Origin of the sequence: Aliiroseovarius conchicola (assembly GCF_041403445.1) — a bacterium.
GTDB lineage: Bacteria > Pseudomonadota > Alphaproteobacteria > Rhodobacterales > Rhodobacteraceae > Aliiroseovarius > Aliiroseovarius conchicola.
In genome coordinates this window covers 513,529-571,199 of the sequence record NZ_JBGEHL010000002.1, presented here as the reverse complement: position 1 = coordinate 571,199, position 57,671 = coordinate 513,529, and the positions used below count along the sequence as shown (strand labels likewise).

The window sequence follows — 57,671 nt, the reverse complement described above, 5'->3', positions numbered from 1 at the left end:
AAGCGGATCGAGTATCAAAGTTAGATAGGGGCCGGTCCGGCCGCTATTCTCATTCACGAACAGGATACCTTGCGCTATAACCGAGACCTCGACAAAACCGCTCTCACTCAATCAGGTTCGTGCACTACCAACACCAGTTGCAAAAGTTTAATACGCATCATCTGAAGCACATTCTTTGCTTGTCGCTTTTGGTGTGGGTCGGTTTCTTTTGAATTTGTGCATGGACTGCCCGCTCGGAAATGCTTCTAGGCTCGGCAAACGAAAAGCGACCATTCGAGCCTAAGCGGAGAAGGCCCACTCTGTTCGCTAAGCGGTCACTATTGACGCAATATTTGCCTAGCTCAAAGACATGTCAGGATGTGGCCTTGAGGACTCTAATAAGCGTAGCACCTACTTCCCGCCAGCTGCCGCCTTTTTCTTTGGAGCGGCCTTCTTCTTAGCCGCCGCTTTCTTTTTCGCAGGCTTCTTCTTCGCCGCTTTTTCAGCGATCCAGCCGACGGCCATCTCCATGGTCACGTCTTCGGGATTCACGTCTTTGGGGATCGTCGCGTTGACCTTTTCCCACTTCACGTACGGACCGTAGCGGCCTTCCATGACGTTCACCGGGCCGCCGTCTTCGGGGTGTTCTCCCAATTCTTTCAATGCTTTGGCCGCCGCACGCCCGCGCCCACCAGGGTTGGCGCGTTTCTCGGCCAGCATCTCGACCGCGCGGTTCATGCCGATGTCGAACACGTCGTTGGGGTCTTTCAGATTGGCATAGGTCGGCTTGGCATCGTCGGGCAGCTTGTGCATGACATACGGCCCAAAGCGCCCGAAGTTCGAGCTGATCATGCCGCCTTCCGGGTGTTCACCGATTTCGCGGGGCAGGGACAGAAGCACCAGTGCTTTCGCCAGATCCATCTCGTCCTTGTCCCAGCCTTTGGGCAGGCTGGCGCGAGGCGGTTTTTTGTTCTCGGGCGTGGGTTCGCCGCGCTGCACATACGGTCCAAAACGCCCAGATTTCAGCCAAATCTCGTCGCCTGCATCTTCGCCCAACACACGTTCGTCACCTTCAGCGCCTTCACCGGCAATTGGGCGGGTGTACGTGCATTCGGGGTAGTTGCCGCAGCCGACAAACCCGCCTGTGCGCGAGGTTTTCAGGTGCAGTGACCCTTGGCCGCATTTCGGGCAGATGCGCGGGTCTGATCCGTCTTCACGGGGCGGGTAAAGCTGAGGTGCAAGGGCTGCGTCCAGCTTGTCCAGCACTTCGGAAATCCTCAGCTCGGATGTTTCAGCAATCGCAGCTGAGAAATCCCGCCAGAAGCGCGCCAGCACTTCCTTGTAATCCATATCACCCGCCGAAATCTCGTCGAGTTCCTCTTCCAAATTCGCGGTGAACTCATAGCCCACATACTGGCGGAAGAAATTCATCAGGAAGATCGTCACGATCCGGCCCTTATCCTCGGGGAACAGGCGGTTCTTGTCTTTGCGAACGTACTCGCGATCCTGAATGGTCGTGATCACCGATGCATAGGTCGAGGGGCGACCAATGCCCAGCTCTTCCATGCGTTTGACCAGCGTCGCCTCGGTGTAGCGGGGCGGGGGCTGGGTGTGGTGCTGTTCGGGCGTGATGCCGGTTTTCTTGGCAGCCTCGCCTTCCATGATCTGGGGCAGGCGCTTGTCGTCGTCATCCACCACCTGATCGTCGCGGCCTTCTTCATAGACCTTCATGAAGCCTTCGAAGACCACTACCTGACCGGTGGCACGCAGCACAACTTGACCGTCCGCAGACCCCACATCCACCGACGTACGCTCAAATTTGGCGCTTTCCATTTGGCTGGCGAGGGTCCGCTTCCAAATGAGGTCGTATAGCTTGCGCTGATCGGGTTCGAGCTTCGCCAAATCGCCGCCCGACACGGTCATATCCGTCGGGCGAATACACTCGTGTGCTTCCTGCGCATTTTTGGCTTTGTTCTTATAAATCCGTGGGTTGTCCGGGATAAAATCTTTGCCATAGCGATCCGAGATCGCGTCCCGTGCGGCCGTCACGGCCTCGGGCGCCATGTCGATCCCGTCAGTCCGCATATAGGTGATGTATCCGGCCTCGTACAGGCGCTGGGCGGTCGACATTGTTTGACGCGCGCCAAAGCCGAACTTACGGCTGGCTTCCTGTTGCAGGGTCGAGGTCATGAAGGGCGGCGAGGGGTTGCGGGTGGCTGGTTTCGCTTCGACCGACTGAACTGACAGATCACGCGACGAAATCGCCTGCACGGCCAATTCAGCAGCGGTTTCGTTTTCAAGGTCGTACCGGTCGAGCTTTTGGCCCCCCAGAACCGTCAGTCGCGCTTCGAATTCTTTTCCGCGTGGTGTCGAAAGCAGCGCCTTTACCGACCAGTATTCGCGGGCGTTAAACGCCTCGATCTCTTCTTCCCGCTCAACGATCAAACGCAGGCAAACCGACTGCACACGACCGGCAGACCGTGCGCCGGGCAGCTTGCGCCACAGAACCGGTGACAGGTTGAAGCCCACCAGATAGTCCAGCGCGCGACGGGCCAAGTAAGCCTCGACCAGATCGGTGTCGACATCGCGAGGTTGCTGCATCGCCTCGGTCACGGCGGATTTGGTGATCGCGTTGAACACCACGCGGCTGACCGGCGTGTCCTTCTTGATCGCACGCCGCTTGCGCAGGGCTTCCTCAAGGTGCCACGAAATCGCTTCGCCTTCACGATCGGGGTCGGTGGCGAGGATCAGGTTGTTGTCGTCTTTCAACGCATCGGCAATGGCGCGCACATGCTTGGCGCTGTCGCGGCCAATTTCCCATTTCATGGCAAATTCTGCATCCGTATCAACCGAGCCATCTTTGGGCGGCAGGTCGCGGACGTGGCCATAAGACGCCAGCACCGTGTAATCGGAGCCAAGATACTTGTTGATGGTCTTGGCTTTGGCCGGGCTTTCGACAACGACGACTGGCATGAACTTCCTTCCGACTCAGGTGCACCATGAAATAATGGCAGTATTTCTGGAGGCGTTAGATGGGTTGTGAAGGGCGGGTTTGTCAATGGGCACTCTCTATATATAGGGGCACATATCGCCGCGCCCCCTTTAGGGGGCGGGAAATTTAGCGGTGTACGCGCAACGGTCGGAATAATCGATTTACACGGGCAGAACATTCGTGGAACACTCTTTCCACCCTGCAATCCCGTTGATAAAGAACCTGCATGAGCGATTTTGACGAAGATGACGCATTCGAGGCCGCCGCCCGCCCCAGCTTGTCGCAAATGGCGATGGCAGCACGCCCGTTGCCGTATCTGGATGGACTGAACCCGGCGCAGCGCGAGGCGGTTGAAGTGCTTCAGGGTCCGGTTTTGATGCTGGCGGGTGCGGGGACGGGGAAAACCAAAGCCCTCACCACCCGCATTGCGCATCTTCTGAACACTGGACAAGCGCGCACGAACGAGATTTTGGCGGTGACCTTCACCAACAAAGCGGCGCGCGAGATGAAAGAGCGTGTCGCGGGGCTGTTGGGCCAGACGGTTGAGGGCATGCCGTGGATGGGCACGTTCCACTCGATTTGTGTGAAACTGTTGCGCCGCCATGCTGAACTGGTCGGGCTGAAAACCAACTTCACCATTCTGGACACCGACGACCAGATCCGGCTGCTGAAACAATTGATTGCGGCGAACAATATCGACGAAAAACGCTGGCCTGCGCGACTGCTGGCGGGCGTGATCGACAATTGGAAAAACCGCGCTTGGACGCCAGAAACGCTGCCTGCATCCGAGGCGCAGGCCTTCAACGAACGTGGCCCAGAGCTTTACGCGCAATATCAGGCGCGGCTGCTGACATTGAACGCTTGTGATTTTGGCGATCTGCTTTTGCACGTGGTCACGATTTTCCAAAAGCATGACGACATCCTCAGCAAGTACCAAAGCTGGTTTAAGTACATTCTCGTCGACGAATACCAAGATACCAACGTCGCCCAATACCTCTGGCTGCGCCTTCTGGCGGCGGGGCACAAGAACATCTGCTGCGTGGGCGATGACGACCAATCGATCTATGGCTGGCGCGGGGCCGAAGTAGGCAATATCCTGCGGTTTGAAAAGGATTTTCCCGGCGCTAAGGTGGTGCGGTTGGAGCAGAACTACCGCTCCACCGCGCATATTTTGGCCGCCGCGTCTGGCGTGATCGCGGGCAACCAAGATCGTCTGGGCAAAGAGCTTTGGACCGATGCCGAGGGCGGCGAGAAAGTCCGTTTGATCGGTCACTGGGACGGCGACGAAGAAGCCCGTTGGGTCGGGGAAGAGATCGAGGCGATGCAATCCGGCACGCGGGGCAGGGCACCGATGTCGCTGGACGACATGGCGATCCTCGTGCGTGCCTCTCACCAAATGCGCGCATTTGAAGATCGTTTCCTGACCATCGGCCTTCCTTACCGCGTGATCGGTGGCCCTCGCTTCTATGAGCGGCTCGAAATTCGCGACGCGATGGCCTATTTCCGGCTGGCGGTGTCACAGGACGATGACCTTGCGTTCGAACGGATCGTCAACACCCCCCGCCGGGGCTTGGGCGACAAAGCGGTGCAAACCATCCAAGGGCTGGCCCGCCAAAACGGTGTGTCGCTGGTTGAGGGCGCGCGCATTGCGGTCGAGACGGGCGCGATCAAGGGCAAGGGTGGCAAGGGGCTGGCGGAGTTGCTGGGAAATCTGGACCGGTGGCACACTTTCCTGACTGGCACACGGCCATCTGTAGTCCGGGCAGCTAGGCCGGTAAGGCCCGACACGGACGGAGATAGTGAGGTCGTTGCGGATGACTTGAGAGAAAACTACCAGTCGGCTCAGAAAGAACTGGGTGGTCTCAATGACGGACCGCATGATCCGGCATTCACAGAAGAAAACGAGGAGCATGTCGAACGTATGGACCCGGTGGAGTTAGAGGGTACCCATATCGAATTGGCCGAAGTGATCTTGGAAGAATCCGGTTACACCGAGATGTGGTTGAACGACAAAACGCCCGAAGCACCGGGGCGATTGGAGAACCTCAAAGAGCTGGTGAAGGCCTTGGAAAGCTTTGAGAACCTGCAAGGGTTCTTGGAACATATCAGCCTGATCATGGATAACGACACCGATGATGCCGAGGAAAAGGTCACCATCATGACCCTGCACGGAGCGAAGGGTCTGGAGTTTCCTGGGGTCTTCTTGCCGGGTTGGGAGGACGGGCTGTTCCCCTCGCAACGGTCGATGGATGAAAGCGGGTTGAAAGGCCTGGAGGAAGAGCGCCGTCTGGCCTATGTCGGTATCACGCGGGCCGAGGAGGTCTGTACGATTTCCTTCGCCGCCAACCGGCGCGTTTACGGCCAGTGGCAATCGCAATTGCCCTCGCGTTTTGTCGACGAATTGCCCGAGGCGCATGTCGAGGTGCTGACCGCGCCTGGGCTCTATGGTGGCGGCTATGGCGGCATGTCAGGAGATTTCGGTACATCACCGCTTGAAGACAAAGCCAGTCGTGCAGACGCTTACAACTCGCCCGGGTGGAAACGGATGCAGGCGCACACTGGATCTGGGGGCAACTTGCGTGCCAAACCCAGCCCAAATGAGGCGCGCGGGTTGGTGATCGACGCCACCGCCGTGTCGTCCTTCACCCAAGGCGACCGCGTGTTTCACACGAAATTCGGCTATGGCACGGTGATGGGGATCGAAGGCGACAAGCTGGATATCGAGTTTGACAAAGCGGGCGCCAAAAAGGTCGTCTCCAAATTTATCGTACCGGCGGCACAAGCGGGCGACGTGCCGTTTTAAGTTGGGGATCTGACGAGATCATGCTGTATTTTCGGCAGGTGTTTTGATGCTGCCCAGAGGGTGAACACTGCTCAGACACATGCAATTGGTGTCAGTTAGGCGCAGCAGGATTTGCCTTCTTGAATTGGCGGGCAGGGCACTGTCGCATAGGAGCAAAAGACACAGCAGTCCCCCTCAAGCGGTTTAAGAACGGCCTTGCAGGACTTGCATTCATAAAACCACTGGCAGGCATCGGTGGGCATCGTCTCGACTTCAACGTGACCGCAAGAAGGGCAGGTGAGTGCTGACGTCAGGACCACATCCGTTTCATTTTTCGCCATGTGCTTAACCCCTGGACAATGAAACCCGGCCTTAATCGGCAACAAGGCAATTGCACTGTAAGCGACACTGGGAACACCTGTAAGGTCCTCCACATTCAAATGATCGTTAGAACCAGGACCTCTGGTGATTTTGGCAAAAGGGGGGCGTAATATCCCGCTTGGGCCTGATTGGGTGCGTGATTTTCACATTCGAAAACAAAAAAACGGCGATGCCCGGGAGGAGGTGGGCATCGCCGTTTCTATGTGATGCGGGGCTCTGGGAGGAGGTAGAGACCCGTCGTCATGTGGCTTGGGGTCTGGGAGGAGGTAGACCCGTTGCCGTATCGGGATGGTTGCTGGGAGGAGGTAGCAACGTCCCGGATCTTAGGGGGTGCAGCGATGTTCGGGAGGAGGTGAACATCGCTGCAACCCACGGACCCTCAAGGGAGGAGGAAGAGGGTCCGAAACTTGGTTGATTGTGCGGCGGAACCGGGGAGGAGGTCGGTCCCGCCGCCAATCAAAGCCACCACAAGGGAGGAGGACGTGGTGGCCAGAAAGCTTACTTGCCGTAGACGGCCATGCGTGCTGTGTGGCGGATTGAGCCACGGCCAAGGCCGAGGTCAGCCAGCTCGCGGTCGCTGAGTTGGTTCAGTTCACGAACGGTTTTACGGTACAGCGAGCGTGTCTCGAGCTGTTCTTTCCATTCGGTGATGCGGGCGGCCAAACGGTCAGCGATGCTTACGGGGGCCAGAAGAATTTCAGTTGCGTGTGCCATTTTATCTCTCTCTTACGTCTCAGTCGCAGCGTTCTGCGGTGGGTGCGGGCGATGCCGCCGGATATTGTGTTTGCGCTCACATTGTCGCTTGTGATGATTAAATGGTCCCAATGCTGCGAATGCACAATACCCCAGTTTGTCAAAGCCGGTATGCGGCGGACGCATACATAAAAATGTCACAATTATAGATGGTTGCGCGAGTGTGAAGCTTGACCTTAGGTAAAATGCTGCAGTGCGGAAATATGCGCTTTAGGAGCTGAGGCTGGCCAAATATGGTGGCAATTTGCACGATGACATATCCCAAAACGTCGACCCGACGCGCGTATCTGCTGATAAGTTCATGCGCGTCAAAATGCAGCCAGGGTATGAATGCCTCTTGCGCCTGCGTGGAAAGCTGCCAAGTAATGGGCAAGTTTGTAGGAGGCTTAAATGTCCGAGATGCGCGATAAGATTATGGGCACGTTGTCCGCCATTGCTCTGCCTGATGGCGGGGACCTTGCGTCGCGCGATCTAGTGCGTGCGCTGACAGTGGACGGTGGCGCGGTCAGTTTTGTGATCGAGGCCGAGACGCCCGAGCAGGCGGCAGGTCTGGAACCTCAGCGCCGCGCGGCTGAAACCGCCGTGGCCGCCCTTGATGGGGTAGAGCGGGTATCCGTCATCCTGACCGCCCATGGCCCAGCCAAAGCCGCGCCTCAGCCTCCTAATTTGAAAATTGGTGGCCATCCGAAACCACAGGCTGGACCGCTACCGGTCCCCGGTGTCGCCAATGTCATTGCAATCGCATCCGGCAAGGGTGGGGTGGGGAAGTCGACGCTCAGCTCGAACTTGGCTGTGGCGCTGGCACGTCAGGGGCGCAAGGTCGGTCTTTTGGACGCTGATATTCTGGGGCCATCGCAACCACGGATGATGGGCACAAACGAACGTCCGTCTTCCCCTGATGGTGAGCAACTGATCCCGGTTGAGGCGCATGGCATCAAGATGATGTCCATTGGCCTAATGCTAAAATCAGAGCGAGAGGCAGTGGTCTGGCGCGGACCCATGCTTATGGGCGCGTTGCAACAGATGATGTTTCAAGTGGATTGGGCACCGTTGGATGTGCTGATCATTGATCTGCCTCCCGGCACGGGCGACGTGCAGCTGACTTTGGCTCAGAAATCGCAGATCACCGGTGCGATCATTGTGTCGACCCCGCAAGACGTGGCGTTGATTGATGCCCGTAAGGCGATCGACATGTTTGACAAGGTGAAAGTACCCATTCTTGGCCTGATCGAAAACATGTCGACCTATACCTGTCCGAATTGTGGGCATGAGGCGCATCTGTTTGGCCATGGCGGTGTGCGTGACGAAGCCGCCGAGCTTGGCGCGCCGTTCCTTGGCGAAATTCCATTGTCACTTGATGTGCGATTGGCAGGCGATAGCGGAACCCCCGCTGCTGCTGGCGACGGCCCAATGGCCGAGGCTTACGCGACGCTTGCCCGCGACCTTGTTGCACGCGGCATCGCCTAAGCAATCTCTCCTCAGAGCTTGAAGGTCCTGCGCCGGACGATGGTCTGACGCGGGCTGCTGGCATATGCATGAAACCCGAACTCGATAGGTCTATCTCGTATTTCCCACTTCATGGGACAACTATGTATCGAATGTCTCGGGTTGCACTTTTTCGACATTTTAGACATGAATTCGGACCATTTCGGCTGATTTATCTTCTCAGTTTAGGGGCGCACGGAGGAAAACTGAAAAAAGTTTGGAAATCACGGCACTTTTTTATTCTGCAAGTGCGAAGCTATATATAGTGTATAGAGGCTCACAAATCACATTTTGTCGTGGGCTAAGGGGCGATTTTGCCGATTTTTGGCTGCCCTTTGCTGCGCATCAGCACCATGAAGTGTCATGATTTCCCAAAAAAACTCTTGTCACCCACGTTTTCCCACGCTACCCATAATACCAGATGAGGACGGGACATAAGAGGCAGCAAGACCTCGTGACACTCCCAAGTCAGGTTTCATACAGGCACCCGCTTCATTGACGAAAGAGATCCGGCGCGAACGCGAGCAGACATCCCCCCAGGTGGCGCGCGCAGCTGGACACCCCGGAAACGGGACAGGCGGCGGATTGGGCAGTGGCAGCAGCTCAATCCGCCGTTTCTATTTCAAACCCCCAAACGGGGTCAGGTCATTAGATCGGGGCAATGATCCGGGACAGTATAAGGAGCCGCGAAAGTGGCACGCAGGTTCAGAGGTGAAGGCCGCCACAAGGTGGACGCAAAGGGTAGGGTGTCGATCCCAGCCCTGTTTCGCCGTGTGCTTGAGGCTGGAGACCCGGATTGGACCGATGGACTAAACCCGAACATTGTCATCGTATATGGTGACGAGCGTCGCAATTACCTTGAGTGCTACACGATGGAAGCCATCGACGAAGTCGATGACAAGATCGCGGAAATGCAACGTGGATCGAATGAACGACGCACGCTGGAGCGTTTGTTTAACGGTCAGTCTCTGCCGACAAATGTAGATGACACCGGGCGGTTGGTTCTGCCCGCCAAGCTGCGCCAGAAGCTTGGCATCGAGAAAGAGGCGTTCTTTATCGCCACCGGTGACACGTTCCAAATCTGGAAGCCCGAGACCTATGATGAATTCGAAATGGCGCGAGCAAATGCTTGGCTGGATCAGCAGCCGGAAGATTTCGATCCGGTTTCGCTGTTAGGGCGGGGAACAACGTCAGGCGGAGGCGGATGATATGACCGATCCGGCTGCCACCGAAAAACGTCCTCATATTCCAGTCTTGCTACGGCCGCTTTTGAAAGCGGTCGCACCTGTTTCTGGTGATTGGGCAGATGGGACCTTCGGGGCCGGTGGGTATACACGCGGATTGTTGGATGCTGGCGCGGATTGGGTCTGCGGGATCGACCGCGATCCAATGGTGTTTGACATGGCAGCGGACTGGGCCAAGGGCTATGGCAATCGGCTGGCGCTTCGCGACGGCACATTCTCGGACATGGACACACTTGCAGAACGCCCGCTTGATGGCGTGGTTCTGGATCTTGGTGTCAGCTCTATGCAGCTTGATCTGGCCGATCGCGGGTTTTCGTTCATGCGGGATGGTCCGCTGGACATGCGGATGAGCCAATCTGGCCCGACCGCGGCGGATATCGTCAACAAAGCCGACGAAGAAAACTTGGCCGACATCTTGTATCACTATGGCGAAGAGCGTGCCTCGCGCCGGATTGCACGTGCGATCGTGAAGGCCCGCGCCGAGGCTCCGTTTGAAACCACGCTGCAATTGGCCAAAGTGGTTGAGAAGTGCTTGCCCCGTTCCAAAACCGGCCAAAGCCATCCGGCCACCCGTTCGTTTCAAGCGATCCGCATCGCGGTGAATGACGAATTTGGTCAATTAGTCGAAGGACTTGAGGCCGCAGAGCGCGCGTTGAAGCCCGGTGGAATGTTGGCCGTCGTGACGTTCCATTCGATGGAGGACCGCGTCGTGAAGCGGTTTTTCCAAGCGCGCGCTTCTGAAGGCGGAGGTGGTTCACGCTATGCGCCCGAACAAGCGGTCGAGACGCCGCGCTTCAAGCTGACCCCCAAAAAAGCCATCGCGCCAGACGAAGAAGAACTGGCCGAGAACCCGCGTGCGCGGTCTTCACGTCTGCGCGTGGCCACCAGAACAGACGCGCCAGCCGGCACATCAGATCGGCGCAAACTTGGACTCCCACCCCTTGTTTTCAAGGATAAATCATAATGCGTAGCTTGCTTTACATCACATCCGCTTTGGTCGTCATGGCATTGGCCTATTGGGCGTATTCCGAAAACTATAAGACGCAAGCCTCGCTTGATCGTGTTGAAGATTTGCAACGTGAAATTGGCAATATGCAGGAACGTCTAACGGTTCTAAGGGCCGAGTGGGCCTATCTGAACCGCCCGGACCGCCTGCGTGATTTGGCAGAGTTGAACTATGAGCGGCTGGGCCTACTGCCCCTCGCGCCCGAGCAATTCGGACGTGTGGATCAGGTGGCCTATCCATCCGAAGAGCTGCCAGAAATTACCGAGACCTTTGATGTGATCGGGGAGATTTCGCAATGACCCGTGTGCCCCTTCGCCCTCTTGCCCGCATCCTTGAAGCGCGGGCGAAAGGTGAAAACCCCGATGCGATCGAGCGTGAAAATCTGCGTCAACGGCATGACGAAATCCGCGACCGGTCAAGGCTGAGATCCGAAGGGCGTCTGCTGGTGTTGGCTGGGCTATTCCTTTGCGCCTTCCTTGTCGTGGGTGGTCGCATGGCGATGTTGTCAGCAACTGAGCCAAAAGAACCACGCGCGCAAGCGCCGGGGGCTTCGATTGCTACCGCACGTGCAGATATCGTGGACCGGCAGGGGCGTATTCTTGCAACCAACCTTGTGACGCATGCGCTTTATGCGCAGCCGCCGCAAATGGTGGACCCGGAACGCGCCGCCGATGAGTTGATTAAGATTTTCCCTGATCTGAAGCGGGAACGGCTGATCAAAGATTTCACAGGCTCGCGTAAGTTCTTGTGGATCAAGAAAAAACTCAGCCCAGAGCAAAAGCAAGCCGTGTTTGATATTGGTGAGCCCGGTTTGTTGTTCGGCCCACGCGAAATGCGTCTTTATCCCAATGGCAAGCTGGCCGCCCACGTCATGGGTGGCGCGAGCTTTGGCCGCGAAGGCGTCAGCGCTGCCGAGGTGATCGGAGTCGCTGGGGTCGAAAAGCAGTTCGACAACTATCTGCGTGATCCGGCCAATGGCGACAAGCCGTTGGAGCTGTCACTTGATCTGACCATCCAGGCATCGATTGAGCGTGTGCTTTATGGCGGCATGAAGCTGATGAATGCCAAAGGCGCTGCCTCGGTGTTGATGGATGTACACACGGGCGAGGTGATTTCGGTTGTCTCGCTTCCCGACTTTGATCCAAACAAGCGCCCGCGCGTGTTGACCAAAGGCGACCAATCCGACAGCCCGCTTTTCAACCGGGCGGTTCAGGGTGTCTACGAGCTGGGGTCGACCTTCAAGATCTTCACCGCCATTCAGGCGATGGATTTGGGGTTGGTGAATGCGAACACGGTGATCGACACAGGCGTGCCGATGAAGATTGCAGGTCACCGGATTGGCGAATTTAAGAACAAGAACTATGGCAAGATCAGCGTGTCGGACATTATCGTCAAATCCTCGAACCGGGGAACAGGGCGGATGGCCTTGCAGATCGGGCCGGAGCGTCAGCAGGAGTTCCTGAAGGCAATCGGTATGTTCGAGCGTACACCGTTCGAGATTGTCGAAGCTCAGGGTTCGCAACCGCTCCTGCCCAAACGTTGGGGCAAGCTTAGCTCGGTTACGATTTCTTACGGACACGGGCTGTCGTCGACGCCGATGCACTTGGCCGCTGGTTATGCCGCCATTGCCAATGGCGGGTTCGCGGTGAAGCCCACGGTTCTGAAACAGGAACGCATTGCGCGGGGACCGCGTGTGATGACCTCGGCTTCGGCGGCGGCAGCGCGTGACATGTTGCGCAAGGTGGTCACTGAAGGCACAGCCTCGTTTGGCGAGGTTGAGGGGTATAAGGTCGCCGGTAAAACCGGCACGGCCGATAAACCCAAGCCGCGCGGAGGGTACTATGATGACAAGGTTATCAACACCTTCGCCAGTATGTTTCCGGCGGATAATCCGAAATACGTGTTGATTGTAACGCTGGACGAACCGGTGGAAACCACTGGCCCGAAACCTCGCCGGACGGCAGGTTGGACGGCCGTGCCGGTTGCCGCCGAAATTGTGCGCCGCGTGGCCCCTTTGCTTGGCATGAAGCCCGAGCTTGAACCCGCCGTTGAAACCTTTGCGGCAACTGGGGTAACACTCACCTCGAACTGATCAAAACGGGTTTGCAAAATGGGCGCTGAGACAACAACCAAATCCCTGGCCGAACTGGGGCTAAGCGCCCGGGGCGGCAAAGAGGCCGCAATCACCGGTTTGTCTGTGGACAGTCGGCTTGTGAAGCCCGGCCACTTGTTCGCAGCCCTTCCCGGTGCCAAGGTGCACGGGGCCGAGTTCATTCAATACGCGTTGCGTATGAAAGCCTCTGCCATCTTGACTGACCCAGAAGGTGCCAAGATCGCCAAGGCCGAACTTGACGCGTCTGACGCCGCCCTTGTCGTGACCGAGGATCCGCGTATGGCTTTGGCGTATGCCGCAGCCCTTTGGTTCGGCGCGCAGCCTGAATATATGGTGGCAGCGACGGGCACCAACGGCAAAACCTCGGTGGCAAGTTTCACACGTCAAATCTGGACCTTGATGGGGATCAAGGCCGCCAATCTGGGCACCACCGGGGTCGAGGGCGCATATACTGCGCCGCTGAACCATACGACGCCGGAACCCATCACGCTGCATAAAGTTCTGGCTGATATGGCCGGCGCGGGCGTGACCCATGCGGCGATGGAGGCATCTTCCCACGGGCTTGCGCAACGCAGGCTAGATGGCGTGCGTCTGACAGCAGCGGCGTTTACGAATTTCACGCAAGATCACCTCGATTATCATGAGACGTTTGACGAGTACTTTGCCGCCAAGGCAGGGCTATTCGCGCGTGTGCTTCCCGAAGGGGGGACCGCTGTGATCAACATGGATGACCCAAAGGGCAAAGAGATGGCCGTGATTGCCGAAGCACGTGGCCAACGGCTTCTTCGTGTGGGCATGGACGAGGCAAATGAACTCCGTCTGAATGCGCGACGCTACGACGCGACGGGACAGGAGTTGATGTTCAGTTGGAATGGCAAGGCACATACCGCACGGCTGAACCTGATCGGCGGCTTTCAGGCCGAAAACGTGCTGGCAGCCGCCGGTTTGGCAATCGGATGCGGTGAAGACCCAGATCATGTGTTCGACACGTTCAAGGATCTGGAAACCGTGCGCGGTCGCATGCAGCACGCCGCCACACGCGACAACGGATCGGCGGTCTTTGTGGACTATGCCCACACGCCAGACGCATTGAAAACCGCGCTAAAAGCTATGCGCCCGCATGTTTTAGGGCGTTTGGTCGTGGTGTTTGGCGCGGGCGGTGATCGCGATACCTCGAAACGGGCCTTGATGGGGCAGGCGGCGGCAGAAAATGCCGATGTTGTCTTTGTCACCGACGACAACCCGCGCAGCGAAGACCCCGCAGCCATCCGCGCGATGGTAATGGCGGGCTGTCCCGAGGCTGTGAATGTCGGCGACCGAGCCGAGGCGATCTTGCGCGGTGTCGACGCGCTTAACCCCGGTGATGCGTTACTGATCGCAGGCAAGGGGCACGAGACCGGGCAAACCGTTGGGGATGACGTGCTGCCGTTTGATGATGTCGAGCAGGCCTCGGTCGCGGTATCGGCGCTGGACGGGCATCTGGCATGAGCCTGTGGACCGCAAACGAGGCCGCCAGGGCCACCGGCGGCACGGCGCAGGGCGATTGGTCGGTCGACGGGGTCTCCATCGACACGCGCACGATTCAGTCGGGCGATCTGTTCGTCGCGTTGAAGGATATCCGCGACGGCCATGACTTCGTCGCTCAAGCCTTGGACAAAGGGGCGGGGGCCGCTTTGGTCAGCCATATCCCCGATGGCGTAGCAGCTGATGCGCCGCTTTTGATTGTTGACGATGTCATGCCGGCGCTAGAAGCTCTGGGCCGCGCAGGTCGCGCCCGCACGGATGCGCGGGTGGTGGCCGTCACTGGCTCTGTCGGCAAGACCTCGACCAAGGAAATGCTCCGCGCTGTGTTGTCGGCACAGGGGCGCACCCATGCGGCCGAGGCGAGTTACAACAATCACTGGGGTGTCCCGCTAACGCTCGCCCGCATGCCTGTTGATACCGAGTTCGCGGTGATCGAGATCGGGATGAACCATCCGGGCGAAATCGCGCCCCTCTCGAAATTGGCGCGCCCGCATGTGGCGATGGTCACCACCGTCGCTGCTGCGCATCTTGAAGCGTTTGATGACCTTGCCGGCATCGCGAGAGAAAAAGCCGCGATATTTCAGGGGCTTGAGCCGGGTGGCGTTGCGGTCATCAACGGTGATCTGGAAACGACGCCGATTCTTAGGGACGCCGCGCGTGGCTTTGATTTGCAAAGCTTTGGCGAGGCGGAAGCGAATGACCACCAATTGGTCCATGTCTCGCTGACCCCAGACGCGACGATCTGCAAAGCCAATGTGGCCGGGGATGACCAGCTTTTCAAAATTGCCACACCGGGGCGGCATTTCGCGATGAACGGGTTGGCAGCACTGGTCGCAGCCCGTGCGATGGGGGCGGATACGACGCTCACCGCACGCAATATGGTCAACTGGCAACCGCCCGCGGGGCGCGGCACGCGGGAAGAGATCACTCTGGACGCGCCCGAGGGTTTGACGCTCACTCTGATCGACGACGCGTTCAACGCCAATCCGACGTCGATGCTCGCTGCGCTTGAGGTTTTGGGTGCGATGCAGCCTGTCGATGGCGTTGGACGTATCCACAAGGGACGCCGCATTGCGATACTTGGTGACATGCTGGAACTTGGCCCCGACGAAATCGCCCTGCACGCCGCCATCGCGGATACACCCTTCCTCACCGCCATTGATCAAATCCACTGCGTTGGCCCGCGGATGAAAGCTTTGTGGGAGCGTTTGGAAGGCGACCAACAAGGTATTTGGGTCGAGACCGCTACAGAGATGAGCAGCCAAATTCACAAGATTGTCGATGCGGGTGATGTGGTTTTGGTCAAAGGATCAAAGGGCTCTCTGGTCTCTCAAACTGTTGACGCCATCCGAAAAATGGGCCAATCGCTCCGTTAACCTTAAAAAGGAACCCACAATATGTTGTATTGGTTGACCGAGTTTTCGGACGGTGGTGATGCATTTAACCTTTTTCGCTATATCACGTTCCGGGCTGGTGGTGCGTTCTTTACCGCGCTGATATTCGGGTTCATTTTTGGCAAACCTCTGATCAACATCTTGCGGCGCAAGCAGGGCAAAGGGCAGCCGATCCGCGATGATGGCCCGGAAAGCCATAAGGAAAAGCAGGGTACACCCACAATGGGTGGCTTACTGATTTTGTCGGCGCTTTTGGTGTCCACATTGCTGTGGGCGCGGTTGGACAATCCTTATATCTGGATCACGCTCTTCGTCACCTATGGCTTTGGTTTGATTGGATTTGCAGACGACTACGCCAAGGTTTCAAAAGCCACTACGGCTGGCGTGTCAGGAAAGGTCAGATTGGCGCTTGGACTGCTGATTGCAGCGATTGCCGGCTACCTTGCCTCGATTGCGCATCCAGAAGGATTGCAGTTCCAGTTGGCGCTTCCCTTCTTCAAAAACACCCTTTGGAACATGGGTCTGTTCTTCATTCCTTTCGTGATTATCGTCATTGTGGGCGCCGCAAACGCTGTGAACCTGACAGATGGGCTGGATGGGTTGGCCATCATGCCGGTAATGATCGCTGCTGCCACGCTGGGCATCATTGCCTATGCGGTGGGTCGGGTCGACTTCACCGAGTATCTGGACGTGCATTATGTGCCGGGCACGGGTGAGTTGCTGATTTTCACGTCCGCCTTGATCGGTGGCGGCTTGGGGTTTCTGTGGTACAACGCTCCACCCGCTGCGGTCTTCATGGGGGACACAGGATCGCTGGCACTCGGCGGCGCGCTGGGTGCCATCGCAGTTGCCACGAAACACGAGATCGTTCTGGCCATAGTCGGCGGTCTGTTCGTGGTCGAGGCGCTGTCGGTGATCATTCAGGTGCTCTATTATAAGCGCACTGGAAAACGCGTGTTCCTGATGGCACCCATCCATCACCATTTCGAGCATCTGGGCTGGAAAGAGCCTCAGATCGTCATTCGGTTCTGGATCATCTCACTGATCCTAGCCTTGATCGGACTGGCGACCCTGAAAATTCGCTGACCTTGCGAAAATGTCTTCTAAAGCCTCGCCCTAACCGGCGGGGCTTTTGTTTTTTCATCAAACCGAGTAGCGATGGATCAATGAAAAGGCGGAGGCGTGGATGATCCCGGTCAAAGGATATGAAGGTCAGAAAGTGGCGGTGCTTGGGTTGGGGCGCTCTGGCCTTGCAGCGGCTCATGCGCTTGAGGCTGGCGGCGCAGAAGCGCTGTGCTGGGACGATGGGCAAGAGGCTCGGGACCGTGCCGAGGGCCAAGCCTTAATCCTGCATGACTTGTCCAAGGCAAATGCTTGGGATGGCGTTGCCGCCCTGATCGTCAGCCCCGGCATCCCGCACCTTTACCCGGAACCCAACAAGATCATTGCCCGCGCGATGGAGGCGGGGGTGCCCGTCGACAACGACATCGGCCTGTTTTTCCGTAGCTTCGCTGACAGTGATTGGGACAGTTTCGATACACAGCCCAAAATCGTTGCGATCACCGGATCGAATGGCAAATCCACCACCTCTGCGCTGATCCATCACATTCTGGAAGAGGCCGGTCGCCCTGCACAGCTTGCCGGAAACATCGGACGCGGCGTGTTGGATATAGACCCGGCACATGACGGCGAAGTCGTGGTGCTGGAGCTGTCCAGCTATCAAACCGATCTGGCCCGTGCGCTGACGCCTGACATCGCGGTGTTCACCAACCTGTCCCCGGACCATTTGGACCGTCATGGCGGCATGGGGGGCTATTTCGCGGCTAAGCGTCGCCTGTTTGCCGAAGGTGGACCCGACCGCGCCGTGATCGGCGTGGACGAGGCCGAAGGTGTTTATCTGGCCGGACAATTGTCAGAAGGGGCGGCGGATGATCGGGTCATCCGTGTCTCGGTTGATCGCAAACTGACCGGGCCGGGATGGCAGGTTTTTGCGCGCAAAGGGTTCTTGTCAGAGTATCGCAAGGGGCGTCAGGTGGCCTCGATCGATCTGCGGGGTATCAAGGGACTTCCGGGCACACATAATCATCAAAATGCCTGTGCGGCTTACTCTGCCTGCCGGGCGCTAGGCTTGTCCCCCAAACAGATCGAGGCCGCATTCAATTCGTTCAAAGGCTTGCCGCACCGGTCTCAGCTGGTGGGCGAAAAGGATGGCGTGTCGTTCGTGAATGACAGCAAGGCGACCAATGTTGACAGCGCGCGTGCGGCCTTGGCGGCGTTTAAGAATATCCGTTGGATTGCTGGAGGGTTGGGCAAAGATGGTGGGATTGAGGCGTTGTCGGTGGACGACCTGTCCGGCGTCACGAAAGCCTACCTGATCGGCCACTCGGCCCGCGAGTTTGCGTTGCAGCTGGGCGATATCCCGAATGAAATTTGCGAGACGATGGCAGCTGCCGTCGCTCACGCTGCAAAGGATGCCCAGTCCGGCGATACGGTTCTGCTAGCTCCGGCCGCTGCAAGTTTTGATCAATACCCGGATTTCGAAAAGCGCGGCGACGACTTCACCGACCAAGTGAACAACATACTTTCAGATACGTGAGCGCTAGCGGTATTCCACCGCATACGATAAAGGCAGAAAACCCCTTGTTTTAAAGGGGTTGCAATGTGTCGCGTCTCTGCTACCTCTGTCGCGGGAGGACACGCGAACCATGTTTCCATTGGAGGACAATCCCCAGCGTTACGCGCTGGCGAACGAGCTGCATGCACGGCCATCACCTGCACTTCAGGCGCCGGGAACGGCGGTATTTTTGGCGGTGAAACGGGCGAAACAGGCCGCCAGCCGCGATCTTGATGCGGATCGCGCACATCTGATTGAACTTCTGGATCGGTTTGGTGTTGCTCATCCCAGCCCCGGGGCAAACCACTATTTCGGGACCATCGGTCGCCATCATCTGAAATGGGAACAGCATACCGAATTCGTGACCTATACCGTCTTTGCAGACGGCGTAGGGTCGCGAGCGTTTGATCCAGCTGCGTTTGACGTCTTTCCAGAAGAATGGCTGCGATCCGCGCCGGGACAAAGGATTACGTCGGCCCAGATACGGATTGAACGCATGCCCGAAAGCGAGGCCGAGATGGACCAGGCGATCCGCAACTGGTTTGTGGCTGAAAGCGTTGCCTCGACATGGGTGCTTGACCGCGCGGCGATGGTGGCCGGCGACTTCCGGATTGATCCTGCTGGGCATATGCGTTTTGCAGCCTTCGTCCATAAGAACACTGGCCAGCGGCGGATCGGTCGTGTGGTCCAGCGCCTGTGCGAGATTGAGACCTACAAGACAATGGCGATGCTAGGCCTGCCCGTCGCGCGCGATCTGAAATCGCGCCTAAGCCATGTGGACGGTGAACTGACACATCTGGTCGGGGCAATGTCCCGCGCCGACCAAGCGCCAGAGATGACATTGAATGAGCTATTGGGCGTTTCGGCTAAGCTTGAGGATATGACAGCCGCCACGTCCTTCCGGCTTAGCGCGACCAAAGCGTATGATGCCATCGTTGGTCAGCGCATTGTTGCTATGCGGGAAGAGCGGTTCTTGGGGCGGCAGACGCTGAGCGAATTCATGATGCGTCGATATGATCCCGCCATGCGTACCATTCGAAGCGCCGAGGGGATGCTTGATAACATGTCTGGTCGTGCCAAACGGGCGGGCGATCTGCTGCGGACCCGCGTCGATGTGCAAAGGTCCGAGCAGAACCAAGCGCTGCTTGAAAGTATGGATCGGCGCGCGGATATGCAGCTTCGGCTGCAAGAAACGGTCGAAGGGTTGTCGGTCGTTGCAATCAGTTACTACGCTGTGTCGCTGGCCAGTTATCTAGCCTATCCGCTGACACATGTGATCGGCATCTCCAAGGGGATGTTGACGGCTTTGCTTACGCTGCCTGTGGTTGGGCTTGTGTACTGGGGCGTGCGACGGATCCGGCATTCGATTGGCCCGTAAGGCGGGCGTCTACACGCCCAGCCGCCCACGCACCTGCGGAAATCGAAAGAAGCGCCAAGAACGCTGCCGCCGATAAGGTCGACACACCGGAAATACCCGCGCCCACGGTGCAGCCTCCGGCCAGAACGCCGCCAATGCCCATCAGCGCGCCGCCAGACAGGTAGCGGCCCATCTGAGCCGGACCCTCAAAGCCTTGCCATTTGAAGCGTCCCGCGATCAGGGCTGAGACAAGCGCACCAGCGACAACGCCGCCGATCAAACCCGTCCCGAAATTGCCACCTACGGCCGAGGCCGCAGCCGTCCAGAACATCGTGTCTGCCAGCGGTGCGGTGAATGAAATGCTTTCGAATGTGATCGGGTCAAACTCATCCATCAGGATCAAACCCGTGCCAACCCAGCCCAGCGGGATCAATAGGCCAATCAGTCCGGCCAGCATCAATGTGCCCGGCTTTGCGCCCGTCTTAACAATCAAGAAACCCGCCAGAAGCAGCGGCAAAAGCGCAGTCCAAAGCGGCAGGGCGGGGGCGGGAACTGTAATCGCTTCGAGCGCGACACGGGCTGGTGCCAGCAAACCTTTCAATGTCGCAAGCGCTGCAAGTGCCGCCACGCCAAGAACCACCAAGGCACGCAAGTTGCCGGATGCGCCCAGCACGGCCAGCCGAGACAGACAACCACGGGTCAGCACCATGCCAATGCCGAAGATAACGCCACCGGCGATGATCGCCGCGAAGGGCAGGTCAGGGGCAAAGAAGCGATGATCGCCAAAGCTGATCCAGCCGACCCAAATCGCGCCTTGGGTGCCAAGCACAGCCACTGCAAGGGCTGTGACCCAAACGGCCAGCGCCGAGCCATCACCGTTGCCTGTCGCCACAAGACCGCGACGCAGACAGAAACGGGTGATTTCGGCGAGAACGCCAAAAGCAGCGCCCAAGCCCAATCCGAAAAGGATCGAGGCCGTGCGAGGGGTCAGGGTCTCAAAGCCGAATGTCTCGAACATCTTCACATCTCCGCATTTGGGAATATGTTCCATTTGGCGTGGGAATTCTGACCTGACAAGGGGAGTTGCGGGGGGAATCTCTGTCGGTTTTGGAAAACTGTCCCATATCAGTCAGTCTGGGCAGAACGGTTCAACGATTAGGTCGTGTAGGGCGGAACAGTTTTTTGACGTTACGCAGCCACCCGCCAGAGACGTCCTTTTTCGCCCGTTCAGCGGCGGCGCACCCTGCGCGGGTCTAAGGCGTCGCGCAGGCCGTCACCGATGTAATTAACACTTAGCACGGTGAGCGAGATGGCGAGGCCGGGCCAGATCACCCGCGCGGGGGTCAGCGTCATGTAGTTGGTTCCGTCAAACAGCATCCGACCCCAGGTGGGCACGTCCGATGGGAAACCTAGGCCCAGAAAGCTCAGCGCGCTTTCAGTCAGGATCGCGTAGCCAACCCCCAACGTGGCCGAGACCATGATGGGGCTTGCGATATTGGGTAGGATGTGGCGACGGATCATCGCGAAAGGTCCGGCGCCAAGGGCGGTCGCTGCGATGACAAATTCCCGTTCCCGCAGAGTCAAAACTTCGCCCCGGACGACGCGGGCGGTTTGCATCCAGCTTGTCAGGCCGATGACTGCGACGAGAAGGATAAAAACGCCGGTTTCCGGTCCGAGCTGGGCGCGCAGCGTGTCCCGCCACAACATGATTGCCACCAACAAAAGCGGCAGCAGGGGAAGGGCCAGAAAAAGATCAGTCAGCCGCATCAATGGCGCGTCAAGCCAGCGGAACATGCCTGCGGCCACGCCCACAAGGCATCCCACTAGGACCGAGAGCGCCATCGCAACAAACCCCACAAGTAACGACACCCGACCACCGATCAAGATGCCCGCCAACAAATCACGGCCAAGCTGGTCTGTGCCCAGCGGGTGCGCCACGCTTGGCCCTTGGTTTCTTGCAGGAACGTCAGTGGCGGCGGGATCAATACCCCAAATTACCGGACCGACGATCACGGCAAGCACGATGATCAGCAATGTTATGGCGCCGACAACAGCGCCGGGATGGGTCCGAAACCTGCTCATCACTGTTGAACGTGATCGCGACGAGGCAAGGGGGAACGTCCGGTCAGTCATAGCGGATCCTCGGATCAAGGATGCCGTAGACGATGTCCGCGATCAGATTGAAGGCCACGATCAACACCGCGAACAGGAAGGTGAGTGTCTGTACCAGCGGCACGTCTCCACCTTGAATGCCGGTGATCAACAGTTGCCCAATCCCGTTCACTTTGAACACTTGTTCAGTGACGATCGCGCCCGCGATCACCTGTGGCACGGTCAATGACACAACGGTCACAACCGGGATCATCGAATTGCGCATGACGTGACCCAGCATCACACGTACCTCGCCCATTCCTTTGGCGCGGGCGGTGCGCACATAGTCTTGATGAAGGTTCTCCAAAACAGATGCGCGCATATAGCGGCTGAACTGCGCAGCATTATACAGCGCCAACACCGTCACCGGCATGATCATCTGGCGGAGCTGTGCTGTTAGGCTGGGCCAATCCCGGACCTCAAGCGTCGTGTCGTAAAAGGACGGAAACCAACCAAGTTTGACCGAGAAGATAAGGATCATCACAACACCCAAAAAGAAGCTTGGGACCGAGAAGCCGACCATCGCCACAAAAGTTCCCAGATGATCCATCCAGCCATGCTGTTTATATGCAGAGACAAGTCCAAGGGGTAGCGCGATCATCAGGCCAAGGATGATTGACGAGCCAACCACCCATAATGTTTGCGGCAGCCGTTCGGCGATCAATTCGACCACGGGGCCCCGTGACGACCAACTGCGCAAGCGAAGCCGGTCGTCATCCACACCCCAGCCCGTCCAGGCGTCGATCAGGTTCAGCGGTTCGTTGATGAAAAACTGCTTGCACCAAAGCAGATAGCGCACGTAGCTGGGGGCGTCCAAGCCCAGACCCGTGCGGATCTGCTCGCGCAGCTCTGGTGGGATGGTTAGTGGCAGGTTTGCGGTGGGATCGTTGGGGGCCATGTCGATCAAAAGAAAGATCACAAGGCTGATCGCGAAAAGCACAGGTACTGAAAAAGCAAGCCGTCGCAGCGTGTAGGTGAACATGTTGGCGACCCGCGGTCCTTGGATGGGCATGCTCTCCAAGATGGCGAGCATTTACCCTATCCTAAAGCGTTTCGCCTGCGAGATGAAACAACTCTTTGGTTCAAGCGCGGTTAACCCCCTGATGTTGCGCAGGTTTCACACCTGCCCGTGCTTTATTTAGCGCGCGACCAGTCCGCAATGTTCCACAGCTCGCTGTCCCAGGAGTTCATTCGAACACCTTCCAGAGTGTTGGATTGCGCAGACACATCCCCACGGTGGACCAGAGGGATGAGAGCACCAGCCTGCATCAGCATGTCATTCATTTGACGGGCGATGGCAGCGCGTTCCTCAAGCGCCGAGGTTTGGGCAAGCGTCTTTGCCAAAGCATCATATTCGGCAGTGCAATAGCGCGGGATGTTGAACCCCAGCCAGTTGTTGTCAGGCGAGGGGATTTTTGCGCATGTCCAGTTGTTCAAATATGCCTCGGGGTCGGTGCCGGGGAAGAAATTGGTGAACATCTGAACGTCAGCATAGAACTTTTGAAAAGTGTCCGGGCTGGCTTGGTCCCCACCAAAGAAAACCGAAGGGTCGATGTGGCGCAGCTCGGTCTCGATCCCGATTTGCGACCACCAGTCTTTCAACAAGGCTTGTGTGTCCTGCCTGACCGGATTGGTCGAGGTCTGGAAAAGGATACTGAGACGCACGCCGTCTTTTTCGCGGACACCATCGCCATCTTCGTCGATCCAGCCTGCATCGGTCAGTAATTTATTTGCCTGTTCAAGGTCTTGCGTAAGGCAGGCGTCATTGGCGGAAGAGGCATAGATGGCAGGGGCCGGCAGGATATCACAGGTTGGTTTGCCCGCCGTTCCATAGCCAAGATCTGAAACGGTTGTTCGATCAATGGCCAGTGACATCGCAGACAAAACCGCCGGATCGGTCAGGAAGGGGTGCGCGCCACCAGCTGTGGTTGAGCGCGCATCACCAAGCTCGGCTGACGGGTTGGAGCGGTTGATCATCATTCGTTCAACCGCTGTGCTGAAGGACCGGATAACCTGACCCGCCCCGCCTTCGGCCATGGCGTTCAGGACTGCGGGGTCGACCTGTAGGTTCCAAGCATAATCCATCTCGCCGGTTCCCAGCACGGCGCGTGCGGCCCCAATGGCGTCACCGCCACCTTTGATCGTGACAGTTTCAAACGCGGGCTTGTTGGGATCGCGGTAGTTTGGGTTGGCCTTGAACACAGCGACATCGCCGGACCGAAAATCCGCTACACGAAAAGGTCCGGTGCCAATTGGGCCGAAGTTTTCCGCTGTGCAGGTTGGGGCTTTGTCGCCCATACAGCCGTCGAACTGGGCCTTTTGAAGGATCGGTGTCTCGACCCCTACAAATGGTGCATACGGAAAAGGTTTGGGCGCATCAAAGGTGATTTTTACGGTGAGATCATCCAATGCCTCGACGGTGGATATGTTGTTGAATTTCGTCGCCTGTTGGCATCCACCTTCAGCGGTCATGCAGTATTTTGACGTAAAAACAACATCGTGGGCAGTGAATGGTGAGCCGTCCGACCATGTTAAGTCGGGCGAGAGCTTCCAAGTAACGGTCGTGAGGTCTTCAGATATGCCGCCATTCGCCTGCGTGGGAATTTCGGTTGCTAACCATGGGACCAGATTACCTGTCTCGTCATAGCGCGCCAGAGGTTCCAGCACCAAAGAGGCGGGTTCGATATCCTTAGGCCCACTGGACAGATACGGATTCAGCATCGTCGGTGCCTGCCAATAAATGATGTTGAGATCACCGTCAGACCCACGTTCTGCGACGCTGGTGGCCGGCAGAATGCAGGTGGCAAATGTCGCCAGCATTGGCAAAGTGGTCAGTTTGATGTTCATCCCATCCCCGTTCTTCAAATGGCCAATCTTTTGATCGGCCCGGTCGCTTTTGTGTCCGAGAATTGGACAGTTGATGTCGCCTGAAACTATACTCTGATCACTGTGAGGCTTTGGTCAACTATAACAGTCGCTTACCGGCCAGCTGATCAGTATGGAATTTCAATGCCATAATCCGAATGACACATGAATCGCTGTGTTTACGCAAGGATTTCAGTGAATACCTCAGAACTTTCACCTTATACGTGCATTCTCGAAAGGGGACCTAATCTTTGGGATATGTGGCGGTCTTCGCAGCGCGCTTGAACACATTCTCTAATCGGCGCATGTTCGGGCGTCGGCAGGAACTGTCCCGTGCGACGAGAAAACTTCACCAAGAGAGGTCACCGTGCCGATCAAAAACCGATTTAACGAACTAAAAGATGATATCACCGCGTGGCGCCGAGATTTCCACGCGCATCCAGAACTCATGTTCGATACGCATCGCACAGCTGGCATTGTCGCTGAGAAGTTACGCGCTTTTGGATGTGATGAGGTGGTCGAAGGAATTGGGCGCACCGGTGTGGTTGGCGTGATTAAGGGACGTTCTGACAATGCGGGCAGAGTGGTTGGTTTGCGGGCCGATATGGATGCGTTGCCGATCGAGGAGGCCACGGGATTGGACTACGCCTCGACCCATCCGGGTAAGATGCATGCGTGCGGCCATGACGGACACACCGCGATGCTTCTAGGGGCTGCGCAGTACCTGTCCGAGACTCGTAACTTTGATGGTACTTGCGTCGTGATCTTTCAACCGGCTGAAGAGGGTGGCGGCGGTGGTCGTGTGATGTGCGAAGACGGGCTGATGGAGCGGTTTGGCATCCAAGAAGTCTATGGCATGCACAACTGGCCGGGGCGGGCTGAGGGGTCGTTCGCGATCCGGCCGGGCCCGTTCTTTGCTGCGGCCGATCTGTTGGAGATCAAGTTTGAAGGGCGCGGAGGTCATGCGGCAAAGCCACATGACACAGTCGATCCGGTGGTCATGGCCTCTCAGGCGGTAACGGCGCTTCAAACGATTGCCTCGCGCAACGCCGACCCCACATTGCAGGTCGTCGTCTCAATCACGTCCTTTGAAACAAGCTCGACCGCGTTCAATGTCATCCCGCAAAGCGTTCACTTGAAGGGGACTGTGCGGACGTTGTCTCCTGAACTGCGGGACCTCGCCGAAGAACGCATCCATGGGATTTGCAATGGGAGTGCGCAGACATTCGGCGGAACCGTCGATGTGAGATATGAGCGTAACTATCCAGTGATGGTTAATCATGACCGCGAAACGTTGTTTGCCGAAGCGGCGGCGGCTTCAGTTGTTGGAACATGCGAGGAAGCGCCGTTAATAATGGGCGGAGAAGACTTCGCATTTATGCTTGAGGAGCGGCCTGGCGCCTATATTCTTGTGGGCAACGGGGATACAGCAATGGTGCATCACCCCCAATACAACTTCAACGACGAGATTATCCCCCAAGGGTGTTCGTGGTGGGTTGAAATGGTTGAACAGCGCATGCCAGTCGCCTGAGGAAATATGCGGTGCGTGTTAAAGGGGCGCTGCCCCTCGGCCCCGCTTTGCAAGCGCGCCCTCACCCCGGGATATTTGAGACAAGAAAAAGAGCGCCGTTGGGCGCTCTTATTGGTTCATTTTACGGTGACTTTGATCGGAGGGTAGACCCAAGGTGCCGTAGATGACAATCCTAGGTCGAGCCGATTGGTGGTCGAGTACTGATCACTGGAGCTGCGCGGGCGAAAGCTGCTTTGGGCCTTGATTACAGCAGATCCCGACATTCCGTTCCCATGGCAGCGCACCTGCAAGTTGCTTGGGCGTCCGCCATCTTGGAAGCGCGCGCCTGCTGCGAAGGCAGGTAATGACACACGTTGGGGTGTGACCACTTTGGCTGACAGATCTTGTGATTGCAGAACGCAGCTCAATCCGGCGACTTCTGTCAGCTTACCCTGAGCGTCCTTGGTGTAGCTGCGCACCGTCTGATCATAGCGCTGCAGCGCTTGCAAGCCAGACCGTTCCTTCACCTTGGCGCTGGGGATCGCGTCTTGAAGCTTCAGCCCGCTCTGGCAACCCGAGACTATCATCACAAGTAGAAGGATTGCACTTGGGTGGATGAGGGTCGAATTTGTTGGGCTGGTCATTCGTCAAACACAACCGGCAAGGTGCCGTTAAACTGCCAAGGCGAGCTTGTGGCGATGGCCGCGGATACAGCGGTGGTCAGCAAGGCGCCTGCAAGGCCTGCGCCTGTAGCGGTTGACACTTGTTTGGCATTGGCGGTGCGCGATCCGCTTGCTTTCTTACCATTCAACGAGCAGGTGGCGATCAACGCGCTGGGGACGCCGCGTTTCGGCAGGTCGCGGTGTTGCTTGAAGCGGGGCACAATGATCGTGGCTGGTGTAATAACAGACACCTTGAGTTCGTCTGATTCGACAATACAACGCGCTCCCTTAACCTCGGTTTTTGTCTTGCCGATTTTTACATAGGTTCGAATATCTAGCCGCGTTGTCCGCTCGGCCAGCCGGGTTTCTGAAACGCTTGCTTTGAGCGCCGCTGACACAGGTTTTTGTTCGATCTTCATGGGCCCCTGACAGGCCGCGAGCATGGCCACAGAGGCTAGCATTGACAGTTTTTTCACTCGTCCATTCCCTTGTTCTTCAATTGGCCGATTGGTTGGCCAATGTGCGAAAAACACAGGCAGAGAATGGAGTCAACTCATGATTGCATCGACTTTGGAAAAAGATTGTTGATCAAATGGTTGGGCGAATTTACCCGCCGGTATGGCTCATGTGGCGGATTGTTTGGCCTTGCACTTCTTGGCGCGAATAGTCGAAATCGTGCCCCTTCGGTTTACGGGCAATAGCGGCATGAATCGCATCTATTAGGACGGCATCGCTTTCTGAGGCGCGCAGCGGGCCGCGCAGGTCTGACATGCCATCATGGCCAAGGCAGGTATAGAACTGCCCAGTGCAGCTCATCCTGACGCGGTTGCAACTTTCGCAGAAATTGTGTGTCAGCGGTGTGATCAAGCCGATTTTCTGGCCGGTGTCTTCGATCCGGACATAGCGGGCGGGGCCACCAGTTGTTTCATCCAGATCCGTTAAGGTAAAGCGATCAGCCAGCCGGTCGCGCAGGTTCGAAAGGGGCCAGTACTGATCGATCCGATCCTCGCCGCCGATATCCCCCATCGGCATGACTTCGATGAAGGTCAGGTCCATGTCGCGCTCAGCACACCATCTGGTTAGGTCAAATAGCTCGATGTCATTGAACCCTTTAAGGGCGACGGTGTTGATTTTAACTCTTAGCCCGGCCTTCTGTGCCGCATCGATGCCCCGTAGCACCTGAGGTAAGCGGCCCCAGCGGGTGATCTTTGCGAACTTATCCTCGTCCAGCGTGTCGAGCGAGATGTTCACGCGGCGCACCCCAGCCGCGTAAAGGTCATCGGCAAAGCGATGCAGTTGCGACCCGTTGGTGGTAAGTGTCAGTTCGTCCAGCGTACCGTCATCTAGGTGGCGTCCCATCGCGTCGAAGAACCCCATGATGCCTTTGCGGACAAGGGGCTCGCCCCCCGTGATCCTGAGCTTGCGCACGCCCAGCCCGATGAATGCTGTGCAGATCCGGTCCAGTTCCTCTAGCGTCAGAAGATCCTTTTTCGGAAGGAAGGTCATGTTCTCGGACATGCAATAGGTGCAACGGAAATCGCACCGGTCCGTGACGGACAGGCGCAGATAAGTGACCGCGCGCTGGAACGGGTCGACAAGTTGAGGCGTGTTCATAAGGATTAACTAAGGGCGGGCGGAAGGGCGCGCAAGCCACATGAGCGTGAATTCTGCCGTTGAAAGGTGGGATCAATTGCGGCACGCTGGGGGTATGAAACATATAATTATTCTATCCGCCCTTAGTTTAACCCTGGCCGGGTGTTCCGGTTTGGACATGAACAATATTATCCCGCGCCCTGCGCATTTGCAGTCCCAACCTGCGCCGGCAAGCAATCTGCCACCGGTACCGCCTGAAAATGCGATCACGGTGGATGAGTTGGATACTTCGACCGAAGCAGATCGGGTTGCTGCGGTTGCGCCGGCACCGGGCAATGTTGCCGGATCGTTGGGGGTCACGGTTGCAAGCTTGGGCGACCCGACCTCTCCGGGCTTCTGGTTGGCAACACCTCTTGTGTCATCAGAGACCAAGGGGCGGGTGCAATCCAAAGCGACGGGCCGCACGGTCAAAGTGACACTGCGCCCTATTTCTGGCGGCGGCAGTCGCGTTTCGCTTTCCACGTTGCAACTTTTGGACCTCGATATCTCGGGGCTGCATGAACTGGTCGTCTTCGGTTCGTGACGGGTCAGGCGACTGATGCTGCATGGCTTGCCGCGGGGCGGGCGCGAAAGTTGATCCCGAATTGGGAAAACTGGGCGGATATGCGCGCGCAATTCGTGTGGGATATCCCTGAATATTTTAACATTGCCGAACGCTGTTGCGACAGTTGGGCCGCACTTGATCCTGATCGTGTCGCGTTGACCCATGTTGCCGCCAATGGTGATGCGGAGGACTGGTCATTCGGCGCGCTTAAATCCGCATCGGATCGGATGGCCACCGTGCTGCGTGGCCGAGGAATTGAGCCTGGAGACAGGGTTGCGGTGCTGCTGGGGCAGGGGCCAGAGGTCTTAATCACCCATTTCGCGGCGTACAAACTCGGCGCCGTTGTGCTGCCACTGTTCACGCTCTTTGGACCCGATGCGCTGGCCTATCGGTTGTCAGACAGCGGGGCCTCTCTTGTGATCACGGATGCGGCAGGGGCGGCGACACTTGATCGTGTAACGCTGGACATTGGTGTTGGCGTCCTATCGATCAACCCCGTCGCAGGTGCTGGCGATTTCTGGGAAGAGCTGCATGGCGCTGAACCGTTGGCTTCGGCCCATGTCAGTCGCGCCGAAGACCCGGCTGTGATGATTTATACTTCGGGCACAACCGGTCCGCCGAAGGGGGTGTTGCACGCGCACCGATTTTTGTTGGGGCACCTGCCATGTGTCGAGACGTTCAACGAAGACTTCCCCCAAGCAAATGACAAAGGTTGGACGCCTGCGGACTGGGCGTGGATTGGCGGGCTTATGGATTTGGCGCTGCCGTTTCTGTATTTCGGCGTGCCAATTGTTAGCCAAAGAATGCGCAAGTTTGATGCCGAGGCGGCATATGGGCTGATTGCGCGCCACAAGATCCGCAATACGTTCCTGCCGCCGACGGCGCTCAGGTTGATGCGTCAGGCTGGGCCGCCGCCAAAAGGCGTCAACATCCGGTCCATCGGGTCCGGAGGTGAGAGCCTTGGGGCTGGGTTGCTCGATTGGGCAGACGAGGTGCTCGACGTGCGTGTAAACGAGTTTTACGGCCAGACCGAATGTAATCTTGTGCTGTCATCCGTCGCGGGCGCTATGGATGTCAAACCCGGAAGCATGGGGCAGCCTATTCCGGGTCACGACGTCACCCTGCTTGATGCGAAGGGCCAAGAGTGCCTGCCTGGTCAAATGGGAGAGATTTGCGTGAAGAACGGCGACCCGGTCATGTTTCTGGAATACTGGAACTTGCCCGACAAGACGAAGGCCAAGTTTCACGGCGACTGGATGCGCACCGGTGATTTGGCCACGCGCGATAAGGACGGCTATTTCACCTTCGCAAGCCGTGATGATGATGTGATCGCCTCATCCGGATATCGGATCGGTCCGTCAGAAATAGAAAACTGTCTGCAATCGCACAAAGATGTCGTGATGGCGGCGGTGATTGGTGTGCCAGACGCCTTACGCACCGAGGCCGTGAAAGCTGTGATTGTGCTGCGAGAAGGTGCGTCGGAGGATGGATTGGCCGATCAGCTGATCCAGCTTGTCCGCAGTCGGATCAGCCCCCATGTTGCGCCTCGACACGTCGAGTTTGTTGCTGAACTGCCGATGACCGCAACCGGGAAGGTCATGAGACGCGAATTGCGGAGCGCCGACGTTTAAGACCGATCCGCGTCACGTAGTTTGCGAGCTTCCGCTTTGCGTCGTTCTTTGGCTTCTTTTTGAATTTGCGCAGGTGGCGGAAGGTGTTTGCGCGCCTCTTTCAAAGCGAAGGGTTTCATCGTGTCTGCGTGGGTTTTAAGAAATGCACGCGCGCGATCGGGATCATGTTTGGACAGATCACGCAACCACCATGCCACTGCTTTTTGGATAAACCAGTCATCGTCCCCCACATAAGTGGCGGCCCATTCAAGGACGCGGTCGCGCACCTCAAGCTCTTCGGGCTTTGGAAAGTTCTGTTTGGTCCATGGCAGGGTGATGACCAACGCGGCGCGTCGGGTCCACATGTGATCGGATTTGGTCCATGCCTCGACATCGTCGATGCGCGATGGGTCAGCAATTAGACGCTTTTGCCCGGCCGTGCAGGCATGATCCGCGATGGCCCAGCTGTCGAAATCTGACACCCAGCTTTGGATCAGCGCCCATGCGCCGTCGTCGGGACGAATTCGGGCCTGCGTCAGCAGCTTGGCTGCCGTGATGCGGGCTTCAAAAATGTCGGTTTGCCACAGCTCGTCCGCAAGGCGCAAACGATCTTCAACGGACAGGGTCTGGCGCCACGTCTTTGACAGATCGTTCAGCGCCGGGTTCGGGATGCCCAAAACCTCGCGTGTTTGCTTATGATAGGCGGCCATGCTTTTCGCACGCCCAGCTTCGATTTGCGATTTGAGGGCGGCGAGCGCTTCTTCAAGGGTCATTCGACTGTTACCGATTTGGCGAGGTTGCGAGGCTGATCAACGTCGGTGCCTTTGGCAATCGCGGTGTGATAGGCGATCAGCTGAGCCGGGATCGCATAAAGAATTGGCTGCACCAGTTCAGGCGCTTCAGGCAGCGCGATGGATTCCCAAACGCCTTCGCCGGCTTCCTCGGCGGCGCGGGCGTCCGAGACGAGGACCACGCGACCACCGCGCGCCATAACCTCTTGCATGTTGGACACAGTCTTGTCGAACAACCCATCATGCGGGGCCATCACCACCGTTGGCGTCACCTTGTCGACCAGCGCGATGGGGCCGTGTTTTAGCTCACCTGATGCATAACCTTCGGCGTGTATGTAGCTGATTTCTTTCAGTTTTAATGCACCCTCAAGTGCCAAAGGAAACATCTGCCCACGCCCAAGGAACAGCACGTCTCGCGCCTCGGCCAATTTGCTGGCGATCTTCTTGGTGGTCTCGTCGATGGTCAGCGCATGGCTCATCAAACCGGGCAATTGGCGCAGTTCGGCAAGATGTACGGCCAAGCCTGTATCGTCCAGATGACCGCGGTCATGCGCGGCCTTAAGGGCCATGATCGCAAAGCAGGTTAGCTGGCAGGTGAAAGCTTTGGTGGATGCAACGGAAACTTCGACGCCTGCATGAATTTCAACCGCCACATCGCTTTCACGCGCAATCGAGCTTTCCGGCATGTTGATCAGCGAGACGATCTTGTCGACCTTGCCTTCAGAGTACCGCAGCGCGGCGAGCGTGTCGGCGGTTTCGCCTGATTGGCTGACAAACAGGCCGAGTGTGCGTGGGGCGAAAGGGGCCTCGCGATACCGGAATTCTGAGGCGACGTCGATGTCGATGGGCAGGCGGGCGTAGTGTTCGAACCAGTATTTTGCCACCAGTCCGGCGTAATAGGCTGTGCCACACGCGACGATGGACAAGCGATCCACGTCCGCAAAGTTGATGCCTTGCAAATCCATGGTGATCTGGTCGCCCTGCACATAAGCATTCAGGACCTCGCCCACGACGGTTGGCTGTTGGGCGATTTCTTTCGCCATGTAATGTTTGTAGCCACCCTTCTCGATCCGTGCGGCGTCGATATGCACTTGTTTCATGGCGCGATTTGCCAAACGGCCTTCGGCGTCAAAGATCTCGGCACCATTGCGGTCGATAACGGCCCAGTCACCTTCTTCCAGATAGGTGATGCGGTCGGTCATAGGGGCAAGCGCGATGGCGTCGGAACCTACGAACATCTCTCCATCCCCGTGACCGATGGCCAGCGGACTGCCTTTGCGGGCTGCGATCATCAGGTCGTGTTCGCCGTCAAAAAGGAAGCAGAGCGCGAAGGCACCTTCCAGTTGGGAGAGGGTGGCTGCGACGGCCTCTTTCGGGGTTTTTCCCTGTGCCAAAAAGCTTTGCGCCAGAAGGGCGACGGTTTCTGTATCCGTTTCGGTTGAGAACTCCAGACCCTCGGCGGCCAGTTTCGCACGAAGCTCGCGAAAGTTTTCGATGATCCCATTGTGGACCACGGCAACGGATCCCGCTCGGTGCGGGTGGGCGTTGTCGGTGGTTGGCGCGCCATGCGTGGCCCAACGGGTGTGGCCGATACCAGATTTCCCCGCCAGTGGGTTATGCACCAACGTGTCAGATAGGTTCACCAGTTTGCCCACGGCACGGCGACGATCTAGACCACCAGCATCGTTAATGGTGGCAATACCCGCACTGTCATAGCCGCGATATTCCAGCCGTTTCAGGGCCTCGACCAAAATGGGCGCGGCTTCGTGATTGCCCAGAACCCCAACAATTCCACACATACTCAGGATCCTTTCTGGCGACGGGCTTTTGCGGCCCGCAGCTTTTCAAACAATTTCACGGCGAGGCCGGGTTTGACCTCCATTCGGGCGCGGCCCACTGCCATTGCGCCGTTTGGTACGTCTTTTGTGACCACGGTGCCGGTCGCCGTCATGGCCTCATCCCCAACCGTGACAGGGGCTACAAGGCAAGTGTTTGAGCCGATGAAGCTGCGCGCACCGATATCTGTGTGGTGTTTCGAGACGCCATCATAATTACAAGTGATCGTGCCCGCGCCAATATTGGCGTGCTCACCCACGCGGGCGTCACCGACATAGGACAGGTGATTGACCTTGGCACCTTCTTCGATTTGGGCGTTTTTGATTTCCACAAAATTTCCAACTTTTGCGTGTTCGGCCAGCTCTGCACCGGGGCGCAGGCGTGCGTAGGGTCCGACCACGCCGCCGCGCGAGACATGGCAGCCTTCCAGATGCGAAAAGGCGCGGATGGTTGCGCCACTTTCGACGGTTACACCGGGCCCAAAAACCACGTTTGGCTCGATCACAGTGTCGCGACCGACGATGGTGTCAAACGAGAAATAGACTGTGTCTCGGGCAATAAGCGTCACGCCATTTTCGAGCGCTGCGGCCCGCGCATTCGCTTGAAAAATCTCTTCTGCGTTTGCGAGTTCGCTGCGGGAGTTGATGCCCAGCGTCTCGGACTCATCACAGGTGACAACGGACGCCCGCAAGCCGCGTCCACGGGCGATTGAGACGATGTCGGGCAGGTAGTATTCACCCGTAGCATTGTCATTGCCGACCTCATCCAGAAGATCAAAAAGCAATTCTGCATCTGCCGCGATAAGTCCGCTGTTACAAAGCGTTACAGCGCCTTCTTCAGCTGTTGCATCTTTAAACTCAACGATCCGGTCAAGCTCGCCATCTGATAGGATCAAGCGTCCATAGCGCCCGGGATCGGCGGCCTCGAACCCCAGGACGACAACGTCGGCGCCATTGGTTCGAGCGGCCGCCATAGCCTCAATCGTTTCGGGTTGTATGAAAGGCGTATCACCATAAAGGACGATGGCATCGCCTTTGAAGTCTTTAAGAGCGGCGCGGGTCTGCGCGACTGCATGCCCGGTGCCCAGCTGCTCTTCTTGAATGGCGATGGTGATATCTGGGTCGATATCCTTTGCTGCTGCTTCAACCAAATCAGCCCCGTGACCCACCACAAGAACGGCCCGGTCAGGTGCGAGCGCGTCCCCCGAAGCAAGCGCGTGGGCAAACAAAGGAGCGCCTGCAATTTGGTGCATCACTTTGGGCAGGTCAGAGTTCATCCGGGTTCCCCTGCCAGCGGCAAGGACGATAAGGGCGGTTGCCATAATTATCTGCTCTTTCAATTTCTTTGCGCCCGTTTTACCCCTAAAGGCGTGGCTCGCAAGCAAAAGCTGTTCAATTAACCTTACGCGAGATTACAGGTTTGGCAGGGAATTGCCAAAGGCAAGGGGCAGACATGACGGAAAAATTCCAACCGGGACGCCGGACAGTGATCTTTGATCTGGACGGAACGCTGGCAGATACGTCAGGTGATTTAATCGCAGCTGCCAACGCGTTCTTTGTTTTGGGCGGCCATGGTGAGGTGCTTGATCCGAAAAAAGACCAGCTAACGGCGTTTCATGGTGGCCGCGCAATGCTGCGCCTTGGGCTGTCGCGGATCAACGGCGCAGAGGTGGACGAGGTTGAAGTCGATCGCGGCTTTCCAGTGCTGCTGGACGCCTATGAGGAAAACATCGATCGCCACACGGTGCTTTATCCGGGCACCATGGAGGCGGTTGGCCGTCTGCATGCTAATGGCTATGCGGTTGGGATTTGTACCAACAAACCTGAAGGGCTGGCGCGGTTGTTGCTGACCCGGATGGGAATTTTGGATCAATTCACGTCGCTGATCGGGGCGGACACACTGCCCACACGAAAACCCGACCCGGCACCCTTTGTAGCTGCTGCGCGTGCAGCGGGCGGGGATCCGGCTTGCGCGCTGTTAATTGGAGATACCCATACCGACCGCGAAACCGCGCGGGCCGCCGGTGTGCCTTGCATTTTGGTGGGCTTTGGCCCGGAAGGGGTGGGCGTCGCACGTTTGGAGCCTGAGGCGATGTTGGATCACTACGATGATCTTGACCGCGTGGTGTCAAATTTGATTGGTTAGCGTCTATCCATTGACCCGATTGCCCATTCCCCCCAAGGTCGCGCCATGACAGAACGATTCACCGGAAATTTCACCCAACAAGAGCCCATCCCCGACGAAGGGATCAAGGCCGCGTTGGACGTGCTGCGCCATGGGCGTTTGCATCGCTATAACGTGGCCGAGGGTGAGACCTCGCACACCGCTTTGTTGGAGCAGGAGTTTGCCACCCTGATGGGGTCGAAATACGCTCTGGCTGTATCGTCAGGCGGGTACGCCATCGCAACCGCCTTGCGCGCGCTAGGGGTTGAACCCGGAGATCGTGTTTTAACCAACGCCTTCACGCTCGCGCCCGTGCCGGGGGCAATCGCCTCGGTCGGTGGGGTGCCGGTGTTTGTTGGAGTGACGGAAGACCTAACCATTGATCTGGACGATTTGGCCGAAAAGGTGACGGGTCAGGATGCGCCTAAGACGCTGCTCCTTAGCCATATGCGCGGGCATATCTGCGACATGGATCGCTTAATGGCAATTTGTAATGCGGCCGGGGTACGCGTGGTCGAGGATTGCGCCCACACAATGGGCGCGCGTTGGAACGGAACACTGTCAGGGCGCTATGGTGCGATGGCGGCTTACTCCACACAGACCTATAAGCACGCGAATTCGGGCGAGGGCGGGCTTTTGATCTCGGACGATCCCGATTTGATGGCGCGCGCGGTGATTTTGTCGGGCAGCTATATGTTGTACGAGCGGCACTTGGCGGGGCCGCCTGCCGAGGCGTTCGAGAAGGTGAAATACGTGACGCCGAACATCTCGGGTCGCATGGACAATCTGCGCGCGGCGATCTTGCGGCCACAACTGGCGAAGCTGGATGCACAATGTGAGGCGTGGAATGCGCGCTATCGTGTCGTCGAAGAGGGGCTGCACAACACGCCAGGACTGACCGTGATCGAACGGCCAGAAGCCGAAGATTATGTTATGTCGTCCTTCCAGTTCCTGTTGTCGGATTGGGACGAAGCGGATGTGAACGCCGTGGTCAGCGACTGTGCCGCGCGTGGGGTCGAACTGAAGTGGTTTGGCGGGGCCGAGCCCGCGGGGTTCACCAGCCGGTATGACAGTTGGCGGTATGCCGAAGCGCCCGCGATGCCCAAGACAGATCGCATTTTGAAGGGGGTGTTGGACCTTCGCTTGCCGCTGACATTCAGTCTGGATGATTGTGCCCAGATCGCGCGGATCATTCGCGATGTCGTCGGGGTCGTATATCAGCGAAACGGGTAGGGGCTTCGCCCCAGCTGGACTGCCAGCGGCATCCCAACTTCCCCAGGATATTTGAGACAAGAAAAAGCCGGCGGCGTTCAAAGTGACGCTGCGTGAGCTTGCACGCATATTGACCCGAATCGAGCTTTCAGCGATTAACTGAACAAGCGTTCAATAATGCGATCCAGATGACCAGATCCGAAGGAAGCGGCACATGTTCAATCACTCTATGAATTTTGACCTGGGCGAAGACGTCAATGCGATGCGCGAGATGGTGCATCGGTTTGCGCAGGATCGGATCAAGCCGATGGCCGCTGAAGTGGATCAGAAGAATGAGTTTCCAAATGAGCTGTGGAAAGAGTTTGGCGAGTTGGGGCTGTTGGGGGTGACCACGCCCGAGGAATACGGCGGGGCGAACATGTCCTATCTGGTGCATGTGGTCGCGGTTGAGGAGATTGCGCGGGCGTCCGCCTCGGTCTCGTTGAGTTATGGGGCGCATTCGAACCTTTGTGTGAACCAAATCCGTCGCAATGCCACCGAAGAACAGAAGCAGAAGTATCTGCCCAAGCTGATCTCGGGCGAACACGTGGGCGCTTTGGCAATGTCGGAGGCAGGCGCGGGATCGGATGTTGTGTCGATGAAGCTGCGCGCCGAAAAGCGCAATGGCTACTACGTGTTGAATGGCACCAAGTTCTGGATCACCAATGGTCCCGACGCTGACACGCTGGTGGTTTACGCCAAAACCGATCCTGATGCAGGCCCTAAGGGCATTACCACCTTCATTATCGAGAAGAACATGAAGGGCTTCAGCACATCGCCGCATTTCGACAAGATGGGCATGCGCGGATCAAATACTGCCGAACTGATCTTTGAAGACGTGGAAGTGCCGTTTGAAAACGTGCTGGGCGAAGAGGGCAAGGGCGTTGCCGTTCTGATGTCGGGGCTGGACTATGAACGCGTGGTGTTGTCTGGCATCGGCACGGGCATCATGGCTGCCTGCATGGACGAGATTATGCCCTATATGAAAGAGCGCAAGCAGTTTGGTCGCCCGATTGGGGACTTCCAACTGATGCAGGCCAAGATCGCGGATATGTACACAGCGATGAATTCGGCGCGCGCCTATGTGTATGAAGTTGCTAAGGCCTGTGATCGAGGCGAAGTGACCCGTCAGGACGCGGCGGCATGTGTGCTCTATGCCTCGGAAGAGGCAATGAAGCAGGCGCATCAGGCAGTGCAAGCCATGGGCGGGGCAGGCTTTATGAACGAAAGCCCGGTGAGCCGCATTTTCCGTGACGCCAAGCTGATGGAAATCGGGGCCGGGACGTCTGAAATTCGTCGCATGTTGATCGGGCGCGAGCTGATGGGGGCGATGTGATGCACAAAAGGTTCGCCATTCTCTCGATGAGTTTGATCATGGCTGGTCCAGCTGCAGCCCAAGAGATGACCTATAGCTTCCACCCTACCACCGATTGCTTGTCAGCGATGGGTGAGGATGGCGACCAGATGCGATGCGCTGGTTCGGCCGCGAATTATTGCATGGAAGCGACCGAAGGTGGGATGAGTACCGTCGGCATGTCCAACTGCCTTGGGCTTGAACTTGAGGACTGGGATCGCCGGTTGAACAAATCTTACGGGGTATTGATGGCGCGATTAAAGGCGCAGGACGAGGAACTTGCAGAGCTCGGGTCAGCCGCACCCAAGCAAGCGCCTGCGCTGCGCGACATGCAGCGGGCTTGGATCACATTTCGAGATAGAGCTTGCGATTATGAGCGCACAAAATGGGGCGGCGGCACGGGGGGTGGTCCTGCCACTCTGTCCTGTCATCTTAATCAAACCGCGCGTCAGACCTTGGCTTTGGAGGCTGATCTGAATGCGTACGGTGAACAAGTTTGCAACCACGAAGGATGCTGAGATGAAAATGACCTCTCAAGCGACGCCGGGGTCCGAGGCGTACAAAGCCAATCGCGAAGGTCATCTTGAGGCCTTGAAAGTGGTGGCGGATGCAGCCGAAGCTGCCGTTCAGGGCGGCGGGCAGAAGTCGCGAGATCGCCATCTGAGCCGCGGTAAGATGTTGCCACGTGACCGGGTGTCGAACCTTCTGGACCCGGGGTCTCCTTTCTTGGAAGTCGGGGCGACGGCAGCGCATGGCATGTATGATGGCGCGGCGCCTTGTGCCGGAGTTGTGGCGGGGATCGGTCAGGTGCATGGGCAAGAGGTGATGGTCGTTTGCAACGATGCGACTGTCAAAGGTGGCACCTATTATCCGATGACCGTCAAAAAGCACTTGCGCGCGCAAGAGATCGCGGAAGAGTGCAATCTGCCCTGTATCTATCTGGTCGATAGTGGCGGGGCGAACCTGCCGCAACAGGACGAGGTGTTCCCCGATCGCGACCACTTTGGCCGGATTTTCTACAACCAAGCGCGGATGAGCGCGAAGGGCATCCCTCAGATCGCGGTGGTGATGGGGTCTTGCACGGCGGGGGGCGCCTATGTGCCCGCGATGTCTGACGTGACTATTATCGTGAAAGAGCAGGGGACGATTTTCCTTGCCGGCCCGCCCTTGGTGAAGGCCGCAACGGGCGAAGTTGTAACAGCCGAGGACCTTGGCGGTGGTGATGTCCACACGCGTCTGTCTGGTGTCGCGGATTATCTGGCCGAGGATGACGCCCATGCGCTGGCTCTGGCCCGTCGCGCGGTGGAAAGCCTGAACCGAGAGAAACCAATGACAGTGAAATGGCAGGAACCCGAAGAACCTGCCTTTGATGCTGAGGAATTGCTGGGCGTGGTGCCTGCTGACCTGAAAACGCCCTATGACATTCGCGAAGTGATCATGCGCATCGTTGATGGCTCTCGCTTTGACGAGTTCAAGCCGCGTTTTGGTGAGACGCTGGTGACGGGCTTTGCCCATTTGAAAGGCTGCCCCATTGGGATCATCGCCAACAATGGCGTGATCTTCTCGGAAGCCGCACAGAAAGGCGCGCATTTCGTGGAGCTGTGTAGCCAGCGCAATATCCCGCTGGTTTTCCTGCAAAACATCACGGGTTTCATGGTCGGCCGGAAGTATGAGAACGAAGGCATCGCCCGTCACGGGGCCAAAATGGTGACTGCGGTGGCAACGACCAACGTGCCGAAAGTGACGATGGTTGTGGGTGGCTCTTATGGGGCTGGGAACTACGGCATGGCGGGGCGCGCCTATCAGCCGCGCTTCATGTGGTCTTGGCCCAATTCACGGATTTCGGTGATGGGTGGTGAACAGGCGGCGGGTGTGCTGGCGACCGTAAAGCGCGACGCGATTGAGCGGCAGGGCGGCGAATGGTCCGCCGACGAAGAAGCCGCGTTCAAGCAGCCAACCATTGATATGTTCGAGGAACAAAGCCACCCGCTTTACGCCTCGGCGCGCTTGTGGGACGACGGCGTGATCGACCCGCGCAAATCGCGCGAGGTGCTTTACCTGTCGCTGCTTGCCGCATTGAACGCCCCGATTGAGCCGACGAAGTTCGGCGTGTTCCGGATGTAATCGGTGGACACGAACCTTGTCATATATTGCGGGCTGACGCTGTTGATCCTGTATTCGCTGGCCGAGCAGATTGCCCCGGTGCCGCGGACCAGTGCGATCGATGGTTGCCGGTTGGGCTATGTCTATGATGGCGACACGGTCGAGCTGAAATGTCCCAGTGGAAAACGGACCGCACGGCTGGTAGGGTTCGATACGCCCGAGACCAAAGAGCCGGGCTGTGCGGCAGAGAAAGCGCTGGGCGACAAGGCAACCGCTCGCCTGCGCGACCTGACCAAGAACGCCGAAATCACTATGCGCCACGAAGGCCACGACAAATATGGTCGCGAATTGGTGATCCTGACGGCCAATGGGCAAAACGTTGGCGACGTGCTGATCAACGAAGGTCTGGCCTTGGCCTATCGCGGCGGTGGGCGCATCAACTGGTGTGATCGATTGAATTGAAGCTCGCCCTGCGCGGGATGAACAAACGACAAGGGGCCACGCCCCACCCGAAGGAGGAACAGAGATGTTCACGAAAATCCTGATTGCCAATCGCGGCGAGATTGCCTGTCGCGTCATCGACACCGCCCGCAAACTGGGCGTGGCCACGGTTGCCGTATACTCGGACGCGGATGCGAATGCGCGCCATGTGCGTATGGCGGACGAGGCGGTTCATATCGGCCCGCCACAACCCGCGCAGTCTTATCTTATCAGCGAGCGGATCATCCAAACCGCGCTTGATACCGGCGCGCAGGGGATTCACCCCGGTTATGGGTTTCTATCTGAAAACCCCGATTTCGTGGATGCGGTTGAGAAAGCGGGTCTGACCTTTATCGGTCCGTCCTCAGACGCGATCCGCAAAATGGGTCTGAAGGATGCTGCCAAGAAACTGATGGTCGAGGCGGGCGTGCCCGTCGTGCCGGGCTATCACGGCGAAGATCAGGATCCGGCGCTTCTGGCCACTGAGGCCAAGAAGATGGGCTATCCGGTGCTGATCAAGGCGGTCGCTGGCGGTGGCGGCAAGGGGATGCGCCGCGTGGACGATCCCGCCGATTTTGCCGACGCTTTGGCAAGCGCGCAGGGCGAAGCCCTGACCGCGTTCGGCAATGCCGACGTGCTGGTCGAGAAATACATCCTTTCGCCGCGCCACATTGAAGTGCAGGTCTTTGGGGATGGCACTCATGCGGTTCACTTGTTTGAACGCGATTGCTCTTTGCAACGTCGCCACCAAAAAGTGATCGAAGAAGCCCCCGCGCCAGGTATGACCGAGGAGGTCCGCGCGGCCATGGGCATGGCTGGCGTGCGTGCGGCCGAGGCGATTGGGTATAAGGGCGCCGGTACGGTGGAGTTCATCGTGGACGGTGCCAATGGTCTGCGCCCCGACGGGTTCTGGTTCATGGAGATGAACACACGCCTTCAAGTCGAACACCCGGTCACGGAAGAAATCACCGGCGTCGATCTGGTGGAGTGGCAACTCCGCGTTGCCTCGGGCGAGGGTCTACCGCTCCAGCAAGACGAACTATCGATCAACGGCCATGCGTTTGAGGCCCGCCTGTATGCGGAAGACGTTCCCAAGGGTTTCCTACCCGCCACAGGTACGCTGACCCATCTGAAATTCCCCGAAGGCGCGCGTGCGGATACCGGGGTGCGGGCCGGGGATACGATCAGCCCGTTTTATGACCCGATGATCGCAAAGCTGACCGTCCATGCGGGATCGCGCGCGGCTGCTTTGCGTCAACTCAGCTCGGCTTTGTCGAAGACCGAGGTTGCGGGCTCTGTCACGAACCTCGCGTTTCTGGGTGCATTGACGCGTCACGAGGGCTTTGCCGCAGGAGACGTCGATACAGGACTGATTGAACGCGACCTTGATGCACTGACCGCTGAACCGGGTCCAAGCCTTGGCGATATCGGGGCGGCCGCGCTGTGCGCGCTCGATCTGTTGAAACGCAAAGGAACCGGCTTCACGCTGTGGGGCGGTCTTAACCACTTTGTGACACTCTCCCACGGCGAGGAAAGCTATGACGTGGTAGTGACTTCTTACGGGGCGGATCGCCACGTGATCACCATTGGGGAAGACAGCATTGAAGCCACCTGCATCAACGGCCAGTGGAAAATGGGCGAAGATCGCGGGCCGCGCGTGGCGAAGGCTGGAAATGTGGTAACTGTCTTTGCGCAATCCGGTCTTGAGTTCCATGTGGCCGACCCTCTGGACCAAGACGCGGGTGTTGGTGCCGGGGCAGGTGTCATCGAGGCGCCGATGCCGGGACTTGTGAAAGCCGTGTTCGCCAAGGCAGGCCAAGAGGTGAAAGAGGGCGACCGCCTCGCGATCCTTGAGGCGATGAAGATGGAACACTCGCTGGAAGCTGCGCGCGATGGTATCGTGGCCGAGGTGCTTTGCGCTGATGGCGATCAGGTTGAAGCCGGCGCACCGCTGATCCGGTTAGAAGAGGAAGAAGAGGTGGCCGCATGATTTTTCGACTGCATCACGTACAATACGCACGCTCGATCCGAGTGCTGTGGTTGATCGAAGAGATCGGGCTGGAGAACACTCTGGGCCAGACGCTGGAAATCGTCGAATACACCATCGGATCAAAACAAATGTACGAAGGCGACCTGCCCAAAGTCTCGACTGCATCGCGCGTGCCTGCGTTGGAAATCGGTGACAAACGGATGAGCGAAAGTGGCGCAATCGTTCAGTTTCTGATCGAAGAATACGCCCCCGCGCTGGGCATTGCCCCCGGCCAGCCGGAACGCACGGATTATCTGCAATGGATACACTACTCTGAAACGATGGCCAGCCTGATCGAGCAGTTGAACCTGCAAATGGTTTTCCTGCGCCCACCCGCCAAGCCCAGCCCGATTGTGATCAAGCTGAACGTCGCGCGACTGCGTCACACGCTTGTTGGGTTGGAGGCCCGACTTGAAGGACGCGATTGGCTGCTGGACTACGGGTTCTCGGGCGCGGATATCATGCTTGGCTTCAACCTGTTCGCGGTGCCGTATTACGTCAAGTTGGATGAGTTTCCGAATATTCTGGCCTACAAAGCCCAGATCGAAGCGATGCCGTCCTACCAGCGTGTTGTCGAACGCGAGGGCGCGCAGCGGTTTTATCAGCAGGATTTCTATCCTGTGCCAGAGGCATAGGCGCGGATGGAACAGATCGAGATATTCGAGGTCGGTCCGCGTGACGGGCTACAGAACGAAAAGCGACAGATACCGACTGCCGAGAAGATCGCGCTGGTGGACATGCTGTCTGGGGCGGGATTCAAGCGGATCGAGGTCGCAAGCTTCGTCAGTCCCAAATGGGTGCCCCAGATGGCCGATTCAGCTGATGTTCTGGCGGGGATAAAGCGGGCGCCAGGCATATCCTACGCGGCACTCACCCCGAACATGCGCGGGTTTGACGGCGCGATGGCGGCGAAGGCGGACGAGATTGCGATCTTTGGCTCAGCCTCGGAAGGGTTTTCCAAGGCCAATATCAATTGCTCGATTGCTGAAAGCCTTGAACGGTTCAAACCTGTGGCTAAAGCCGCGCAAGAGGCGGGCTTGCCGGTGCGCGGCTACATCTCTTGTGTGACGGACTGTCCCTATGATGGGCCAACTCTGCCTGAGAAGGTGGCTTGGGTCGCGAAGAAGCTTTTGGCGATGGGCTGCTACGAGATTTCGTTGGGCGACACGATCGGGCAAGCGACACCAGAAACGATAACAGCAATGCTGGACGCGGTGTTGGGCGTGGGCGAGGCCAGCAAATTTGCAGGCCACTACCACGACACCAGCGGGCGGGCCTGTGACAACATCGAGGCGTCGATCACAAAGGGCCTTCGCGTGTTTGATGCAGCGGTTGGCGGGCTGGGTGGCTGCCCCTATGCGCCGGGAGCGCAGGGTAATGTCGCCACCGAGGCCGTGCATGATCGTGTGACAGGGCTGGGCTATGCGACCGGGCTAGATCGGGACATTTTGGAACAAACTGCCCAGATGGCACGACAGATGCGGGCAGGGGGATGACCATGGCCTACGAGACTATTTCCATCAATTTGGACGACCGCGGCGTGGCGACGCTGCTATTGGACCGCGCCGATAAGCACAACGCGATGTCAGCCCAGATGATCGAGGAGCTGACAGACGCAGCCCATACCCTGGGCGCGGATGAGGCCGTGCGTGTGGTGATCCTGACTGGCGCGGGCAAGAGCTTCTGCGCTGGTGGTGATTTGCGTTGGATGCAGGACCAGATGGCCGCAGATCCTGTGACACGCGGGGCCGAGGCCAAGAAGCTTGCGATGATGCTGAATGCCTTGAATGAAATGCCAAAACCTCTGATCGCGCGAGTTCAAGGGCAGGCGTTTGGCGGTGGTGTTGGCATCGCGTCTGTGGCTGATGTGGCCATCGGTGTGACTGGTGCAAAGTTTGGCCTGACCGAGACGCGGCTGGGTTTGATCCCAGCCACCATTGGCCCCTATGTACTGGCCCGATTGGGCGAGGCAATGGCGCGGCGTGTCTTCATGTCGGCCCGCATCTTTGAGGCCGAAGAGGCTGTGACACTGGGTTTGTTGGCGAAGGCCGTTGCGCCCGAAGATCTGGATGCTGCGGTGGAGGTTGAAGTGGTGCCCTATCTGGCCACTGCGCCCGGTGCTGTGGCCGAAGCCAAAGCCTTGGCCCGGCGCTTGGGACCACCGATCACCGAGACGATCATCGACGACACCATTGCGGGACTTGTCGCGCGATGGGAAAGCGCCGAGGCGCAAGAGGGCATCGCCGCCTTCTTTGAAAAGCGCAGACCAGACTGGGCGTGAGCCAGAGGGTAGAGCCCGACGAACCGGTTCAATGCCAGCCTGTAGAAGTCACGCCGCTGATTTCAAGGCGGTGAGTCTCTTTTTCGGAACACGAGATGTGGAAAATTTGTGATCCCGCGGTAAAATTCAGACGATTTTTGCGTTCATTGGACGGATCATTCTGCGGTTGCAAAACGAAACTTTGGCGCTCAAAGCCTTGAAAATATGGCTCTGAGGTCGGTCTTTGGTAAAGGCAAACCGATAAATTCAAAAACACGAATGCGACCGGCTCTTGGTTGACCCTGCCCCCCCCTAACGGTAAACCGCAATGAGCTAGCGAAAGGCGGTTTACCGCTTAAAAGGAGCCACACGTGGAAGACCTTCTCAGAGAATATCTCCCCATCATCATTTTCCTAGGACTGGCAATTGTTATCGGACTTGTTCTGATCCTTGCTGCCGTGGTGCTTGCGGTCCGCAATCCAGACCCGGAAAAACTCAGCGCTTATGAATGTGGCTTCAATGCCTTTGACGATGCGCGGATGAAGTTCGACGTCCGGTTTTATCTGGTGTCGATCCTGTTCATCATCTTCGATCTCGAGATCGCCTTCCTATTCCCTTGGGCCGTCGCATTTAAGGACATTGGGCTGGTTGGGTTTTGGTCAATGATGGTGTTCCTTGCCGTTTTGACCATCGGCTTTGCGTATGAGTGGAAAAAGGGAGCGCTCGAATGGGAGTGATGACTGGAGCCAACACCGCCGGCGGTGATCGCGAACACGGCACGCGCATGTTGAATGATCAGTTGGCCGACAAAGGCTTTCTGCTGACGACCACCGATGACATCATCAACTGGGCACGCACTGGGTCCCTGCACTGGATGACCTTTGGTCTGGCGTGTTGTGCGGTCGAAATGATGCACGCCTCCATGCCGCGCTATGACCTTGAACGCTACGGCGTCGCACCGCGCGCCTCCCCACGTCAATCGGACGTGATGATTGTAGCTGGTACGCTGACCAACAAAATGGCGCCTGCGTTGCGCAAGGTTTACGACCAGATGCCCGATCCGCGCTACGTGATCTCGATGGGGTCATGTGCGAACGGTGGCGGATACTATCACTATTCCTATTCGGTTGTGCGTGGCTGTGACCGGATCGTTCCGGTCGACATCTATGTACCCGGCTGCCCACCCACCGCAGAGGCTCTGGTCTACGGTATCCTGCAACTGCAACGCAAAATTCGCCGCACCGGCACGATTGTGAGGTAAGGATGAGCGACGCCCTAAACGAACTCGGTGCCCTGCTGGAAGCCAAACGTGCCGATTGCGTGCTAAGCTGGGAAATTGCTTATGGCGAGTTGACCGTCTCGGTCCCGCTGTCGGGCATTCCGTCTTTTATCGAGTTCCTGAAGACCGATAAGGCCTGCAAATTCTCGTCATTGGTTGATATTACTGCGGTCGACTACCCGTCGCGCGAAGAGCGCTTCGATTTGGTCTATCACTTCCTGTCGATGTACACGAACCAGCGTATCCGCATCAAAGTGGCTGTGCGCGAAGACGACATGGTGCCGTCGATCACCGAGGTTCATCCCTCAGCCGGTTGGTTCGAGCGCGAAGTCTTTGACATGTTCGGTATCCTGTTTTCAGGTCATCCGGACCTGCGCCGCATTCTGACCGACTATGGTTTTCGCGGTCACCCGCTTCGTAAGGATTTCCCGACAACGGGCTACACCGAAGTGCGTTATGATGAAGTCGAGAAACGCGTTGTATACGAGCCTGTATCTCTGACGCAGGACTATCGCCAGTTTGACTTTATGTCTCCATGGGAAGGGGCCAACTATATCCTGCCCGGTGACGAAAAATCTGATGAGGCCAAGGGCTGAGCCAGATGAGCAAGCAAACCTTCATATTCTGCCTTGGGGCGACGAAGGCTGGCACAAGCTGGCTGTTCGATTACCTCTATGGTCACCGGGAATGCCACTTCCCGGCGGTGAAGGAATTGCATTACTTTGATGCGCTTGAAGGCCACGATGCGGCTTGGCTTCGCAAGGATGCCGAGGCCAGGCTGGAACGTGCGCGTGCGGACGTGGCCGATGCCACTGACGCCCGTCCGATGGCCTATCAAAAGCAGCTTGTTGCTGATCTGAAGCGCTGGCTTGCGACGTTTGACGGACAAACACGTGATGATGTGGCTTATCTGGCGTATCTGCGTAAAGGTGGTTCGAAGGCGCGCGTGATTGGTGATTTCACTCCGGCCTATGGTTTGCTGAAGGAAAAGACGCTTGCGGCCATGTCCGGGCTGACCGACAAGGTGCGCTTTGTCTACCTGATGCGCGATCCGGTGGAACGTATCTGGTCGAATATCCGCATGGTTGCTGGGAATGAAGGGCAAGACGCGCTTCAAGCCAAGATTGACGGCGTGCTGGCAGGAACGGCGAACAATATCCTTGATCGCTCGAACTATCGCCGCACGTTGAACCGGCTTAGCCGCGCCATCCCGCGTGACGCTCTGCATATCGAATACTACGAACGGCTGTTCACGCCCGACGCCATCGAACGTCTTTGCGCGTTTCTGGGGATCACACCCCAGCCCGCATCGTTTGACCGTGTCGTGCATCAAAGTGCGAAGGCCGATCTGCCTATGGGCCAACGTGCCCAGCTACAGGCAATACTGAAACCGCAATACAATTTCGTTGAGAAGTTCATGGGTGAGCTTCCATCGGAATGGACCCAGAAGATGGTGAGCGCATGATGGACGGATCCAAGGACTTCAACGACGCCCTGACCGGCGAACAGAAGATCCGCAATTTCAACATCAACTTTGGCCCACAACACCCTGCCGCCCACGGCGTGCTTCGGATGGTGTTGGAGCTTGATGGCGAGATTGTCGAGCGCGCCGACCCGCATATCGGCCTTTTGCACCGTGGCACCGAAAAGCTGATGGAAAGCCGCACCTATCTGCAAAACCTGCCGTATTTCGACCGGTTGGACTATGTGGCACCGATGAACCAAGAACATGCTTGGTGTCTGGCGATTGAGAAGCTGGCTGGAATTGAAGTGCCACGCCGCGGGTCGCTGATCCGGGTTTTGTATTCAGAGATTGGCCGCATTCTGAACCACCTTCTGAATGTCACCACGCAGGCAATGGATGTCGGCGCGCTGACTCCACCACTTTGGGGATTTGAAGAGCGCGAGAAGTTGATGATCTTCTACGAACGCGCCTGTGGTGCGCGTTTGCACGCCGCCTATTTCCGCCCCGGCGGTGTTCACCAAGACCTGCCACCCGAGCTTATTGACGATATTGAGACTTGGGCACACGAATTTCCGGCCAAGCTGGATGATATCGACGGGCTGCTGACCGAGAACCGTATTTTCAAGCAACGTAACGCTGACATTGGCGTCGTCACGGAAGAGGATATCCTGAACTGGGGGTTCTCTGGCGTGATGGTGCGTGGATCGGGTCTGGCATGGGATCTGCGCCGCGCGCAGCCCTATGAATGCTATGATGAGTTTGACTTCCAAATCCCGGTTGGCAAGAACGGCGACTGCTATGACCGTTATCTCGTTCGTATGGAAGAGATGCGCCAATCGCTGTCGATCATGCATCAGGCGATTGCCAAGCTGCGTGCACCTGAAGGGCAGGGCGATGTCATGGCGCGTGGCAAGCTGTCACCGCCGTCACGTGGGGATATGAAGCGCTCGATGGAGAGCTTGATCCACCACTTCAAACTCTACACCGAAGGTTTCAAACTGCCCGAAGGCGAAGTCTACGCGGCTGTTGAAGCGCCCAAAGGCGAGTTCGGCGTCTATCTGGTGTCGGACGGGTCAAACAAACCCTACCGCGCCAAAATCCGCGCTCCGGGCTTTTTGCACCTTCAAGCTATGGACCATGTGGCCGGTGGCCACCAACTGGCCGACGTTGCCGCCATCATCGGCACCATGGACGTCGTGTTTGGGGAGATCGACCGCTAATGCTCCGCCGTCTACATCATGAACAGCCCGAAAGCTTCGCTTTCACACCCGCCAACCAAGCGTGGGCGGAAGGGCAGATTACGAAATATCCTGAGGGGCGTCAGGCCTCGGCTGTGATCCCGCTGTTGTGGCGCGCGCAGGAACAGGAAGGTTGGCTGACCAAGCCAGCGATTGAGCATATTGCCGACATGCTGGGCATGGCGGATATCCGTGTGCTCGAAGTGGCCTCGTTCTACTTCATGTTCCAACTGCAACCCGTTGGAACTGTGGCGCATATCCAGATTTGTGGTACCACGTCCTGCATGATCTGCGGCGCGGAAGACTTGATTGCTGTTTGCCGCGACAAGATCTCGGACAAGCCGCATGTGGTCTCGGCTGATGGCAAGTTCAGCTGGGAAGAGGTTGAATGCCTTGGCGCCTGCACCAACGCGCCTATGGCGCAAATCGGCAAAGATTATTACGAAGACCTGACGGCAGAGAGCCTTGGCAAACTGTTGGACGACTTGGCGGCGGGCAAAGTGCCTACTCCAGGCCCGCAAAATGGTCGTTACGCGTCAGAGCCTCTGTCCGGGCTGACCAGCTTGAAAGAATATGACAGCGGTAAAACGCAATACAACGTAAGCGCACAGCTGGCCACGGATATCGGCGATACGGTCAAGCGTATCGACGGAACCGAAGTGCCATTGTTGACACCTTGGTTGGGCAAAAACGCCACCAGCGGCAAAGCGACACCGCCCAAGCCTGCGGCCAGCGGAAAGCCTGCGAACCAGCAAAAGGCCAAGAAGGCGGCCCCGAAAAAAGCTGCGGCGAAGGCACCAGCAAAAACCACGAAAGCCGCAGCGGCCCCCGCCGCCACCGGCAAAGCGAAAAAACCTCGCACCATGAAGGCCGCCCGTAAATCGGGCGCGGATGACCTGAAACAGCTCAAGGGCGTAGGCCCGAAGCTGGAAGGCGTCCTGAACGGCCTTGGCTTCTGGCATTTCGACCAGGTTGCCAAATGGGGCGCGGACGAGATTGCCTGGGTTGACGATCAACTGTCCTTTAAGGGCCGGATTGAGCGTGACGGCTGGGTAGAGCAAGCCAAAGTTCTGGCGGAAGGCGGTCAAACCGCGTTCTCGAAGAAAGTTAAGAAAGGCGAGGTCTACTAGGTTCCAGGTATGTTGACGGGTCGTATTGATCATAAGTGTATGAAAAGGCAGCGAAATGCCACCGCACCTGTGCGCCCGATAAGTGTGTCCAACATCAGCAACAGGGATAGGGACAATGAGTAACAATACCGGATTTTTCACGTGTAACAGGATGTGCTGGATCATCGGCGCTTTATTGGGCTTTGCAGCATTGCTGCTGGCACAAGGGCGGCTTGGCTTTCACTTCATCCTCGCATTGATTGTAGGCCTGATCGTTATGTTCGGCGTGGCTTGGTTCTTGAAAAAGAACTTCTGCGCTGACGTCGCCGAAGGATCAAGCGCGTCAACGGGTGCCGCCATCGCAGGTGCAGGTGTAGCCACCGCCGCCGCTGCATCATCCGCAAGCGCGTCGACATCGGCAGCGTCGGAAAGCACTCCAGCAGCGGCAGCTTCGATGCCAGCTTCGGCTTTAGATGCTGCCACGGCCGCCGAGACGCCCGCGCCTGTAAAGGAAGCCCCCAAGCCGGCAGCGGCGAAACCGGCGGCTAAGCCCACCGCGAAAAAGCCTGCCGCGAAGAAAGCCGCAGCGAAGAAACCAGCGGCAAAGGCTGCAAAACCCGCAGCGAAAGCAACAAAACCTGCGGCGAAAGCAGCTGCTAAACCTGCGGCGCCTACTGGGAAGCCCAAGAAACCGCGCACCATGAAGGCTGCACGCAAGTCGGGTGCGGACGATTTGAAGCAACTGAAAGGCGTTGGTCCTAAGTTGGAACAGACGCTTAACGGTCTTGGCTTCTGGCATTTCGATCAGGTCGCCAAATGGGGCCCGGACGAAATCATGTGGGTGGACGATAACCTAAGCTTCAAAGGCCGGATCGAACGTGACGGCTGGGTGGAACAAGCCAAGACCTTGGCCGAAGGCGGGGAAACTGCGTTTTCGAAAAAGGTCAAGAAGGGCGAAGTCTACTAAAGGATGACGAAAACGATGCACACCGATCCCAAAAACAGCATTCAGCGGGAAGGGCGCTTGGCAGGTCTTGTCATTGCGTTCACCGGTGCGCTGTGGGTCGGTGGCTCATGGATTGGCAGAAGCCTCGATTGGTCCAACAGGACCATGGCGCTGGTGGATCTGCTGGCCCTGGCCGGGTTCTTGTTTGGCCTGGTGGTAACGTATCGGATCTGGCGTAAGCGCCGGACGGATGAAGGATAAGAGCGAATGCTGCAGGATAAAGACCGGATCTTTACCAACCTTTACGGCATGCACGACCGCACCCTTTCGGGCGCGAAACATCGTGGCCATTGGGATGGCACAGCCGGGATCATCAAAAAGGGCCGTGACTGGATCATCGAACAGATGAAAGCCTCGGGTCTGCGTGGTCGTGGTGGTGCGGGTTTCCCGACCGGTCTGAAATGGTCCTTCATGCCGAAAGAAAGCGACGGTCGCCCGGCCTATCTGGTGATCAACGCTGACGAGTCTGAGCCCGGCACCTGTAAAGACCGCGAGATTATGCGCCATGATCCGCATACGCTGATCGAAGGCGCGCTGATCGCGTCCTTCGCGATGAACGCCAACACCTGCTATATCTATCTGCGCGGCGAATACATTCGCGAGCGCGAAGCGCTTCAGGCGGCGATTGACGAATGTTATGACGCGGGCCTTCTGGGCAAGAACGCTGCGAAATCCGGTTGGGATTTCGACCTGTTCCTGCATCACGGGGCCGGCGCCTATATCTGTGGTGAAGAGACCGCGCTTTTGGAAAGCCTTGAGGGCAAAAAGGGCATGCCGCGCATGAAGCCGCCATTCCCGGCGGGTGCGGGTCTTTATGGCTGCCCGACAACTGTGAACAACGTTGAATCCATCGCTGTCGTGCCGACGATCCTGCGTCGCGGGCCCGAGTGGTTTGCGGGTTTTGGTCGTCCGAACAACGCCGGCACCAAGCTCTTTGGTATTTCGGGGCACGTGAACAACCCATGCGTGGTGGAAGAGGCAATGTCGATCACGTTCGAGGAACTGATCGAGAAGCATTGCGGCGGCATTCGTGGCGGTTGGGACAACCTGAAAGCCGTGATCCCCGGTGGCTCGTCCGTGCCTTGCGTGCGCGGCGAAAACATGCGCGATGCGATCATGGATTTCGATTACCTGCGTGGCGAGCTTGGGTCAGGCCTTGGCACCGCCGCCGTAATCGTGATGGATCAATCGACGGACATTATCAAAGCGATTTGGCGTTTGTCGAAATTCTATAAGCACGAAAGCTGCGGCCAATGTACGCCATGCCGCGAAGGTACCGGCTGGATGATGCGCGTCATGGACCGCCTGATGCGCGGTGAGGCCGAAGTTGAGGAAATCGACATGTTGTGGGACGTGACGAAGCAAGTCGAAGGCCACACGATCTGCGCGCTGGGTGACGCGGCTGCATGGCCGATCCAAGGCCTGATCCGCAATTTCCGGGACGAAATCGAAGACCGTATTCAAGTGAACAAACAAGGTAAAGCCAGCATCGCGGCGGAGTAATTCGACGCGCTAGGCACAAGAGAGTGATGAAGATGGAAATGCAACACAACATACTGAAAACAGGTGCTTTTGCGCCCGTTTCAGCGTGTTGTTATTGCATGACAATGCCCTGCGTCCCCATCTCCTTTCTGACGAAAGGAGACCTGTCATGATTAAACTACGTACGATCACTCTCGCGTCCGTATTGGCGCTGGCTGCGACCTCGGGGATTGCCTCGGCGACGGACTATCAAAAACTGCGTGACGATAAGCGCATGCACAATGAACTGCTTGGGGCCTCGATTGCCTATCTGATCGATGAGAGTTGCTCGTCGCTGAAGCTGCGTAAATTTCGCCTTTTGAACAAAGCGTTCGCGCTGCGCAGCCATGCAGTTGGTTTGGGATACTCGACCAAAGAAGTACTGGCCTATGTGGACAGCAAGGCCGAGCAAGATCGGTTTCGCGCGATTGCCGAGCCGATGCTGAAAAAGCGCGGTGCAAAGCCGGGCGTTGAGGAAAGCTATTGCGCCATCGGGCGCGAGAACATGGAAAAAGGCACCTTCTCTGGGTCGTTACTGACCGAGGGCTAGGACAAACACGTGCGGGATCGGGGACAACCCCGGCCCGCGAAACGAAAAAGGGACCGTGATGAGCGACCTGAAAAAGATCGTCATTGACGACATGGAAGTTGAAGTTGATGGCGCGATGACGCTGATCCAGGCCTGTGAAGTGGCCGGGATCGAAGTGCCGCGTTTCTGCTATCACGAGCGTCTGTCGATTGCTGGCAACTGTCGCATGTGTCTGGTCGAAGTTGTGGGCGGTCCCCCCAAGCCGGCGGCATCGTGCGCGATGCAAGTGCGCGATCTGCGCCCCGGTCCGGAAGGACAGGCGCCTGTTGTTAAAACCAACTCGCCCATGGTCAAAAAGGCCCGCGAAGGCGTGATGGAGTTCATGTTGATCAACCACCCGCTGGATTGCCCGATTTGCGATCAGGGTGGCGAGTGTGATTTGCAGGATCAGGCGGTGGCCTATGGTCTGTCAGGATCGCGGTTCAAGGAAATGAAACGCGCCGTCGATGATCTGGATTTGGGCCCGCTAGTGGGGACGGCGATGACGCGTTGCATCAGCTGCACGCGTTGTGTTCGGTTTACCTCGGAAATCGCTGGCATCTCGCAGATGGGCCAAACTGGTCGCGGTGAAGACGCCGAGATCACGAGCTATCTGAACCAGACACTCGACAGCAACCTGCAGGGCAACATCATTGACCTGTGTCCGGTTGGCGCACTGACCTCGAAGCCCTATGCGTTCACCGCCCGTCCATGGGAGCTGACCAAGACCGAAACCATCGACGTGATGGACGCGCTTGGATCAAACATCCGCGTGGACACCAAAGGCCGCGAAGTTATGCGGATCCTGCCGCGCAACCATGATGGTGTGAACGAGGAATGGATTTCCGACAAGACACGCTTCGTTTGGGATGGCCTGCGTCGTCAACGTCTGGACGTGCCTTACATTCGTGAAGGTGGCAAGCTGCGCAAAGCGTCTTGGGGCGAAGCGCTGGCCAAGGCCGCGGACGCCATGAAAGGTGCCAGCAAGGTCGCCGGTCTGGTTGGCGATCTGGCATCGGCCGAGGCGGCGTTCTCGCTCAAGACCCTGATCGAAGGTCTTGGTGGCAATGTTGAATGCCGCACCGACAATGCGCGTCTGCCAATTGGCAACCGTTCGGGTTATGTCGGCACTGCATCGATTGAAGACATCGATGACGCCAAGTTTATCCAACTGATCGGCACCAACCCGCGTGTTGAAAGCCCGGTTCTGAATGCCCGTATCCGTAAGGCGTGGTTGAAGGGGGCAGAAGTTGGTCTGGTCGGTGAAGCCGTAGACCTGACCTATGATTATGCGCATGTGGGCACCGACCGTGCGGCGCTGGACAGCATCGTGGGCAAAGATTACGGCGCCGTGAAAGCTGCGCCGTCGGTTGTGATCGTTGGGCAGGGTGCCTTGCGAGAGGCCGATGGTCTGGCGGTTCTATCGAACGCCATGAAACTGGCCGAGGATACCGGATCGAAGCTGATGATCCTGCACACCGCCGCTGGCCGTGTGGGTGCGATGGATCTGGGCGCCGTGACCGAAGGTGGCATGGAAGCCGCCACGATGGGTGCGGACGTTGTTTACAACATGGGCGCGGATGAGATTGAAATCGCAGATGGCCCGTTTGTGATCTACCAAGGTAGCCACGGGGACCGTGGTGCGATGCGCGCCGATGTGATCCTGCCGGGGGCTGCATACACCGAAGAGGGTGGGTTGTTTGTGAACACCGAAGGGCGTCCTCAACTGGCGTTGCGAGCCAACTTTGCACCGGGTGAGGCCAAGGAAAACTGGGCGATCTTGCGGGCTCTGTCAGCTGAACTGGACGCGACCCTGCCTTGGGACAGCCAAGCCGGTCTGCGCCGCGCGATGGTCGAAGCCGCACCGGTTCTGGGCGGTGTTGACCAAGTGGCCGACAATGAATGGCAACCGCTGGCGCTTGAGAAGATGGGGGCTGCCAGCTTCCGCTATACCATTGGCGATTTCTATCTGACCAACCCGATTGCACGGGCGTCAGAGGTTATGGCCGAACTGTCCGCTCAGGCACGCGCGCGCGCGTCGTCGAAGCTGGCAGCAGAGTAAGAAAAGAAACGGATCGGGACATGAACTTGCTTGACCAAACTGCGGACACTTGCCAAAGGCATCAGGACGTTTGCGCGTCCTTGACGGCCCTTGGCTGTGTTGTGGTCAACGCCTTGGATAACCCGCTCTATTCGAATGAAAATATGAAATACCGACGGTCTGAGGGCATGAAGAGATATGTATGAATTCTTCACCACAACAAACTTAGGGCTCGCGCTTTTGATCATTGGTCAGTGTTTGCTGATCGTGGTCCCACTTTTGGTCGCGCTGGCCTTTTTGCTCTATTTCGACCGTAAGGTCTGGGCAGCTGTGCAGATGCGCAAAGGTCCCAACGTGGTTGGCGCTTTTGGTGTGTTGCAGTCCTTTGCGGACTTCATCAAATACGTCTTGAAAGAGATCGTGGTACCCGCGGGCGCAGATCGCTTCGTCTTCTTCCTGGCCCCAATGGCAAGCTTCGTTCTGGCCATGGTCGCTTGGTCGGTGATCCCCTTCAATGATGGCTGGGTTCTGGCTGATATCAACGTGGCGATCCTGTTTGTCTTCGCCGTGTCCTCGCTTGAGGTATACGGCGTGATCATGGGGGGCTGGGCGTCGAACTCGAAATACCCGTTCCTTGGGTCATTGCGATCCGCCGCGCAGATGATTTCTTACGAAGTCTCAATCGGTTTGATCATCATTGGCGTGATCATCACGACCGGCTCGATGAACTTCGGAGACATTGTGCGGGCGCAGGATGGCGGCGGGCTGTTTAGCTGGTACTGGTTGCCGCATTTCCCGATGGTGTTCCTGTTCCTGATTTCGGCACTGGCCGAGACCAACCGCCCGCCGTTTGACCTGCCCGAGGCAGAGTCAGAACTGGTGGCAGGCTATCAGGTCGAATACTCCTCGGCCCCGTTCCTGTTGTTCATGATCGGTGAATACGTGGCCATCGTTCTGATGTGTACACTGATCTCGATCCTGTTCTTCGGCGGCTGGTTGTCACCTGTGGAATGGTTGCCCGACGGCATCCTGTGGCTGTTTGCGAAGATTTTCTTCTTCTTCTTCGTGTTCTCGATGGTGAAGGCCATCACACCGCGCTATCGCTATGACCAGTTGATGCGCATCGGTTGGAAGGTCTTCCTTCCACTGTCGCTGGCCTGGGTCGTTCTGGTCGCATTCTTCGCCCAATACGGGGCATTCTGGGGCACTTACGCCCGCTGGGCAGTAGGGGGCTGATCGATGGCTTTTGATTACGCACGCGCAACGAAGTATTTCCTGCTGGCGGATTTCGTCAAAGGGTTCGGGTTGGGGCTGAAATACTTCTTTTCGCCCAAAGCGACGCTGAACTACCCGCACGAGAAGGGCCCGCTAAGCCCACGTTTTCGCGGTGAACACGCGCTGCGCCGTTACCCGAATGGTGAGGAGCGCTGCATCGCTTGCAAACTGTGCGAGGCGATCTGCCCTGCGCAAGCGATCACCATCGACGCGGAACCGCGCGACGACGGCTCGCGCCGGACCACGCGCTATGACATCGACATGACCAAATGCATTTATTGCGGCTTCTGTCAGGAAGCCTGCCCGGTGGATGCGATTGTCGAAGGTCCAAACTTCGAGTTTGCCACGGAAACCCGCGAAGAACTGTTCTATGACAAGGCAAAGCTGCTTGAGAACGGCGAACGCTGGGAAGCCGAGATTGCACGCAACCTCGAACTTGATGCGCCGTATCGGTAAGGATGTGAAATGAACGACTTCTCCAAAACATACATGCAGATGATGGAACAGGGTGCGGCGATGCTGCGCACGTTCAATCCTGCGTTGGAGGAGTTCGTGCCAGAGGGCCTTGATAAGCTTATGCCCACCATGCCGAAAGACATGATGGACATGATGTTTGGCAACGCCTTCAACAAGGACGGGCTGGATGCGAAAACACGCATGTTGGTCGGTCTGGCAGGTCTGGTTGCGGCAGGATCGCAAGCCGGTCCGCAGATTAAAGTGACGGTGCGCCATGCTTTGGAAGCGGGTGCGACGCAGAAAGAGATCGCGGAAGTGATCTATCAAATGTCCATGTTGGGTGGCCTTCCGGCAATGAACCGGGCGCTGGAAGAAGCGCAGGCCGTCTTTGACGATAATCAGGAGGGGGACGCATGAGCGTTGCCGATTTCGCCTTTTACCTCTTTGCCCTGACCACTGTGGTCGGCGGTTTCTTTACCGTCGTGGCGAGAAACCCCGTGCACTCGGTCCTTTGGCTGATCACATCCTTTGTCGGGGCCACCGGATTGTTCGTCCTTCTGGGCGCCGAGTTCGTGGCGATGCTGCTCATGATCGTCTATGTCGGCGCGGTCGCGGTTTTGTTCCTGTTCGTTGTGATGATGCTGGACGTAGATTTTGCCGAGCTGAAAGCCGAGATGGCCAAGTCGCTGCCTCTGGCCCTTTTGATCGGTGTGATCTTGTTGATGGAGCTGGGCACGATCTTCGGCACATGGCAATTCGCAGATGGCGCAGACGCAGCCCGGCTGGCCGTCACGCCCGCCATTGAAGAGATTCATAATACCGAGGCG

General features: G+C 57.6%; 52 protein-coding genes and 1 pseudogene (2 of these 53 only partly in view). 40 read left to right on the top strand and 13 right to left on the bottom strand.

The annotated features are described in order from the left end of the window. A pseudogene (locus tag V6N04_RS05680) lies at window positions 1–24 on the top strand (trimethylamine methyltransferase family protein); its annotated part reaches 1,053 nt to the left of the window's first position; the annotation flags it as partial. Window positions 25–390: 366 nt separating this feature from the next. On the opposite strand, the gene topA reads toward V6N04_RS05680, so the two are convergent. Continuing rightward, a complete protein-coding gene (gene topA, locus V6N04_RS05675; RefSeq protein ID WP_371169157.1) occupies window positions 391–2,952 on the bottom strand; it encodes a type I DNA topoisomerase in 2,562 nt (853 codons plus the stop codon). 245 nt (window positions 2,953–3,197) lie between these two features. Here topA and V6N04_RS05670 point away from each other — a divergent pair, with 245 nt between their 5' ends. Continuing rightward, entirely contained in the window at window positions 3,198–5,774 is a 2,577-nt protein-coding gene (locus tag V6N04_RS05670) for an ATP-dependent helicase (protein WP_371169156.1), read from the top strand. A 95-nt stretch (window positions 5,775–5,869) separates the two neighbouring features. Here the strand turns inward: V6N04_RS05670 and V6N04_RS05665 are convergent, their stop codons facing one another. Both V6N04_RS05665 and V6N04_RS05660 read right to left on the bottom strand, forming a co-directional pair. Beyond that, on the bottom strand, window positions 5,870–6,094 hold the full coding sequence (locus tag V6N04_RS05665; RefSeq protein WP_371169155.1) for a GDCCVxC domain-containing (seleno)protein: 225 nt from the start codon (window positions 6,092–6,094) through the stop codon (window positions 5,870–5,872). A gap of 538 nt (window positions 6,095–6,632) precedes the next feature. Further along, a complete protein-coding gene (locus tag V6N04_RS05660; RefSeq protein ID WP_371169154.1) occupies window positions 6,633–6,848 on the bottom strand; it encodes a DUF1127 domain-containing protein in 216 nt (71 codons plus the stop codon). Window positions 6,849–7,277: 429 nt separating this feature from the next. Between V6N04_RS05660 and V6N04_RS05655 the strand changes: the two genes are divergently transcribed. The 10 genes from V6N04_RS05655 to V6N04_RS05610 all read left to right on the top strand — a co-directional run bounded on the left by V6N04_RS05655 (window position 7,278) and on the right by V6N04_RS05610 (window position 19,645). Further along, window positions 7,278–8,354 carry an Mrp/NBP35 family ATP-binding protein gene (locus V6N04_RS05655; protein WP_371169153.1) on the top strand — a complete coding sequence of 359 codons (1,077 nt, stop codon included), beginning with the start codon at window positions 7,278–7,280 and terminating at the stop codon, window positions 8,352–8,354. A 710-nt stretch (window positions 8,355–9,064) separates the two neighbouring features. Beyond that, the gene (gene mraZ, locus V6N04_RS05650; RefSeq protein ID WP_371169152.1) at window positions 9,065–9,580 is read left to right on the top strand and encodes a division/cell wall cluster transcriptional repressor MraZ; all 516 of its coding nucleotides are present in this window, start codon (window positions 9,065–9,067) and stop codon (window positions 9,578–9,580) included. A 1-nt stretch (window position 9,581) separates the two neighbouring features. Continuing rightward, on the top strand, window positions 9,582–10,580 hold the full coding sequence (rsmH, locus tag V6N04_RS05645) for a 16S rRNA (cytosine(1402)-N(4))-methyltransferase RsmH (RefSeq protein ID WP_371169151.1): 999 nt from the start codon (window positions 9,582–9,584) through the stop codon (window positions 10,578–10,580). Continuing rightward, entirely contained in the window at window positions 10,580–10,921 is a 342-nt protein-coding gene (gene ftsL / locus V6N04_RS05640) for a cell division protein FtsL (RefSeq protein WP_371169150.1), read from the top strand. The genes rsmH and ftsL overlap by 1 nt, the downstream gene beginning before the upstream one ends. Continuing rightward, window positions 10,918–12,714 (top strand): peptidoglycan D,D-transpeptidase FtsI family protein, encoded by a 1,797-nt coding sequence (locus V6N04_RS05635; protein WP_371169149.1) that lies wholly within the window; start codon window positions 10,918–10,920, stop codon window positions 12,712–12,714. The genes ftsL and V6N04_RS05635 overlap by 4 nt, the downstream gene beginning before the upstream one ends. An 18-nt stretch (window positions 12,715–12,732) precedes the next feature. Then, complete coding sequence (locus V6N04_RS05630) at window positions 12,733–14,223, top strand: UDP-N-acetylmuramoyl-L-alanyl-D-glutamate--2,6-diaminopimelate ligase (RefSeq protein ID WP_371169148.1); 1,491 nt, start codon at window positions 12,733–12,735, stop codon at window positions 14,221–14,223. Further along, a complete protein-coding gene (locus tag V6N04_RS05625) occupies window positions 14,220–15,635 on the top strand; it encodes a UDP-N-acetylmuramoyl-tripeptide--D-alanyl-D-alanine ligase (protein ID WP_371169147.1) in 1,416 nt (471 codons plus the stop codon). Before V6N04_RS05630 ends, V6N04_RS05625 begins: the two co-directional genes overlap by 4 nt. A 21-nt stretch (window positions 15,636–15,656) precedes the next feature. After that, a complete protein-coding gene (gene mraY / locus V6N04_RS05620; RefSeq protein WP_371169146.1) occupies window positions 15,657–16,739 on the top strand; it encodes a phospho-N-acetylmuramoyl-pentapeptide-transferase in 1,083 nt (360 codons plus the stop codon). 100 nt (window positions 16,740–16,839) lie between these two features. Next, window positions 16,840–18,249, top strand: a complete 1,410-nt coding sequence (gene murD, locus V6N04_RS05615) for a UDP-N-acetylmuramoyl-L-alanine--D-glutamate ligase (protein WP_371169145.1) — start codon at window positions 16,840–16,842, stop codon at window positions 18,247–18,249. 109 nt (window positions 18,250–18,358) lie between these two features. Beyond that, a complete protein-coding gene (locus tag V6N04_RS05610; RefSeq protein ID WP_371169144.1) occupies window positions 18,359–19,645 on the top strand; it encodes a DUF3422 family protein in 1,287 nt (428 codons plus the stop codon). Here the strand turns inward: V6N04_RS05610 and V6N04_RS05605 are convergent. From V6N04_RS05605 to V6N04_RS05590, 4 genes are all read right to left on the bottom strand, one after another. Continuing rightward, window positions 19,578–20,642 (bottom strand): YeeE/YedE thiosulfate transporter family protein, encoded by a 1,065-nt coding sequence (locus V6N04_RS05605; RefSeq protein ID WP_371169143.1) that lies wholly within the window; start codon window positions 20,640–20,642, stop codon window positions 19,578–19,580. The genes V6N04_RS05610 and V6N04_RS05605 overlap by 68 nt on opposite strands. Before the next feature lie 209 nt (window positions 20,643–20,851). Further along, a complete protein-coding gene (locus V6N04_RS05600; protein ID WP_371169142.1) occupies window positions 20,852–21,757 on the bottom strand; it encodes an ABC transporter permease in 906 nt (301 codons plus the stop codon). Continuing rightward, window positions 21,750–22,757 (bottom strand): ABC transporter permease, encoded by a 1,008-nt coding sequence (locus tag V6N04_RS05595; RefSeq protein WP_371169175.1) that lies wholly within the window; start codon window positions 22,755–22,757, stop codon window positions 21,750–21,752. The genes V6N04_RS05600 and V6N04_RS05595 overlap by 8 nt, the downstream gene beginning before the upstream one ends. A gap of 152 nt (window positions 22,758–22,909) precedes the next feature. Further along, the gene (locus tag V6N04_RS05590; RefSeq protein WP_371169141.1) at window positions 22,910–24,622 is read right to left on the bottom strand and encodes a peptide ABC transporter substrate-binding protein; all 1,713 of its coding nucleotides are present in this window, start codon (window positions 24,620–24,622) and stop codon (window positions 22,910–22,912) included. Between the two features lie 385 nt (window positions 24,623–25,007). Here V6N04_RS05590 and V6N04_RS05585 point away from each other — a divergent pair, with 385 nt between their 5' ends. Further along, window positions 25,008–26,171, top strand: a complete 1,164-nt coding sequence (locus V6N04_RS05585; RefSeq protein WP_371169140.1) for a M20 aminoacylase family protein — start codon at window positions 25,008–25,010, stop codon at window positions 26,169–26,171. A gap of 116 nt (window positions 26,172–26,287) precedes the next feature. Here the strand turns inward: V6N04_RS05585 and V6N04_RS05580 are convergent, their stop codons facing one another. The 3 genes from V6N04_RS05580 to moaA all read right to left on the bottom strand — a co-directional run bounded on the left by V6N04_RS05580 (window position 26,288) and on the right by moaA (window position 28,426). Beyond that, window positions 26,288–26,794: a hypothetical protein gene (locus V6N04_RS05580; protein ID WP_371169139.1), complete on the bottom strand. Its 507-nt coding sequence runs from the start codon at window positions 26,792–26,794 to the stop codon at window positions 26,288–26,290. Next, on the bottom strand, window positions 26,791–27,288 hold the full coding sequence (locus tag V6N04_RS05575; protein ID WP_371169138.1) for a hypothetical protein: 498 nt from the start codon (window positions 27,286–27,288) through the stop codon (window positions 26,791–26,793). Before V6N04_RS05575 ends, V6N04_RS05580 begins: the two co-directional genes overlap by 4 nt. 130 nt (window positions 27,289–27,418) lie before the next feature. After that, window positions 27,419–28,426: a GTP 3',8-cyclase MoaA gene (gene moaA / locus V6N04_RS05570; RefSeq protein WP_371169137.1), complete on the bottom strand. Its 1,008-nt coding sequence runs from the start codon at window positions 28,424–28,426 to the stop codon at window positions 27,419–27,421. Window positions 28,427–28,583: 157 nt separating this feature from the next. Between moaA and V6N04_RS05565 the strand changes: the two genes are divergently transcribed. Continuing rightward, window positions 28,584–28,988 carry a D-galactarate dehydratase gene (locus tag V6N04_RS05565; RefSeq protein ID WP_371169136.1) on the top strand — a complete coding sequence of 135 codons (405 nt, stop codon included), beginning with the start codon at window positions 28,584–28,586 and terminating at the stop codon, window positions 28,986–28,988. Window positions 28,989–29,038: 50 nt separating this feature from the next. Beyond that, window positions 29,039–30,640: an AMP-binding protein gene (locus V6N04_RS05560; protein WP_371169135.1), complete on the top strand. Its 1,602-nt coding sequence runs from the start codon at window positions 29,039–29,041 to the stop codon at window positions 30,638–30,640. On the opposite strand, the gene V6N04_RS05555 is transcribed toward V6N04_RS05560, so the two are convergent. The 3 genes from V6N04_RS05555 to glmU are packed head-to-tail and all read right to left on the bottom strand — an operon-like array spanning window position 30,637 to window position 34,567. Next, window positions 30,637–31,392 (bottom strand): DNA alkylation repair protein, encoded by a 756-nt coding sequence (locus V6N04_RS05555; protein ID WP_371169134.1) that lies wholly within the window; start codon window positions 31,390–31,392, stop codon window positions 30,637–30,639. The two genes, V6N04_RS05560 and V6N04_RS05555, sit on opposite strands and share 4 nt — an antisense overlap. Beyond that, a complete protein-coding gene (gene glmS / locus V6N04_RS05550; protein ID WP_371169133.1) occupies window positions 31,389–33,209 on the bottom strand; it encodes a glutamine--fructose-6-phosphate transaminase (isomerizing) in 1,821 nt (606 codons plus the stop codon). Before glmS ends, V6N04_RS05555 begins: the two co-directional genes overlap by 4 nt. Window positions 33,210–33,211: 2 nt before the next feature. Further along, window positions 33,212–34,567: a bifunctional UDP-N-acetylglucosamine diphosphorylase/glucosamine-1-phosphate N-acetyltransferase GlmU gene (gene glmU, locus V6N04_RS05545; protein WP_371169132.1), complete on the bottom strand. Its 1,356-nt coding sequence runs from the start codon at window positions 34,565–34,567 to the stop codon at window positions 33,212–33,214. 131 nt (window positions 34,568–34,698) lie between these two features. On the opposite strand from glmU, the gene V6N04_RS05540 reads away from it, so the two are divergent. The 25 genes from V6N04_RS05540 to V6N04_RS05420 all read left to right on the top strand — a co-directional run. Then, window positions 34,699–35,391, top strand: a complete 693-nt coding sequence (locus tag V6N04_RS05540; protein ID WP_371169131.1) for an HAD-IA family hydrolase — start codon at window positions 34,699–34,701, stop codon at window positions 35,389–35,391. 45 nt (window positions 35,392–35,436) lie between these two features. Then, window positions 35,437–36,642, top strand: coding sequence for a DegT/DnrJ/EryC1/StrS family aminotransferase (locus tag V6N04_RS05535; RefSeq protein ID WP_371169130.1), 1,206 nt, complete (start codon window positions 35,437–35,439; stop codon window positions 36,640–36,642). A gap of 193 nt (window positions 36,643–36,835) precedes the next feature. Then, a complete protein-coding gene (locus V6N04_RS05530) occupies window positions 36,836–37,996 on the top strand; it encodes an isovaleryl-CoA dehydrogenase (protein ID WP_371169129.1) in 1,161 nt (386 codons plus the stop codon). Then, window positions 37,996–38,532 (top strand): lysozyme inhibitor LprI family protein, encoded by a 537-nt coding sequence (locus V6N04_RS05525; protein WP_371169128.1) that lies wholly within the window; start codon window positions 37,996–37,998, stop codon window positions 38,530–38,532. The genes V6N04_RS05530 and V6N04_RS05525 overlap by 1 nt, the downstream gene beginning before the upstream one ends. Window position 38,533: 1 nt before the next feature. Further along, entirely contained in the window at window positions 38,534–40,138 is a 1,605-nt protein-coding gene (locus V6N04_RS05520) for a carboxyl transferase domain-containing protein (RefSeq protein WP_371169127.1), read from the top strand. A gap of 3 nt (window positions 40,139–40,141) precedes the next feature. After that, entirely contained in the window at window positions 40,142–40,579 is a 438-nt protein-coding gene (locus V6N04_RS05515; RefSeq protein ID WP_371169126.1) for a thermonuclease family protein, read from the top strand. A gap of 64 nt (window positions 40,580–40,643) precedes the next feature. Continuing rightward, window positions 40,644–42,587: an acetyl/propionyl/methylcrotonyl-CoA carboxylase subunit alpha gene (locus V6N04_RS05510; RefSeq protein ID WP_371169125.1), complete on the top strand. Its 1,944-nt coding sequence runs from the start codon at window positions 40,644–40,646 to the stop codon at window positions 42,585–42,587. Then, the gene (locus V6N04_RS05505) at window positions 42,584–43,261 is read left to right on the top strand and encodes a glutathione S-transferase family protein (RefSeq protein WP_371169124.1); all 678 of its coding nucleotides are present in this window, start codon (window positions 42,584–42,586) and stop codon (window positions 43,259–43,261) included. Before V6N04_RS05510 ends, V6N04_RS05505 begins: the two co-directional genes overlap by 4 nt. A gap of 6 nt (window positions 43,262–43,267) precedes the next feature. Continuing rightward, on the top strand, window positions 43,268–44,122 hold the full coding sequence (locus tag V6N04_RS05500) for a hydroxymethylglutaryl-CoA lyase (protein ID WP_371169123.1): 855 nt from the start codon (window positions 43,268–43,270) through the stop codon (window positions 44,120–44,122). Between the two features lie 2 nt (window positions 44,123–44,124). Further along, a complete protein-coding gene (locus V6N04_RS05495) occupies window positions 44,125–44,907 on the top strand; it encodes a crotonase/enoyl-CoA hydratase family protein (RefSeq protein ID WP_371169122.1) in 783 nt (260 codons plus the stop codon). 350 nt (window positions 44,908–45,257) lie between these two features. Then, window positions 45,258–45,623, top strand: a complete 366-nt coding sequence (locus tag V6N04_RS05490; protein ID WP_371169121.1) for an NADH-quinone oxidoreductase subunit A — start codon at window positions 45,258–45,260, stop codon at window positions 45,621–45,623. Continuing rightward, entirely contained in the window at window positions 45,614–46,147 is a 534-nt protein-coding gene (locus V6N04_RS05485) for a NuoB/complex I 20 kDa subunit family protein (protein WP_371169120.1), read from the top strand. The genes V6N04_RS05490 and V6N04_RS05485 overlap by 10 nt, the downstream gene beginning before the upstream one ends. A gap of 2 nt (window positions 46,148–46,149) precedes the next feature. Beyond that, entirely contained in the window at window positions 46,150–46,761 is a 612-nt protein-coding gene (locus V6N04_RS05480) for an NADH-quinone oxidoreductase subunit C (protein ID WP_371169119.1), read from the top strand. A 5-nt stretch (window positions 46,762–46,766) separates the two neighbouring features. Continuing rightward, window positions 46,767–47,630 (top strand): sulfotransferase, encoded by an 864-nt coding sequence (locus V6N04_RS05475; protein WP_371169118.1) that lies wholly within the window; start codon window positions 46,767–46,769, stop codon window positions 47,628–47,630. Further along, window positions 47,630–48,850 carry an NADH-quinone oxidoreductase subunit D gene (locus tag V6N04_RS05470; protein WP_371169174.1) on the top strand — a complete coding sequence of 407 codons (1,221 nt, stop codon included), beginning with the start codon at window positions 47,630–47,632 and terminating at the stop codon, window positions 48,848–48,850. The genes V6N04_RS05475 and V6N04_RS05470 overlap by 1 nt, the downstream gene beginning before the upstream one ends. After that, window positions 48,850–49,998, top strand: coding sequence for an NADH-quinone oxidoreductase subunit E (locus V6N04_RS05465; RefSeq protein WP_371169117.1), 1,149 nt, complete (start codon window positions 48,850–48,852; stop codon window positions 49,996–49,998). Before V6N04_RS05470 ends, V6N04_RS05465 begins: the two co-directional genes overlap by 1 nt. Before the next feature lie 115 nt (window positions 49,999–50,113). Further along, complete coding sequence (locus V6N04_RS05460) at window positions 50,114–50,944, top strand: NADH:quinone oxidoreductase (protein WP_371169116.1); 831 nt, start codon at window positions 50,114–50,116, stop codon at window positions 50,942–50,944. 15 nt (window positions 50,945–50,959) lie between these two features. Next, a complete protein-coding gene (locus tag V6N04_RS05455) occupies window positions 50,960–51,184 on the top strand; it encodes a DUF5337 domain-containing protein (protein WP_371169115.1) in 225 nt (74 codons plus the stop codon). Window positions 51,185–51,190: 6 nt separating this feature from the next. Then, entirely contained in the window at window positions 51,191–52,486 is a 1,296-nt protein-coding gene (gene nuoF, locus V6N04_RS05450) for an NADH-quinone oxidoreductase subunit NuoF (protein WP_371169114.1), read from the top strand. Window positions 52,487–52,634: 148 nt separating this feature from the next. Further along, window positions 52,635–53,054 carry a DUF5333 domain-containing protein gene (locus V6N04_RS05445; RefSeq protein WP_371169113.1) on the top strand — a complete coding sequence of 140 codons (420 nt, stop codon included), beginning with the start codon at window positions 52,635–52,637 and terminating at the stop codon, window positions 53,052–53,054. 58 nt (window positions 53,055–53,112) lie between these two features. Beyond that, window positions 53,113–55,134: an NADH-quinone oxidoreductase subunit NuoG gene (gene nuoG, locus V6N04_RS05440; protein ID WP_371169112.1), complete on the top strand. Its 2,022-nt coding sequence runs from the start codon at window positions 53,113–53,115 to the stop codon at window positions 55,132–55,134. A 177-nt stretch (window positions 55,135–55,311) separates the two neighbouring features. Then, window positions 55,312–56,349 carry an NADH-quinone oxidoreductase subunit NuoH gene (gene nuoH, locus V6N04_RS05435; protein ID WP_371169111.1) on the top strand — a complete coding sequence of 346 codons (1,038 nt, stop codon included), beginning with the start codon at window positions 55,312–55,314 and terminating at the stop codon, window positions 56,347–56,349. 3 nt (window positions 56,350–56,352) lie between these two features. Continuing rightward, window positions 56,353–56,844 (top strand): NADH-quinone oxidoreductase subunit NuoI, encoded by a 492-nt coding sequence (nuoI, locus tag V6N04_RS05430; RefSeq protein WP_371169110.1) that lies wholly within the window; start codon window positions 56,353–56,355, stop codon window positions 56,842–56,844. Window positions 56,845–56,853: 9 nt separating this feature from the next. Next, window positions 56,854–57,261 (top strand): carboxymuconolactone decarboxylase family protein, encoded by a 408-nt coding sequence (locus V6N04_RS05425; RefSeq protein ID WP_371169109.1) that lies wholly within the window; start codon window positions 56,854–56,856, stop codon window positions 57,259–57,261. Beyond that, window positions 57,258–57,671, top strand: partial view of an NADH-quinone oxidoreductase subunit J gene (locus V6N04_RS05420; protein ID WP_371169108.1) — the 5' portion only. The gene runs 201 nt beyond the window's last position; 414 of the gene's 615 nt are visible here — the first part of the coding sequence; its start codon is at window positions 57,258–57,260; its stop codon lies beyond the right edge, outside the window. The genes V6N04_RS05425 and V6N04_RS05420 overlap by 4 nt, the downstream gene beginning before the upstream one ends.

Coding starts and splice junctions, on each gene's coding strand:
- murD (WP_371169145.1), top strand. CDS start 16,840: ATGATCCCGGTCAAAGGATATGAAGGTCAGAAAGTGGCGGTGCTTGGG.
- topA (WP_371169157.1), bottom strand. CDS start 2,952: ATGCCAGTCGTCGTTGTCGAAAGCCCGGCCAAAGCCAAGACCATCAAC.
- V6N04_RS05510 (WP_371169125.1), top strand. CDS start 40,644: ATGTTCACGAAAATCCTGATTGCCAATCGCGGCGAGATTGCCTGTCGC.
- V6N04_RS05500 (WP_371169123.1), top strand. CDS start 43,268: ATGGAACAGATCGAGATATTCGAGGTCGGTCCGCGTGACGGGCTACAG.
- nuoF (WP_371169114.1), top strand. CDS start 51,191: ATGCTGCAGGATAAAGACCGGATCTTTACCAACCTTTACGGCATGCAC.
- V6N04_RS05505 (WP_371169124.1), top strand. CDS start 42,584: ATGATTTTTCGACTGCATCACGTACAATACGCACGCTCGATCCGAGTG.
- V6N04_RS05590 (WP_371169141.1), bottom strand. CDS start 24,622: ATGAACATCAAACTGACCACTTTGCCAATGCTGGCGACATTTGCCACC.
- V6N04_RS05565 (WP_371169136.1), top strand. CDS start 28,584: ATGAACAATATTATCCCGCGCCCTGCGCATTTGCAGTCCCAACCTGCG.
- V6N04_RS05630 (WP_371169148.1), top strand. CDS start 12,733: ATGGGCGCTGAGACAACAACCAAATCCCTGGCCGAACTGGGGCTAAGC.
- V6N04_RS05660 (WP_371169154.1), bottom strand. CDS start 6,848: ATGGCACACGCAACTGAAATTCTTCTGGCCCCCGTAAGCATCGCTGAC.
- V6N04_RS05460 (WP_371169116.1), top strand. CDS start 50,114: ATGAGTAACAATACCGGATTTTTCACGTGTAACAGGATGTGCTGGATC.
- V6N04_RS05525 (WP_371169128.1), top strand. CDS start 37,996: ATGCACAAAAGGTTCGCCATTCTCTCGATGAGTTTGATCATGGCTGGT.
- V6N04_RS05610 (WP_371169144.1), top strand. CDS start 18,359: ATGTTTCCATTGGAGGACAATCCCCAGCGTTACGCGCTGGCGAACGAG.
- V6N04_RS05495 (WP_371169122.1), top strand. CDS start 44,125: ATGGCCTACGAGACTATTTCCATCAATTTGGACGACCGCGGCGTGGCG.
- V6N04_RS05580 (WP_371169139.1), bottom strand. CDS start 26,794: ATGACCAGCCCAACAAATTCGACCCTCATCCACCCAAGTGCAATCCTT.
- nuoG (WP_371169112.1), top strand. CDS start 53,113: ATGAGCGACCTGAAAAAGATCGTCATTGACGACATGGAAGTTGAAGTT.
- rsmH (WP_371169151.1), top strand. CDS start 9,582: ATGACCGATCCGGCTGCCACCGAAAAACGTCCTCATATTCCAGTCTTG.
- V6N04_RS05655 (WP_371169153.1), top strand. CDS start 7,278: ATGTCCGAGATGCGCGATAAGATTATGGGCACGTTGTCCGCCATTGCT.
- V6N04_RS05540 (WP_371169131.1), top strand. CDS start 34,699: ATGACGGAAAAATTCCAACCGGGACGCCGGACAGTGATCTTTGATCTG.
- V6N04_RS05465 (WP_371169117.1), top strand. CDS start 48,850: ATGCTCCGCCGTCTACATCATGAACAGCCCGAAAGCTTCGCTTTCACA.
- V6N04_RS05670 (WP_371169156.1), top strand. CDS start 3,198: ATGAGCGATTTTGACGAAGATGACGCATTCGAGGCCGCCGCCCGCCCC.
- V6N04_RS05470 (WP_371169174.1), top strand. CDS start 47,630: ATGGACGGATCCAAGGACTTCAACGACGCCCTGACCGGCGAACAGAAG.
- V6N04_RS05595 (WP_371169175.1), bottom strand. CDS start 22,757: ATGTTCACCTACACGCTGCGACGGCTTGCTTTTTCAGTACCTGTGCTT.
- V6N04_RS05445 (WP_371169113.1), top strand. CDS start 52,635: ATGATTAAACTACGTACGATCACTCTCGCGTCCGTATTGGCGCTGGCT.
- V6N04_RS05530 (WP_371169129.1), top strand. CDS start 36,836: ATGTTCAATCACTCTATGAATTTTGACCTGGGCGAAGACGTCAATGCG.
- mraY (WP_371169146.1), top strand. CDS start 15,657: ATGTTGTATTGGTTGACCGAGTTTTCGGACGGTGGTGATGCATTTAAC.
- V6N04_RS05475 (WP_371169118.1), top strand. CDS start 46,767: ATGAGCAAGCAAACCTTCATATTCTGCCTTGGGGCGACGAAGGCTGGC.
- nuoI (WP_371169110.1), top strand. CDS start 56,353: ATGGCTTTTGATTACGCACGCGCAACGAAGTATTTCCTGCTGGCGGAT.
- glmS (WP_371169133.1), bottom strand. CDS start 33,209: ATGTGTGGAATTGTTGGGGTTCTGGGCAATCACGAAGCCGCGCCCATT.
- V6N04_RS05600 (WP_371169142.1), bottom strand. CDS start 21,757: ATGACTGACCGGACGTTCCCCCTTGCCTCGTCGCGATCACGTTCAACA.
- moaA (WP_371169137.1), bottom strand. CDS start 28,426: ATGAACACGCCTCAACTTGTCGACCCGTTCCAGCGCGCGGTCACTTAT.
- glmU (WP_371169132.1), bottom strand. CDS start 34,567: ATGGCAACCGCCCTTATCGTCCTTGCCGCTGGCAGGGGAACCCGGATG.
- V6N04_RS05425 (WP_371169109.1), top strand. CDS start 56,854: ATGAACGACTTCTCCAAAACATACATGCAGATGATGGAACAGGGTGCG.
- V6N04_RS05535 (WP_371169130.1), top strand. CDS start 35,437: ATGACAGAACGATTCACCGGAAATTTCACCCAACAAGAGCCCATCCCC.
- V6N04_RS05555 (WP_371169134.1), bottom strand. CDS start 31,392: ATGACCCTTGAAGAAGCGCTCGCCGCCCTCAAATCGCAAATCGAAGCT.
- V6N04_RS05485 (WP_371169120.1), top strand. CDS start 45,614: ATGGGAGTGATGACTGGAGCCAACACCGCCGGCGGTGATCGCGAACAC.
- V6N04_RS05605 (WP_371169143.1), bottom strand. CDS start 20,642: ATGTTCGAGACATTCGGCTTTGAGACCCTGACCCCTCGCACGGCCTCG.
- V6N04_RS05635 (WP_371169149.1), top strand. CDS start 10,918: ATGACCCGTGTGCCCCTTCGCCCTCTTGCCCGCATCCTTGAAGCGCGG.
- nuoH (WP_371169111.1), top strand. CDS start 55,312: ATGTATGAATTCTTCACCACAACAAACTTAGGGCTCGCGCTTTTGATC.
- V6N04_RS05665 (WP_371169155.1), bottom strand. CDS start 6,094: ATGGCGAAAAATGAAACGGATGTGGTCCTGACGTCAGCACTCACCTGC.
- V6N04_RS05455 (WP_371169115.1), top strand. CDS start 50,960: ATGCACACCGATCCCAAAAACAGCATTCAGCGGGAAGGGCGCTTGGCA.
- V6N04_RS05480 (WP_371169119.1), top strand. CDS start 46,150: ATGAGCGACGCCCTAAACGAACTCGGTGCCCTGCTGGAAGCCAAACGT.
- V6N04_RS05625 (WP_371169147.1), top strand. CDS start 14,220: ATGAGCCTGTGGACCGCAAACGAGGCCGCCAGGGCCACCGGCGGCACG.
- ftsL (WP_371169150.1), top strand. CDS start 10,580: ATGCGTAGCTTGCTTTACATCACATCCGCTTTGGTCGTCATGGCATTG.
- V6N04_RS05520 (WP_371169127.1), top strand. CDS start 38,534: ATGAAAATGACCTCTCAAGCGACGCCGGGGTCCGAGGCGTACAAAGCC.